57 protein-coding genes, 1 tRNA gene and 3 pseudogenes (1 of these 61 running past the window's edge) are annotated in these 57296 nt (G+C 58.5%); 22 read left to right on the forward strand and 39 right to left on the reverse strand.

What is annotated here, in order from left to right:
- The 4 genes and pseudogenes from RYB66_RS21685 to RYB66_RS21700 form a co-directional block, all read left to right on the forward strand.
- Positions 1-360: pseudogene (locus tag RYB66_RS21685) on the forward strand (hypothetical protein); the annotation flags it as partial.
- 1 nt (position 361) lies between these two features.
- The gene (locus RYB66_RS21690; protein WP_316895415.1) at positions 362-550 is read left to right on the forward strand and encodes a hypothetical protein; all 189 of its coding nucleotides are present in this window, start codon (positions 362-364) and stop codon (positions 548-550) included.
- A 2-nt stretch (positions 551-552) separates the two neighbouring features.
- A pseudogene (gene trbL, locus RYB66_RS21695) lies at positions 553-2161 on the forward strand (P-type conjugative transfer protein TrbL).
- Positions 2158-2478, forward strand: a complete 321-nt coding sequence (locus RYB66_RS21700; protein ID WP_316895416.1) for a hypothetical protein — start codon at positions 2158-2160, stop codon at positions 2476-2478. The pseudogene trbL and the gene RYB66_RS21700 overlap by 4 nt, the downstream one beginning before the upstream one ends.
- 350 nt (positions 2479-2828) lie before the next feature.
- Here the strand turns inward: RYB66_RS21700 and RYB66_RS21705 are convergent, their stop codons facing one another.
- The 7 genes and pseudogenes from RYB66_RS21705 to RYB66_RS21735 all read right to left on the reverse strand — a co-directional run bounded on the left by RYB66_RS21705 (position 2829) and on the right by RYB66_RS21735 (position 10383).
- Entirely contained in the window at positions 2829-3503 is a 675-nt protein-coding gene (locus tag RYB66_RS21705; protein ID WP_316895419.1) for an ABC transporter ATPase, read from the reverse strand.
- A gap of 151 nt (positions 3504-3654) precedes the next feature.
- Positions 3655-4533, reverse strand: a pseudogene (locus tag RYB66_RS21710) (helicase RepA family protein).
- Positions 4534-4536: 3 nt separating this feature from the next.
- Positions 4537-4767, reverse strand: coding sequence for a helix-turn-helix transcriptional regulator (locus RYB66_RS21715; protein WP_073663419.1), 231 nt, complete (start codon positions 4765-4767; stop codon positions 4537-4539).
- A gap of 298 nt (positions 4768-5065) precedes the next feature.
- Positions 5066-6280 carry a tyrosine-type recombinase/integrase gene (locus RYB66_RS21720; protein ID WP_316895468.1) on the reverse strand — a complete coding sequence of 405 codons (1215 nt, stop codon included), beginning with the start codon at positions 6278-6280 and terminating at the stop codon, positions 5066-5068.
- A 307-nt stretch (positions 6281-6587) separates the two neighbouring features.
- On the reverse strand, positions 6588-8165 hold the full coding sequence (gene guaA, locus RYB66_RS21725) for a glutamine-hydrolyzing GMP synthase (RefSeq protein ID WP_004656303.1): 1578 nt from the start codon (positions 8163-8165) through the stop codon (positions 6588-6590).
- 105 nt (positions 8166-8270) lie between these two features.
- Positions 8271-9740: an IMP dehydrogenase gene (gene guaB, locus RYB66_RS21730; RefSeq protein ID WP_004666065.1), complete on the reverse strand. Its 1470-nt coding sequence runs from the start codon at positions 9738-9740 to the stop codon at positions 8271-8273.
- Between the two features lie 94 nt (positions 9741-9834).
- Positions 9835-10383, reverse strand: a complete 549-nt coding sequence (locus tag RYB66_RS21735) for a hypothetical protein (protein ID WP_004666066.1) — start codon at positions 10381-10383, stop codon at positions 9835-9837.
- A gap of 131 nt (positions 10384-10514) precedes the next feature.
- On the opposite strand from RYB66_RS21735, the gene xseA reads away from it, so the two are divergent.
- From xseA to RYB66_RS21755, 4 genes are all read left to right on the forward strand, one after another.
- Positions 10515-11894, forward strand: coding sequence for an exodeoxyribonuclease VII large subunit (gene xseA / locus RYB66_RS21740; RefSeq protein ID WP_005743365.1), 1380 nt, complete (start codon positions 10515-10517; stop codon positions 11892-11894).
- Between the two features lie 7 nt (positions 11895-11901).
- Positions 11902-12726, forward strand: coding sequence for a peptidoglycan DD-metalloendopeptidase family protein (locus RYB66_RS21745; protein WP_316895424.1), 825 nt, complete (start codon positions 11902-11904; stop codon positions 12724-12726).
- A 369-nt stretch (positions 12727-13095) separates the two neighbouring features.
- Complete coding sequence (gene leuA, locus RYB66_RS21750; protein WP_004667426.1) at positions 13096-14766, forward strand: 2-isopropylmalate synthase; 1671 nt, start codon at positions 13096-13098, stop codon at positions 14764-14766.
- 357 nt (positions 14767-15123) lie between these two features.
- Positions 15124-15993 carry an oxaloacetate decarboxylase gene (locus RYB66_RS21755; protein ID WP_002552494.1) on the forward strand — a complete coding sequence of 290 codons (870 nt, stop codon included), beginning with the start codon at positions 15124-15126 and terminating at the stop codon, positions 15991-15993.
- Between the two features lie 239 nt (positions 15994-16232).
- Here RYB66_RS21755 and RYB66_RS21760 read toward each other — a convergent pair whose 3' ends face one another.
- The 22 genes from RYB66_RS21760 to trmJ form a co-directional block, all read right to left on the reverse strand.
- Positions 16233-16667 carry a hypothetical protein gene (locus RYB66_RS21760; RefSeq protein ID WP_002552493.1) on the reverse strand — a complete coding sequence of 145 codons (435 nt, stop codon included), beginning with the start codon at positions 16665-16667 and terminating at the stop codon, positions 16233-16235.
- Between the two features lie 59 nt (positions 16668-16726).
- Positions 16727-17518: an amidohydrolase gene (locus tag RYB66_RS21765; protein WP_316895426.1), complete on the reverse strand. Its 792-nt coding sequence runs from the start codon at positions 17516-17518 to the stop codon at positions 16727-16729.
- A complete protein-coding gene (locus tag RYB66_RS21770; protein ID WP_005743360.1) occupies positions 17506-18654 on the reverse strand; it encodes a pyridoxal phosphate-dependent aminotransferase in 1149 nt (382 codons plus the stop codon). The genes RYB66_RS21765 and RYB66_RS21770 overlap by 13 nt, the downstream gene beginning before the upstream one ends.
- A gap of 110 nt (positions 18655-18764) precedes the next feature.
- Positions 18765-20237, reverse strand: coding sequence for a ribosome biogenesis GTPase Der (gene der / locus RYB66_RS21775; RefSeq protein ID WP_004666071.1), 1473 nt, complete (start codon positions 20235-20237; stop codon positions 18765-18767).
- 138 nt (positions 20238-20375) lie between these two features.
- Positions 20376-21530 (reverse strand): outer membrane protein assembly factor BamB, encoded by a 1155-nt coding sequence (gene bamB, locus RYB66_RS21780; RefSeq protein WP_004666072.1) that lies wholly within the window; start codon positions 21528-21530, stop codon positions 20376-20378.
- Positions 21523-22164, reverse strand: coding sequence for a YfgM family protein (locus tag RYB66_RS21785; protein WP_002552488.1), 642 nt, complete (start codon positions 22162-22164; stop codon positions 21523-21525). Before RYB66_RS21785 ends, bamB begins: the two co-directional genes overlap by 8 nt.
- 39 nt (positions 22165-22203) lie before the next feature.
- Positions 22204-23493 (reverse strand): histidine--tRNA ligase, encoded by a 1290-nt coding sequence (gene hisS, locus RYB66_RS21790; protein ID WP_002552487.1) that lies wholly within the window; start codon positions 23491-23493, stop codon positions 22204-22206.
- Positions 23494-23515: 22 nt separating this feature from the next.
- Entirely contained in the window at positions 23516-24625 is a 1110-nt protein-coding gene (ispG, locus tag RYB66_RS21795; protein ID WP_004656273.1) for a flavodoxin-dependent (E)-4-hydroxy-3-methylbut-2-enyl-diphosphate synthase, read from the reverse strand.
- A gap of 3 nt (positions 24626-24628) precedes the next feature.
- Complete coding sequence (locus RYB66_RS21800; protein ID WP_219171079.1) at positions 24629-25627, reverse strand: helix-turn-helix domain-containing protein; 999 nt, start codon at positions 25625-25627, stop codon at positions 24629-24631.
- Positions 25627-26385 carry a type IV pilus biogenesis/stability protein PilW gene (pilW, locus tag RYB66_RS21805; protein ID WP_316895429.1) on the reverse strand — a complete coding sequence of 253 codons (759 nt, stop codon included), beginning with the start codon at positions 26383-26385 and terminating at the stop codon, positions 25627-25629. The genes RYB66_RS21800 and pilW overlap by 1 nt, the downstream gene beginning before the upstream one ends.
- A 26-nt stretch (positions 26386-26411) precedes the next feature.
- Positions 26412-27560 carry a 23S rRNA (adenine(2503)-C(2))-methyltransferase RlmN gene (gene rlmN, locus RYB66_RS21810; protein WP_002552483.1) on the reverse strand — a complete coding sequence of 383 codons (1149 nt, stop codon included), beginning with the start codon at positions 27558-27560 and terminating at the stop codon, positions 26412-26414.
- Between the two features lie 33 nt (positions 27561-27593).
- Complete coding sequence (ndk, locus tag RYB66_RS21815) at positions 27594-28019, reverse strand: nucleoside-diphosphate kinase (protein WP_316895431.1); 426 nt, start codon at positions 28017-28019, stop codon at positions 27594-27596.
- Positions 28020-28115: 96 nt separating this feature from the next.
- A complete protein-coding gene (iscX, locus tag RYB66_RS21820; RefSeq protein WP_002552481.1) occupies positions 28116-28316 on the reverse strand; it encodes a Fe-S cluster assembly protein IscX in 201 nt (66 codons plus the stop codon).
- Positions 28317-28330: 14 nt separating this feature from the next.
- Positions 28331-28672, reverse strand: a complete 342-nt coding sequence (gene fdx, locus RYB66_RS21825) for an ISC system 2Fe-2S type ferredoxin (RefSeq protein WP_003433456.1) — start codon at positions 28670-28672, stop codon at positions 28331-28333.
- Positions 28673-28675: 3 nt separating this feature from the next.
- Complete coding sequence (gene hscA, locus RYB66_RS21830) at positions 28676-30538, reverse strand: Fe-S protein assembly chaperone HscA (protein WP_005743353.1); 1863 nt, start codon at positions 30536-30538, stop codon at positions 28676-28678.
- Positions 30539-30582: 44 nt separating this feature from the next.
- Positions 30583-31104: a co-chaperone HscB gene (gene hscB / locus RYB66_RS21835; protein ID WP_117139811.1), complete on the reverse strand. Its 522-nt coding sequence runs from the start codon at positions 31102-31104 to the stop codon at positions 30583-30585.
- Between the two features lie 10 nt (positions 31105-31114).
- A complete protein-coding gene (gene iscA, locus RYB66_RS21840; RefSeq protein WP_002552477.1) occupies positions 31115-31438 on the reverse strand; it encodes an iron-sulfur cluster assembly protein IscA in 324 nt (107 codons plus the stop codon).
- Positions 31439-31513: 75 nt separating this feature from the next.
- Positions 31514-31900, reverse strand: coding sequence for a Fe-S cluster assembly scaffold IscU (gene iscU / locus RYB66_RS21845; protein WP_002552476.1), 387 nt, complete (start codon positions 31898-31900; stop codon positions 31514-31516).
- 81 nt (positions 31901-31981) lie between these two features.
- A complete protein-coding gene (locus RYB66_RS21850; protein ID WP_005743351.1) occupies positions 31982-33196 on the reverse strand; it encodes an IscS subfamily cysteine desulfurase in 1215 nt (404 codons plus the stop codon).
- 44 nt (positions 33197-33240) lie between these two features.
- Positions 33241-33732, reverse strand: a complete 492-nt coding sequence (gene iscR, locus RYB66_RS21855) for a Fe-S cluster assembly transcriptional regulator IscR (RefSeq protein WP_002552474.1) — start codon at positions 33730-33732, stop codon at positions 33241-33243.
- Positions 33733-33890: 158 nt separating this feature from the next.
- Positions 33891-34667 carry a serine O-acetyltransferase gene (gene cysE / locus RYB66_RS21860; protein ID WP_004656256.1) on the reverse strand — a complete coding sequence of 259 codons (777 nt, stop codon included), beginning with the start codon at positions 34665-34667 and terminating at the stop codon, positions 33891-33893.
- Positions 34667-35440, reverse strand: coding sequence for a tRNA (cytosine(32)/uridine(32)-2'-O)-methyltransferase TrmJ (gene trmJ, locus RYB66_RS21865; RefSeq protein WP_005743350.1), 774 nt, complete (start codon positions 35438-35440; stop codon positions 34667-34669). The genes cysE and trmJ overlap by 1 nt, the downstream gene beginning before the upstream one ends.
- Positions 35441-35655: 215 nt before the next feature.
- On the opposite strand from trmJ, the gene suhB reads away from it, so the two are divergent.
- Positions 35656-36471, forward strand: coding sequence for an inositol-phosphate phosphatase (gene suhB / locus RYB66_RS21870; protein WP_002552472.1), 816 nt, complete (start codon positions 35656-35658; stop codon positions 36469-36471).
- 66 nt (positions 36472-36537) lie between these two features.
- Here suhB and RYB66_RS21875 read toward each other — a convergent pair whose 3' ends face one another.
- The 6 genes from RYB66_RS21875 to queA all read right to left on the reverse strand — a co-directional run bounded on the left by RYB66_RS21875 (position 36538) and on the right by queA (position 42623).
- Entirely contained in the window at positions 36538-37077 is a 540-nt protein-coding gene (locus tag RYB66_RS21875; RefSeq protein WP_002552471.1) for a glycine zipper 2TM domain-containing protein, read from the reverse strand.
- Between the two features lie 108 nt (positions 37078-37185).
- Positions 37186-38097 (reverse strand): protein translocase subunit SecF, encoded by a 912-nt coding sequence (secF, locus tag RYB66_RS21880; protein ID WP_004666079.1) that lies wholly within the window; start codon positions 38095-38097, stop codon positions 37186-37188.
- A gap of 9 nt (positions 38098-38106) precedes the next feature.
- On the reverse strand, positions 38107-39975 hold the full coding sequence (gene secD / locus RYB66_RS21885) for a protein translocase subunit SecD (protein ID WP_004666080.1): 1869 nt from the start codon (positions 39973-39975) through the stop codon (positions 38107-38109).
- A 63-nt stretch (positions 39976-40038) separates the two neighbouring features.
- Positions 40039-40374 (reverse strand): preprotein translocase subunit YajC, encoded by a 336-nt coding sequence (gene yajC / locus RYB66_RS21890; protein ID WP_002552468.1) that lies wholly within the window; start codon positions 40372-40374, stop codon positions 40039-40041.
- 54 nt (positions 40375-40428) lie between these two features.
- Positions 40429-41544 carry a tRNA guanosine(34) transglycosylase Tgt gene (gene tgt / locus RYB66_RS21895; RefSeq protein WP_117139821.1) on the reverse strand — a complete coding sequence of 372 codons (1116 nt, stop codon included), beginning with the start codon at positions 41542-41544 and terminating at the stop codon, positions 40429-40431.
- Positions 41545-41558: 14 nt separating this feature from the next.
- The gene (gene queA, locus RYB66_RS21900) at positions 41559-42623 is read right to left on the reverse strand and encodes a tRNA preQ1(34) S-adenosylmethionine ribosyltransferase-isomerase QueA (RefSeq protein ID WP_004418793.1); all 1065 of its coding nucleotides are present in this window, start codon (positions 42621-42623) and stop codon (positions 41559-41561) included.
- A 117-nt stretch (positions 42624-42740) separates the two neighbouring features.
- Here queA and RYB66_RS21905 point away from each other — a divergent pair.
- Positions 42741-42825 (forward strand) — tRNA-Leu (locus RYB66_RS21905).
- Positions 42826-42956: 131 nt separating this feature from the next.
- Here the strand turns inward: RYB66_RS21905 and RYB66_RS21910 are convergent.
- The 4 genes from RYB66_RS21910 to RYB66_RS21925 form a co-directional block, all read right to left on the reverse strand.
- Complete coding sequence (locus RYB66_RS21910) at positions 42957-43172, reverse strand: hypothetical protein (protein ID WP_371911674.1); 216 nt, start codon at positions 43170-43172, stop codon at positions 42957-42959.
- A 286-nt stretch (positions 43173-43458) separates the two neighbouring features.
- A complete protein-coding gene (locus RYB66_RS21915; RefSeq protein WP_225694434.1) occupies positions 43459-44553 on the reverse strand; it encodes a type III effector in 1095 nt (364 codons plus the stop codon).
- Between the two features lie 143 nt (positions 44554-44696).
- Entirely contained in the window at positions 44697-47006 is a 2310-nt protein-coding gene (locus RYB66_RS21920; protein ID WP_005778291.1) for a type III effector HrpK domain-containing protein, read from the reverse strand.
- Between the two features lie 73 nt (positions 47007-47079).
- Positions 47080-47634 (reverse strand): RNA polymerase sigma factor, encoded by a 555-nt coding sequence (locus tag RYB66_RS21925; RefSeq protein WP_005735147.1) that lies wholly within the window; start codon positions 47632-47634, stop codon positions 47080-47082.
- Positions 47635-47877: 243 nt separating this feature from the next.
- Here RYB66_RS21925 and sctW point away from each other — a divergent pair, with 243 nt between their 5' ends.
- The 12 genes in view from sctW to sctU are tightly spaced (at most 33 nt apart) and all read left to right on the forward strand, a layout consistent with a single transcriptional unit that may run on beyond the window.
- Positions 47878-48984: a type III secretion system gatekeeper subunit SctW gene (gene sctW, locus RYB66_RS21930; protein ID WP_117139813.1), complete on the forward strand. Its 1107-nt coding sequence runs from the start codon at positions 47878-47880 to the stop codon at positions 48982-48984.
- Entirely contained in the window at positions 48981-51068 is a 2088-nt protein-coding gene (gene sctV / locus RYB66_RS21935) for a type III secretion system export apparatus subunit SctV (protein ID WP_054076889.1), read from the forward strand. The genes sctW and sctV overlap by 4 nt, the downstream gene beginning before the upstream one ends.
- 33 nt (positions 51069-51101) lie before the next feature.
- Positions 51102-52076, forward strand: a complete 975-nt coding sequence (sctD, locus tag RYB66_RS21940; RefSeq protein ID WP_316895433.1) for a type III secretion system inner membrane ring subunit SctD — start codon at positions 51102-51104, stop codon at positions 52074-52076.
- On the forward strand, positions 52073-53422 hold the full coding sequence (locus RYB66_RS21945; RefSeq protein ID WP_005778282.1) for a FliI/YscN family ATPase: 1350 nt from the start codon (positions 52073-52075) through the stop codon (positions 53420-53422). The genes sctD and RYB66_RS21945 overlap by 4 nt, the downstream gene beginning before the upstream one ends.
- Before the next feature lie 2 nt (positions 53423-53424).
- Positions 53425-53871 carry a YscO family type III secretion system apparatus protein gene (locus RYB66_RS21950; protein WP_117139814.1) on the forward strand — a complete coding sequence of 149 codons (447 nt, stop codon included), beginning with the start codon at positions 53425-53427 and terminating at the stop codon, positions 53869-53871.
- Between the two features lie 6 nt (positions 53872-53877).
- Complete coding sequence (locus RYB66_RS21955) at positions 53878-54450, forward strand: type III secretion system HrpP C-terminal domain-containing protein (protein WP_054076886.1); 573 nt, start codon at positions 53878-53880, stop codon at positions 54448-54450.
- Positions 54447-55163, forward strand: coding sequence for a type III secretion system protein (locus RYB66_RS21960; RefSeq protein ID WP_117139816.1), 717 nt, complete (start codon positions 54447-54449; stop codon positions 55161-55163). Before RYB66_RS21955 ends, RYB66_RS21960 begins: the two co-directional genes overlap by 4 nt.
- The gene (locus RYB66_RS21965) at positions 55153-55542 is read left to right on the forward strand and encodes a FliM/FliN family flagellar motor switch protein (protein ID WP_117139817.1); all 390 of its coding nucleotides are present in this window, start codon (positions 55153-55155) and stop codon (positions 55540-55542) included. Before RYB66_RS21960 ends, RYB66_RS21965 begins: the two co-directional genes overlap by 11 nt.
- Positions 55539-56192: a type III secretion system export apparatus subunit SctR gene (gene sctR, locus RYB66_RS21970; protein ID WP_005743314.1), complete on the forward strand. Its 654-nt coding sequence runs from the start codon at positions 55539-55541 to the stop codon at positions 56190-56192. Before RYB66_RS21965 ends, sctR begins: the two co-directional genes overlap by 4 nt.
- Before the next feature lie 7 nt (positions 56193-56199).
- Positions 56200-56466: a type III secretion system export apparatus subunit SctS gene (sctS, locus tag RYB66_RS21975; RefSeq protein ID WP_002552413.1), complete on the forward strand. Its 267-nt coding sequence runs from the start codon at positions 56200-56202 to the stop codon at positions 56464-56466.
- Positions 56467-57261, forward strand: coding sequence for a type III secretion system export apparatus subunit SctT (sctT, locus tag RYB66_RS21980; protein WP_117139818.1), 795 nt, complete (start codon positions 56467-56469; stop codon positions 57259-57261). It begins immediately after the preceding gene.
- Positions 57258-57296 carry the 5' end (the start) of a type III secretion system export apparatus subunit SctU gene (gene sctU / locus RYB66_RS21985; RefSeq protein WP_054076883.1) on the forward strand. 1041 nt of this gene lie beyond the right edge of the window, so the window shows 39 of its 1080 coding nt (coding positions 1-39); the start codon lies at positions 57258-57260; its stop codon lies beyond the right edge, outside the window. The genes sctT and sctU overlap by 4 nt, the downstream gene beginning before the upstream one ends.

The following is a 57296-nucleotide window of genomic DNA, read 5'->3' on the forward strand; positions in this document are numbered from 1 at the left end:
CGGCGACTGGTGTCCGGAGATTTTGCCAAATTAGGAAGTCTTTTTCAGAGTTTCCTTAGAAGCGCTTTGGGTGCAGCAAATATAAACACCAGCACTTTTGAATCGGAAGATACCCAGCTCGAACGCATGATGGCTCGTTCACAAAATGCCGCTGGAAGGATGCAGGCGATTCAGGCGGGCAACGAAATCGCATCGCAGAACGTGCAGCAACTGCAAAAGCTGCGCGATCTCGTTGCCACGCAAATCAACATGCAGGGCAACTACCTGGCTCAGGAAGGGGACCGGAAGGCAGCTAGCGAAGCTGCCGAACAGCAGTTTGAAGCGCGCAAAAGCACACGCCGCGGCGTGAAGGGATACTGAAATGACTATTTCAAGATGGCTCATCGTATTGATGTGCGCCGGGTCCGCAATGGCCGGTGCCATTTTCACCGTAGTCGTTCATAGCGACAGCGCATGTACTGCGATGACCGAGCAACAACGGCAACAGCATGACGCTGATGCCTCGTTTGATGCGCGCCCGAACACTCGCGGCGGCGTCAAAGGGTACTAGCTATGGATCGTCGCCTATTTTTTTTACTCGCCTTGGCGAGCGTGTTCGTTAGTGCGGATGCTATGGCCTCGACTGACCTTGCCCAGGCAGATACATCCGTCCAGGGCCTACTCGACCCTCGTTTTGCAACAGTCGCACCAGTGGTCAGGAAAGCTGTATGACTATGCGATCAGACTGTTTTGGCTGCTGGCCTCGATCCAGTTCATTTGGACTTTCATGCCCTTAGTTATGAAGCAAGCTGATTTCGGCGAGATTGTCGGCGAGCTGCTGCGCTTCATACTGGTAATTGGTTTCTTCCTCGCAGTCATAAACTACTCGGTGGAATGGTCGACTGCCATTGTCGACAGCTTCCGAGATGCGGCGGCATCAGCGAGCGTTCTCGGGCGTGCATTAGAACCCGGCGATATGCTGGCAGTTGCACTGGATTTTGGCCGGACTATGGTAAAGGGCATTTCGGTTTTCTCTCCGGCCAAGGGACTTCTGATCGCCGTGTGCGCGATCCTCGTACTGGCATGTTTCGCCTTCATCGCTGCGTTCATGTTTGTGACGCTCGTGGAGTCTTACGTCATCATCAATGCTTCGGTGCTCTTCCTCGGCTTCGGCGGTTCGCAATGGACGCGAGATTTTGCGATTGCACCTATGCGATTCACCGTTGCGATTGGTGCCAAGCTGTTTGTACTCACTCTGATTGTCGGCCTGATCGTACAGTCGGCAAAACAGTGGTTGGCCGCTTACACCAATGACGAAGCGTCATTGATGACGATGGTCGGTTTGGCCTTGGTTTGCTGTTACCTCACTAAAACTATTCCTGACGTAATCGGCGGCATGATTAGCGGCACCTCAATGGGCGGCGGCTCGGCCATAGGCGGGATGGCAGTGGCCGGTGCTGCTGGTGCAGCTGCGGCGATGGCCACGATCGCAACAGCCGGTGCAGCGGCTCCAGCGGCGGCCGGCACGCTCGGTGCAGCCGGGGCGGGTACAGGTGTGGCCGGGGCAAGTGGCAGTCTGGCCAGTGCAATCAACTCCAGCTTCGCCGGCGCCAGCTCGGCCGGGGAAGTGGCGTCTTCCACAGGGGGCATGGCCTCATCCGCGAGCGTTGGCACCAGTACAGGCGTCAGCGCTGCCGCCAAAGGGGCTAGCACCGCTGGTTCGCGGGTCGGCGGCGGCACCGCCAATACGGCCCCATCACCATCGCCCTCTCAACCTAGCAGCAGCGTACAGCAGGCCGTCAAACATGCCGGAAAGTCAGCGCAGGAAAATGATGACAAGGAACAGCCTACGACACCAAAAGGTGGAGCCACCGGCTCCAATAACACGCTTTCGCAAGCGGCTAGTGGTGCAGCAAAAATGCTCGGCGTAATGGCATCAATGTCAGTGCCGGGTATGGAGAACGCGCACGCCTTGCATACTGGCTCAGGATCTCCAGCACCTCTTCCAAAGGGTAACGGTTCGGTGAGTCCGACTAATGAAGTGGAGTTAGCTGCTAAATCCACACAAGAGGAATCCAATGTCATCCGTCCCGCCTCCGACACCAGCCCTACCCCCGACCGCCTCGCAACGCTCCAGTTGCCCGGCATGACCTCGAACAACCAATCGGAAAACCAACCATGAGAGAAGTCCTTATGTTTGCTGGATTCATAGTACTCGCCTCAACGTTAGCCATAGGCATGTGGGCACTCGGTTGGTGGCTGCGCAGCAAAGGCTATGGGCCGCAGCTCGATAAGCTGGATCACCATTACACAGCCTTGCAGCTTCGGGTAAGCCCGCTCGCTTTATCGGCTTCCCATCGTATGTTTGCCGGGGCACAGATCATCAATCGTTTACCAATGCTGGGGAGCAAGAGTAGCGCCTGCCTGAACCAGCAAGTATTAGCGGCCATCCAAGCTGCGAAGGAAGCGGCGAAACATGAGAACCGCGAAAAACTGTGACCGATGACCAGTCCCACGCCCCACGCCCCAGGGCGGGGCTTGCCTTCCAGACGGCGCGCAACTTACTCTTGAAATTTCATCACGGGAGCTTCGCCGTTAGTAATACGCACGGACTTGTCTCAGCCCCCATTGACCAAATATTGCTGCTTGGCCATGCGCCGCGGTCTGATCAACTTCTAGCCGATCAGCAACACTGACCATCACGTAAGCGTCTAGGCACTCCTGTGGCGCCTCGACGGATAATCGCCCTTTCCTTTTGGTGCTAAAACGGCCGTAGGCCGACTGTGCAAGGCCTGACCGCGCCTAAGCGCGGGCTGTGCCGCGTAGGACTGAATATCCTGAATATCCTGTTAACTCCGGGCGGGTGTGGCACGCACCGGGCGGGTGCGAAACGCTTCCGAGCGGATGTGACACGCCATCGGGCGAGTGTGAAACGCTTCAGGAGTTGCGAGCACCGCCTTTGTAATACGATCACCATTGAGCACAAGCCCAATTCGTCGTAGATCTTCAGCATCCTCCCTAAGCCTCTTTCGCGCATTTCGCATGTCTTGACTTGAGGCTTGTCCGGCAACCGCCACGATAACGGTGTCTAGATACCAACCGCCCGCTGGTACTACTTTGTGGCTTAAAAGGTGCCGAGCTATCGCTTGACTGATGCCGTGCTGGAGGCGAGCTATTGGGGCCGGGTCGTAATACAGGCTCAGATCATGTTCAAGGAGCATCATCAACGCAATTCCGAGCCGCACCCGCCATAGGTTCCGCTCTCCTCCTGTCAGAGGATCGGGACGTGTCATGGGGGAAGGGATAACGTGATCAATCAACCCGCCGATGATGGGAAAATCAAATTGCGTCGTTTCAATTGTGATCGTTGCAGCCCGAAGCTCGGCCAGCAGCTTTTCGAGCTGTGAGAAGCTGTAGCGGCTATCGGAAAGTGTCTTTCTTACTCGCGCGGGATCTACCAGAAGTTCTACGCCACCATCGGAGACAGGCCGCCGACGTTCTGCGCAGTACAGGACCGCTTCCAATACGTCCGCGTGTCTCTGCCCCAGTCGACCTGCTACACGGCAGCGCCCAAATGATGTCTCAGCCCAATCACCTTCGCGCAGACGCGGGCGCTGGCTAGGCTGATAAAGCATCACTCTGGCCTGTGCGATAGTACTGGTGGGAACCACGGAGTTACCACCGCTCATCATCACTTCCGTTTGCGAATTGCAGCGGGCTCCCCTTCCTCACTTCCGCCAGTTCAACCGGCACAAGAACGCCTCCTTCCTGGCGTTGGTACCACTGGTCGAGCGGGGTGGCATCGTAGTTCTGCTTGCTTACACCAACACGGACAAAAAAACTGCGCCTGTCGTTGCCAATAGGCTGTCGCTCATAGATGCGGTCACTCAGTCGCTTTGCTTCGTCCTCGGTCATCTTGGCCACGAAGCCGCACCAACGGGCATTGTCGATTAGAGCTGATGCACCACGCGCTGCCTGCTGCTGATCGGTTTGCCCCTCGCGGGCGCTACCCTTGCTGACATGATGAAGGTACAACACCGATGCTCCGGTGTTGGCAGCAACGTGCTCAAGCGTAGCGACAAGCCGCGACATGTCACCGTTGCTATTCTCGTCACGGTCGTGAATCCGGCTGAGTGTGTCCAGTACGATCAACCGGGCACCGTCGCAAAACTCGTTGACCCGGGCAAGATGCCGATCATCCATTACGTTCAGCCGCTTACCCATTATTGGCTCAAGGGTAAGGTTCCTCGCGATGGATTCACGTGCCTGCTAATTCAGGTGCCGACCGATGGCATGAATCCGGCGCACGAGTGCGGCTTCTGGGTCTTCTCCTGCGAAGTAGACGACGCGGCCAGCACATGCTGGGGCGAGCCCTACAAGATCCCCGCCTGCAACGCTGCATGCGATGGCCATTGCAGCTTCCAAAGCCCAAAAGCTTTTGCCTGTAACTCCGGGAGCTACCAAAGCTCCTACTGTACCAGCGAGGAATCCCGGCCAAATGAAGTCTAGAGTGGGAGGCTCACTCTCGAACGCTTCCCGTAAGTCAATCGCCACAATTCAGGCTCCCATTCCTGGCCGCGGAGCCGGGCCACTGCCCTTGCATGCATCAATCCATTCTTCGACCTCGCAAAGATCCCACACGACCTTGCGGCTACTGAGCGCAATCCGGCGAGGGAATTTTCCCTGCTTTTCAAAGTTGTAGATCGTGCGCTCGCATAGCGGAATCATTGCCAGCAACTGTTTCTTGCTGATCAATACTTTGCTCTCTTTTCTCGATTCTTTTTCCACACCGAATACCTCGTTCCGTCATCACTCGAGGTTCGATTATTGCCCCACATTTCCGGTATTTTCCAGCATATCTTCTAGTTTTCCCCTTATAAATCAATAGCTTAACTGTCCGACAAACGTCTAGTTTCGGGACAGGGACAGTTACGCAATGCCTTGTTTTATCTGCAGTTTTATTAAGGAAATTCGATAGAAAAAAAGTGTCCCTAAAACGCCTATTTCGGGACGAAAAAAACCCACCGAAGTGGGTATGTGGCCACAAACACACGCGAAGTCGTGTGCTCTGTTTGGCCAGTGAGGCTCAGAACCAATCCGCTACACGAGGTTTCCTAAGCGTCCACTCGTCAATCATGTCTGCCCAATCCTGCAACATCGCACGGCGCTGATCCCGATACTCGGCCTTGTTGTAAACGGCTCGCACACCTTTCTGTTCGTGCGCGAGGCACTTCTCGATCCAGTCGGAGTTGTAGCCCGCCTCATGCAGCAGCGCGCTGGCCGTGCGTCGCAGGTCGTGGGGACCGAATTTGCCTAATGGCACCCCTTCCTTTTGCGCAAGGCGATAAGTGAGCGTCAGTACCTGGTTGATCGTGGCTGCACTCATTGGCAAGTCGGAGTCGTAGCGTGACGGCAGAACGTACTCAGAACCTCCGGCCAAGGTTTTCAACGCAATGAAGAAATCTAAAGCTTGCCGGGACAGAAACACCAAATGAGGGTTTCGGCGCTTCATCCGCTCTTTAGGGATCGTCCATAGCGCCTCGCTGAAATTGATCTCACTCCACGTCGCGTTGGTCAGCTCGCTCTTACGCACCATCGTCAGCAGCAGGAGTTTGGCTGCGGCGCGAACGGACGTCGCTGTCCCGATCCGATCCATGTACTGATACATCTGCGCAATCTCATCAGGCGTCAGCGCCCGATCCCGTGGCTCGAATTTGGCGATGCTGGCAGAGCGTACTAGATCCGCTGGATTTTCAACCTTCTGACCACGCTCAATGGTCCATCGGAACACCTGCAGGACAATCTCACGTGAGTGAACCGCAGTTGCGGGTGCCCCCCGCTCTACTATCGCGTCAGTCAACGCTCGCAGGTCCTCGTGGTTTATCTCTGCCAGCTTCTGATTGCCAAACTTCGGCTTCAATTCGCGCTCATAGACTGACCGGCGCATATCTCGTGTCGAGTCCGCCATCTGATAGCCGCGCAGCCATTTTTCAGCCCAATCATCAAAGGTCTCTGCGCCCTTGGTACGAGCCTTCGCACGCGCCTTTTCCTTAGCAGGGGACTTACCTGCGGCGATCATCTTCTTCGCCTCCCCTAGCCGCTCACGTGCCTCTGCCAGGGTGATCCCGCCCAAGCCATAACGACCGAAGGTGATGGTCTCCTGCCGGCCATTGATGGAGTAGTTGTAGCGGAAGGAGATGGAACCGGCCGGTGTGACCGCCACGTACAAGCCATCGCGGTCAATCACCTTGTAGAGCTTGTCTTGCGGCTTGAGGTTTCGAAGCTTGGTATCAGTAAGCATGGCTTCCATTTATTCCATGAAAAAATACCATGCTCTGAAAAGCGCGGGAGAATGGGGCTTAACCCCAGTAAAACCGGGCCTCTTGGCTATCCCGATACCATGCCCATCCTGAAACAAGGGACATGGTATCAAGCGTCATGCATGGCATCGGATGCAGTTGGTACCCCGTACCATGCCATAAAAAAACCATGCTTGGCGATGCAAAACGCTGCCTGAACTTGCCAGACCCAAAAAGCCGAAAGCCCGCAATTACGCGGGCTTCAGGGCATTTTTTGCTAGACCGTACCGGGCAGTGCCGGACGCGGGATCATTCCCACTCAATAGTAGCCGGCGGCTTGCTCGACACGTCATACGTCACCCGCGAAATCCCTTCGATTTCGTTGATGATCCGGCCACTCACCGTCTCCAGCAGCTCATAAGGCAGGTGCGCCCAACGAGCGGTCATGAAGTCGATGGTTTCGACCGCGCGCAGCGCGACGACCCAGGCGTAGCGGCGGCCGTCACCGACGACGCCAACCGATTTGACCGGCTGGAATACCACGAACGCTTGGCTGACTTTGTGATACCAGTCGGCCTTGCGCAGTTCTTCGATGAAGATGTGGTCGGCACGACGCAGGAGGTCGGCGTATTCCTTCTTCACTTCGCCGAGGATGCGCACGCCCAGGCCTGGGCCTGGGAATGGGTGGCGGTAGACCATGTCGTACGGCAGGCCGAGTTCGAGGCCCAGGCGGCGGACTTCGTCCTTGAACAGCTCGCGCAGTGGCTCGACCAGCTTGAGGTTCATTTCTTCCGGCAGGCCGCCCACGTTGTGGTGCGACTTGATGACGTGGGCCTTGCCGCTTTTCGCACCAGCCGACTCGATGACGTCCGGGTAGATAGTGCCTTGCGCCAGGTATTTGATGTTGTCCAGCTTGCAGGACTCGGCATCGAACACGTCGATGAAGGTACGGCCGATGATCTTGCGCTTCTTCTCTGGGTCGCTCTCGCCTTCCAGGTTGTTCAGGAACTGCTCTTCGGCGTTGGCGCGGATCACCTTGACGCCCATGTTCTCGGCGAACATGGCCATTACTTGCTCGCCTTCGTGCAGACGCAGCAGGCCGTTGTCGACAAATACGCAGGTCAGTTGATCGCCGATGGCCTTGTGCAACAGCGCCGCGACCACGGAGGAGTCAACGCCGCCAGACAGGCCCAGCAGGACGTTGTCGGTGCCTACCTGGGCGCGAACCTGAGCGATAGCGTCTTCAGCAATCTTCGACGGGGTCCACAGCGCTTCACAGCCGCAGATGTCGAGGATGAAGCGCGACAGGATGCGACCGCCCTGCTTGGTGTGGGTCACTTCCGGGTGGAACTGCACGCCGTAGTAACCGCGGGCGTCATCAGCCATACCGGCAATCGGGCAGCTCGGGGTACTGGCCAGAATGTGGAAGTCTTCCGGCAGTTTGGTGACCTTGTCACCGTGACTCATCCATACGTCGAGGCCAAACAGGCCGTCGGCGTCGATATGGTCTTCGATACCATCGAGCAGACGGCTTTTGCCGACTACGTCAACGCGAGCGTAGCCGAACTCGCGCAGCTCGGAACCAGCAACCTTGCCGCCCAACTGCTCGGCCATGGTCTGCATGCCGTAACAGATACCGAACACCGGCACACCCAGGTCAAATACTGCTTGCGGGCAGCGTGGGCTGTTGGCTTCGTGTACGGACTCGGGGCCGCCGGCGAGGATCACGCCTTTTGGAGCGAATTCGCGAATCGCTTCGTCGTCCATGTCAAACGGATGCAGCTCGCAGTACACGCCGATTTCACGCACGCGGCGGGCGATCAGCTGGGTGTACTGGGAACCGAAGTCGAGGATCAGGATACGGTGGGCGTGAATGTCGAGGGCCATGACTCATTCTCGTCAAAAAACAGAAACGACACGGGGCTGCGTCAACAGCCCCGGCTATAAAAAGTGTTGGCCTGCATCGCGGCGCACACCACGATGCAGTCCGGATCAACCAACGCGATAGTTCGGCGCTTCCTTGGTGATCTGCACGTCATGGACGTGGGATTCTGCCATGCCTGCGCCGGTAATGCGCACAAACTCGGGCTTGGTGCGCATCTGCTCGATGTCGGCACTGCCGGTGTAACCCATGGAGGAACGCAGGCCGCCCATCAACTGATGGATGATGGCCGACAACGGACCTTTATAAGCCACACGGCCTTCGATGCCTTCCGGCACCAGTTTCTCGGCACCTGCGGACGAATCCTGGAAGTAGCGATCGGACGAGCCTTGCGCCTGGGACATCGCACCCAGCGAACCCATGCCGCGATAGGCCTTGTAGGAACGACCCTGGAACAGTTCGATCTCGCCTGGCGCTTCTTCAGTACCGGCGAACATCGAGCCCATCATCACGCAGGAGGCGCCAGCCACGATAGCCTTGGACAGGTCACCGGAGAAGCGGATACCGCCGTCGGCGATCATCGGCACGCCAGTGCCTTCAAGGGCAGCGGAGACGTTGGCGATGGCGCTGATCTGCGGCACGCCGACACCGGCAACGATACGCGTGGTGCAGATGGAGCCAGGGCCGATACCGACCTTGACTGCATCGGCGCCTGCGGCAACCAGTGCCTTGGCTGCTTCGCCAGTGGCGATGTTGCCGCCGATGACCTGCACCTGAGGGAAGTTTTCCTTCACCCAGCGAACGCGGTCGATCACACCTTTGGAGTGACCGTGAGCGGTGTCGACGACCACGACGTCAACGCCAGCCGCGACCAGTGCGGTGACGCGCTCGCCGGTGTCCTTGCCGGTACCGACTGCAGCGCCGACGCGCAGGCGAGCCTGATCGTCCTTACTGGCCAGCGGGTACGCCTTGGCTTTTTCGATGTCCTTGACGGTCATCATGCCCTTGAGCGCGAAATTGGCATCCACGATCAGGACTTTTTCCAGACGGTGCTTGTGCAGCAGCTCACGCACTTCGTTCTTGTCGGCGCCTTCACGCACGGTGACCAGACGTTCTTTAGGCGTCATCACTTCGCGGACAGGGACATCAAGACGGTTTTCGAAGCGTACGTCGCGGGACGTCACGATGCCGACCAGGTCGCCATTGTGCAGCACCGGTACGCCGGAAATGTTGTGCATGCGGGTGAGTTCGAACAGATCGCGAACAGTGGCGTCGGCTTCGATCGTGATCGGGTCTTTAACGACGCCGGCCTCGAACTTCTTGACCTTGCGCACTTCGGCAGCTTGCTGCTCGATGGTCATGTTCTTGTGAATGATACCGATACCGCCTTCCTGGGCCATGGCAATTGCCAGACGGGCCTCGGTGACTGTATCCATTGCAGCAGAGACCAAAGGTATATTCAGCTCGATGCCACGGGTCAAACGGGTTTTCAGACTGACTTCGTTGGGAAGTACCTCGGAATAACCGGGCACAAGGAGAATGTCGTCGAATGTAAGGGCTTCTTGACTGATACGCAGCATCGCGGGGGCTCCCGGGCGGGAAATTGGAAGCGCGCCATTATACCTACAGACCCCGGTCGGCTCAATGTAAACCTCAGCCTATTATCCAGGCTGTTTATAGACGCACATGAACGAAGGACACCGGGCGATCCAGACGTTCGGCGAAGTCATCCAGAAAGGTCTGGGTGAACGACGCATCCAGCCAGTTATTGAAGATGAAACCCAGGTTGGAAAATCCGCAGGCGTCGAGAAAAAGAAAGCCGTTGATGTCATCTTCATGGCGGCATTCGGGGCAGGTGAAATTATCGGTGTGACCGGGCATCCAGTCTTCCAGGCTGTCGAACAGCGCCTCCCCCACTTCGCGACGACACTCCGGGCAACCGGCTTCTTCGGCGAAGTCATTCAACGGGGTATAGATGCAGCGCTTGGTGACGATTTCCAGACCATTGACTGTTTGCCCGAAAGGCAAGGCATCGGGGTGCTTTACTACCCTTCTCGCTCCGGGTGCCACGGCGTAGGCCATCTTGTTATAGGTGCGCCCGCATGTCGTCAGCTCCGGCTCGACTACATCGAGCTTGACCAGCCAGCGCAGAATCAGCCGCGCCCTGGCCTCGTGCCCGGGAAAGGTGGAAATTTGCGGGACGATGATGCTTTGGGTGTTCATAACGGAGCGTCGCTTAAAGCTGTTTGAGGCCGCAGCTTAATAGGCTGATGATTCTGGTCAAGGTGAAATCATGATCGAAGTGGCGATACGGACCCGTGCGCCAGACCGGCATTGCCATTATGATGCCCGACATGATCAAAGACCCTTTCGCAAGACTCGGCCTCGACCGGGAAGTCCTTACTGTCAGCCAGCTCAACGGCCGTGCGCGGGTGTTGCTGGAGGACGTGTTCAGCAGTATCTGGGTCGAAGGCGAGATATCCAACCTCTCGCGTCCGGCTTCGGGGCACGTGTACTTCACGCTGAAGGACTCTGGCGCGCAAGTGCGTTGCGCGCTGTTCCGGCAGAGCGCGGCACGAGTGCGTCAGGCGCTCAAGGACGGTTTGCAGGTCAAGGTGCGCGGCAAGGTGTCGCTGTTTGAAGGCCGTGGCGACTACCAGTTGATTCTCGACACCGTCGAACCCGCCGGTGATGGCGCTTTGCGCTTGGCATTCGATGCGCTGAAAGCCAAGCTCAGCGACGAAGGCCTGTTCAGCGCCGAGCGCAAGGTTGCCTTGCCGTTGCATCCGCAACGTATCGGCATCATCAGCTCACCGACCGGCGCGGTAATCCGCGACATCATTAGTGTGTTCCGCCGCCGCGCACCGAGGGTCGAACTGACATTGATCCCCACCGCCGTTCAGGGGCGTGAGGCGATCAACCAGATTGTACGCGCACTGAAACTGGCCGACAGCAGAGGCTTCGATGCACTGATACTCGCCCGTGGCGGTGGATCGCTGGAGGACCTGTGGTGCTTCAACGAAGAAGCCGTCGCCCGCGCCATCGATGCTTGCGTGACGCCGATTGTCAGCGCCGTTGGCCATGAAACCGATGTGTCCATCAGTGATTTCGTGGCCGACGTACGAGCGCCGACGCCCTCCGCTGCCGCCGAACTGCTCGCCCCGGACTCCAGTGACCTGCATCGACGCGTAGACAGCCTGCACCGCCGACTGGTGAGCCGTATGCAGGATCGACTGATGCGCGAGCGCTTGCGTCTTGAGGGCATTTCGCGGCGCCTGCGTCATCCTGGCGAGCGCTTGCGTCAGCAGTCGCAACGGCTGGACGACCTGGACATGCGCCTGCGCCGCGCTTTCGAACAGAACATGCACCAACGTCAGGTGCGTCTCGCCCACATGCAGAGCCGTCTCGCTGCACAGCATCCGGGCCGAACCCTGGGTTTTCTGCGTCAGCGTCTGGATGCATTGGCCGAGCGTCTGCCGCGAGCCATTCGCGAACAGATCAAGGCACGCAAGCTGCAACTGCAAAGTCAGGTGCAGACCCTCAACGTGGTCAGCCCGCTCGCCACACTGGGACGCGGCTACAGCATTCTGCTTGACGAGCGGGGCCATGCGATCCGTAATGCCGCACAAACCCGAACGGGCCAGCGACTCACCGCCAGGCTTGGCGAAGGCGAACTGCAAGTACGCGTCGAAGACAATCACCTCACGCCTGTGACCCTTTCCCTTCTGGACTGACTGCCTGATGCTACGTTTTATTGCCCCGCTGTTCGCCCTGCTCCTGTGTTTGCCCGCCCACGCCGACAGCTTCATCACCCGCGCACTCGACAAACCTGTGCCCGGTGGCGTTGCCGTAATTGATCTGGGCACTGGCGCTCAGGCGCCGACTGCCACCTATCAAGGCAAACCGGTGCTGGTGGTCAAGGAACAGGGCACGCGATGGCTGGCCATCGTCGGCATCCCGTTGACGGTCAAACCCGGCACTCAACAAGTGACCTCGGGCGGACGCACGCTGAACTTCACTGTCGGCAGCAAGAAATACCCGGAACAGCACATCACGCTCAAGAACAAACGTCAGGTGAACCCAAAACCTGAAGACAACAAGCGTATCGAGGGCGAACTGGCTGAACAGCTACGCGCCTACCGCAGCTTCAGCCCCGGAACGCCGAGCAACCTGATTCTGGACAAGCCAGTCAACGGACCGCTATCGAGCAGGTTCGGCGTGCGCCGGTTCTTCAACGGCGAAGAGCGCAACCCGCATTCGGGGCTGGATTTCGCTGTACCGGCCGGCACGCCGATCAAATCTCCGGCTGCGGGCAAGGTCATCCTGACCGGTAATTACTTTTTCAATGGCAACACTGTATTCGTTGACCACGGCCAAGGCTTCATCAGCATGTTTTGCCACATGTCGAAAATCGATGTGAAAGTCGGTGATCTGGTCCCTCGTGGCGGCGTGGTCGGCAAGGTCGGTGCTACCGGTCGCGCAACCGGCCCGCACATGCACTGGAACGTCAGCCTCAACGATGCGCGCGTGGACCCGGCAATCTTCATCGGCGCGTTTCAGCCGTAACACTGTTCGTCAGCAAGCGCTAAGGCGCTTGCCAACAACAGTCGTTCTTTGCGCACATCGCTTTCGACCAACAATAACCAGAAAATAAAAGCTCATAACCCGCTATAAAAAATCGATAACGGCGTATTTTCGAGAATTTATCCCAATCTTTTTCAAGTGCTTGCCATCATTCATTCCAATGGTTACGGTTGGCCTCATGAAAACCTCTCAAACCCTTATTCTGTTGCGCCAACATCGGTGCCTCAGCCTGGTCAGTGCCCGACTGCCAGGCTAGATTGCTGTGCCTCGCTCCTGTGTTCGCAACCCCTGTGCTTTTTAGAACGGAAGGCCGATCCTAACCCGGCCCCGTGAATACAAAAGGATTTCCTGATGACCATGCTCAAAGACCCATCGAAGAAGTACCGCGCATTCCCGACCATCGATCTGCCTGACCGCACCTGGCCTTCGAAGACCATCGATGCAGCGCCGATCTGGTGCAGCTCTGACCTGCGCGACGGCAACCAGTCGTTGATCGAACCCATGGACGCGGCCAAGAAACTGCGCTTCTGGAAAACCCTGGTCAGTGTTGGCGTCAAGGAAATCGAGGCATCCTTTCCATCGGCTTCGCAGACTGACTTCGACTTCGTGCGTACACTGATCGAAGACGGCCATATTCCGGATGACACCACCATTCAGGTGCTGACCCAGGCTCGCGAAGACCTGATCGCTCGCACGTTCGAATCGCTGCGTGGCGCGAAGAAAGCCATCGTCCACCTGTATAACGCGACCAGCCCGTCGTTCCGCCGCATTGTCTTCAATCAGGACAAGGCTGGCGTGAAAGAAATCGCGGTCAATGCGGCCAAGCTGTTCGTCAAATACGCTGCACAACAGCCTGAAACCCAGTGGACTTTCGAGTACTCGCCGGAAACCTTCAGCGCGACCGAGCTGGAATTTGCCAAGGAAGTCTGCGATGCCGTGATCGAGGTGTGGAACCCGACGCCCGAGAACAAGGTGATCCTCAACCTCCCGGCTACCGTGGAAGTGGCGACACCCAACATTTACGCTGACCAGATCGAATGGTTCGGCCGCAACATCACCCGCCGCGACAGCGTGCTGATCAGCCTGCACACCCATAACGACCGTGGTACAGGCGTCGCTGCTACCGAGCTGGGCCTGATGGCCGGTGCGGATCGCGTCGAAGGCTGCCTGTTCGGTAACGGCGAGCGGACCGGCAACGTCGATCTGGTCACCGTTGCATTGAACCTCTACACCCAGGGCATCGACCCGGAGCTGGACTTCTCGGATATCGACGGTGTGCGTAAGGTCGTCGAAGAGTGCAACCAGATTCCGGTTCATCCACGTCACCCATACGTTGGCGATCTGGTACACACCGCGTTCTCCGGTTCGCACCAGGACGCCATCCGCAAGGGCTTCACCCAGCAGAAGGACGGCGAGTTGTGGGAAGTGCCTTACCTGCCGATTGACCCCGCCGACATTGGCCGTAGCTACGAGGCGGTGATTCGCGTCAACAGCCAGTCAGGCAAAGGCGGCATCACTTACCTGCTGGAGCAGGAATATGGCATTTCCCTGCCGCGCCGTATGCAGATCGAGTTCAGCCAGGTAGTTCAGGGTGAAACCGATCGTCTGGGCCTGGAGATGTCCGCTCAGCAGATTCATTCGCTGTTGCGCCGTGAATACCTGCAAGCCAACACACCTTACGCGCTGATCAGCCACAAGTTGCAGGAGGAGAACGGCAACAGTGCGGTCGATGCCGAAGTGCATGTGGACGGTGAAACCCAGCATTGGCGCGGCAAGGGCAAAGGCGCTCTGGAAGCGCTGGTCGCCGGTCTGCCAGTTGCCGTGGAGATCATGGACTACAACGAGCACGCCATTGGCTCGGGCACCACGGCCAAGGCCGCTGCCTACATCGAACTGCGCGTGAATGGCGAGCGTGCCGTGCATGGCGTGGGTATTGATGAAAACATTACCACCGCCAGCTTCCGGGCACTGTTCAGCGCACTGAACCGCTCGTTGAGCCAGACACAAGCCAAGGCCGCCTGAGTCTACAGGCAGGATGGCGGACGCCAGTTCGCCATCCTCACCCAAACCGACCGCGCGACTCCCCTCCTCGCCAGCCTCTTGCATTCCACGCATGACCCTGCCTGTTTCGGCATAATCTTTTTCATTTATGCTGTGGTAGCATGCTGCCTTTATTCCAGGACGGGCCAACATCCAACAGCAATTCATATGCTGACGATGCCCATCCGGACTTACCTGCCAGCTACATCTTTCCTATAAAACCAAGACGACTATTGCATTGATTTCCGGACGAAAAGAATGCTCGGGCAGACCCACCGTGCATTGAAATTACTATCGGCCTCGGTACGCTGAGCTGATCCAATCACATTTGGAGCGATTATGCCCAAGGCTTCCCATCAAGATTTGCGCCGCAGTTTCCGTGCGCTTACCTCGTCGAACTCGTGCTTTCACACCGCCTCGGTATTCGACCCCATGTCAGCGCGAATCGCAGCGGATCTGGGCTTTGAAGTAGGCATCCTCGGCGGTTCTGTCGCATCGCTGCAAGTACTGGCAGCACCTGACTTCGCACTGATCACCCTGAGCGAGTTCGTTGAACAGGCCACGCGCATCGGCCGCGTTGCGCAACTGCCGGTTATCGCGGACGCAGACCATGGTTATGGCAATGCCCTTAACGTCATGCGTACCGTTGTTGAACTGGAACGCGCCGGCATCTCGGCGTTGACGATTGAAGATACCCTGCTGCCTGCGCAGTTCGGACGCAAATCCACTGACCTGATTTCCACGGCCGAAGGTGTTGGCAAGATCCGCGCAGCACTTGAGGCACGTGTCGACCCGGAGATGTCGATTTTCGCTCGCACCAACGCGGCGATCATCCCGGTTCAGGAAGCCATCAGCCGGGTTCAGCAGTATCAGGCTGCCGGGGCTGACGGCATTACCATCGTCGGCATTCGTGACTTTGATCACCTGGCGCAGATATCCGAAGGCGTGACCGTACCGCTGATGCTGGTGACTTACGGCAACCCTGAGCTGCACGACAATGCGCGTCTTGCCGAGATGGGCGTGAGAGTCTGCGTGCATGGCCACGCTGCGTACTTTGCCGCAATCAAAGCCACCTACGACTGCTTGCGCGAGCAACGCCAGATTCTGGGCAGCGAGTCGAACATGAGCGCTACCGAATTGACCCACACCTATACGCAGCCTGAAGACTACGTAGAGTGGGCACGCAAGTTCATGAATGTGAACGAGTAAGGGCTCTGGATGCTGTGACGCTTTGCGTCACAGATCTGCGCCAAGCTGCACACTCAAGATCGGACGCAGAGCGTCGCACGATAGTCAGGTTATCGTTCCGCACGCTCCAGCGTGGGAACGCCTGTCGTGACGCTCTGCGTCACAGATCTGCGCGCACCACATAGCCGGGAGCAGACCCGTAACGTCAGCACCGCATGCCGACGCAGCGCGTCGGCACGACCATCATCCGTGTCAGGACATCAGGCAGTGGTATTCACGCCACCTTCAGTCTCCAGCTGCAACAACGATGCCTGCAAGGTCTGCAGGTTAGCGCTGGTGGACGCAATCTGGCCCTGAATTGCCATGGCTTTCTGGGCCTTTTCTTCCGCTGTGCCATTACCGCTTTGAGCGGCAGCCAATTGCGCCTGCTGTTGAGCCAGTTGCTTCTGGGCGTCCTTGATCTGCTGCTTTATCTGTTCGATCGTCTGATTAAGAGCCGATTTGCTGGAGCCACCAACGCTGCCCCCACCACCGGCCGCTCCGGCCTTACCGCCTTCGGTCGAGGCCTGATCAGAGGTCTTCTCGGTTTCAGTCGTGGTAGTTGCAGACTTGATTGCCTCTGCGTCGGTAGATTTAACCGCTAAGGTCAACGGGCTTGAATAGCTGTTCAATGTGGACGTATTGATGGTAATCATGGCGGTCTCCAGGTTGTCTGCACACACTATCGGCCGACTCGTAACATTCTGAAGTAATTTTATTGAATATTAAAAGAGTCAGCGTCCAACCCGGCTGGAAAGCGTGTGCGATAGGCTTGTAAGTCTGCCGCGCTTAACGTCGCCCTGAACACTCCATCCGCTTCGCCTGCGCCCAACAGGCTCTCGCCTTGAAAATCCAGAACCTGACTGTCACCGGTGTACGCAAAGCCCTTCCCGTCCGACCCTACCCGATTGACCGCGGCAACGTAGCACAGGTTTTCGATGGCCCTAGCGGGCAGCAGGCGGTTCCAGTGCAGACGTCGCGCGCCTGGCCAGTTGGCGGTGTACAGCAACAGGTCGGTACTTTCGGCGTCACGGCTCCAGACCGGAAAGCGCAGGTCGTAGCAGATCAGCGGGCGAATACGCCACCCATTGAGCTCAAACATCACCTGACGCTCGCCCGGCGTGTAGTGTTCGTGTTCACCCGCCATACGAAACAAGTGACGCTTGTCATAATGCAGCAACTCACCATCCGGTCGAGCCCACAGCAGACGGTTGCGATAACTGCCATCGGCAGCGCCAATGATGACGCTGCCAGTCACCACCGCATTGATCCGCTTAGCCTGCGCCAACAGCCAGGTCGATGTAGGACCTGCCTCAGGCTCAGCCAGGGCCTCGGACTCCATCGAGAACCCGGTGGTGAACATTTCAGGCAGGATCACCAGATCAGCGCCATGCGCCTGGCCCAGCAAGTGCTCGAAATGCTCCAGGTTGGCCTCCCGATCATGCCATGCCAGAGTGGTCTGAATCAGCGCAAGGTTCAGGTTTGGCAGTTCGCTTATATCGCGCATAGTTTCTCCGCCGCCTGACGCAATGTGTCCTCTTGCTTGGCGAAGCACAGGCGGATCAGACGCTGGCCTGCTGGAGGGCTCTGGTAGAACACAGAAATCGGAATGCTCGCCACACCGTGTTCACGGGTCATCCACAGCGCCATGTCCACGTCATTCAGGTCAGGACGTATCTGCGAATAATCGACCAACTGGAAATAAGTACCGCCAACAGGCCGGAAGCTGAAACGCGATTCAGCCAGATGACCACAGAAAAAGTCGCGCTTGGCCTGATAGAAGCCTGGCAGCTCATCGACATGCTCAGGGTGCTCGGCCATGAAATCGGCCAGCGCATACTGCAATGGCGTGACACCACAGAAACTGACGTACTGATGCACCTTGCGCAGTTCGGAAGTCAGCGCGGGCGGCGCGACCACGTAACCGGTTTTCCAGCCTGTGACGTGATATGTCTTGCCGAACGAGCTGACGACGAAGGCGCGCTGATACAATGCCTCGTGATCAAGCACGCTGACATGGCGCGCGCCATCGAAGACCAGGTGTTCATAAACTTCATCGCTGAGCAGGTAGATATCACGATCGGCGATCAGCGCAGCCAGTCGATCAAGCTCTGCACGACTGATCAGGGCACCGCTCGGGTTGTGCGGGCTATTGATGACAATCATGCGTGTACGCGGGCTTAATGCATCGCTGAGCTTTTGCCAGTCGATGGAGAAGTCATCCAGCCCCAGTTGCACATGGACGCAGCGCCCACCGGCCAGCTCGACAGCGGGCTCGTAGCTGTCATAGCAAGGGTCGAAAATAATCACTTCGTCGCCAGCGCGAATAACGCTATGAATCGCGCAGAAAATCGCTTGGGTGGCACCGGGCGTAATGGTGATTTCGCTGTCGGGGTTAACCTCACGCCCGTAACTGCGCGCGATCTTTGCCGCGACCTGCTGACGAAGCGCAGGCAGCCCGGTCATCGGTGAGTATTGGTTATGGCCTTGAGTGACATGCCGACAGACCGCATCGCGCAGCGCCTGCGGCCCATCAAAATCGGGAAAACCCTGGGACAGGTTGATAGCGCCGGTTTCGGCGGCCAGCTGTGACATGACGGTAAAGATAGTGGTGCCCACGTTGGGCAACTTGCTGTCGATCATGGAACCCTTTCCCTGCAATCTCCCGACACCGGGCGGCACGGGGTCAGGCAGGATAGCCCATTAAACGGACACAAAAAAAGGCGCCGAAGCGCCTTTTTCCAGATGCTGACTCAGCGCTTGTCGCGGCGCTTCTTGTCGGCCTTCTTGTGGTGCGACATCATCCGACGCTTCTTGTTGACCTGACGGTCGGTGAGCGTGTTCTTGTTGCCTTCATACGGGTTCTCGCCGCCCTTGAACTCGATACGGATCGGCGTACCGACCAGTTTGAGCACACGCCGGTAAGTGTTTTCCAGGTAACGGACGTAGGACTTGGGTACTTTCTCGACCTGATTACCGTGGATCACGATCAGCGGCGGGTTGGCACCACCCAAGTGAGCGTAGCGCAGCTTGATGCGGCGGCTGCCGACCATCGGTGGCGCATGCTCGCTGACCGCATCTTCCAGAATCTGGGTCAGACGGCTGGTTGGCCAGCGCGTTACGGCAGACTTGAACGAGTTCTGTACCGACTGATACAGGTTGCCCACGCCCGTGCCGTGCATCGCAGAGATGAAGTGGATGTCTGCGAAGTCGACGAAGAACAACCGGCGTTCCAGTTCGATCTTCACAAAATCACGTTCGCCCGGCGTCATGCCATCCCACTTGTTCAGCGCAATGACCAGGGCACGCCCCGCTTCGAGGGCGAAGCCCAGCAGGTTCAGGTCGTGGTCGACCACACCTTCGCGGGCGTCCATGACAAAGATCACCACGTTGGCGTCCTTGATGGCCTGCAGCGTCTTGACCACCGAGAACTTTTCAACTTCCTCGTGGATCTTGCCGCGCTTGCGCACACCGGCAGTGTCGATCAGCGTGTACTTCTCTTCATTACGCTCGAAGGGAATGTAGATACTGTCGCGCGTGGTGCCTGGCTCGTCATAGACGATAACCCGGTCTTCACCCAGCATTCGGTTGACCAGCGTCGACTTGCCGACGTTGGGACGCCCGATGATGGCGATCTTGATGCCGTCTTTTTCGCTAGGACCAGGAATGCGCTTGGCTTCCTGACCTTCGGCAACTTCCTCGACCTCCTCGCCCTCTTCCAGCTCGTCTTCGTCCTTGGGGAACTCCCGCAGGGCGATTTCGAGCATCTGCGAGATGCCACGACCGTGAGCACCGGCCACCGGAATGGCGTCGCCCAGACCCATCGGGCTGAACTCGGCACGTGCCAGGTTTTCGTCGATGTTGTCGATCTTGTTGGCAACCACGTAGGAACGCTTGTTGCGCTTGCGCAGGTGCTCACCAATCATCTGATCAGCAGCGGTGTAGCCCGCACGGGCGTCCACCAGAAACAGCACCACATCGGCTTCTTCAATGGCCAGCAGCGACTGCTCGGCCATCTTTTCGTCCATGCCATGCTCGTCACCGGAGATACCGCCGGTGTCGATCAGAATATAGGAGCGCCCTTGCCACTTCGCCTCTCCGTATTGGCGATCACGGGTAAGACCGGACAGATCGCCGACAATGGCGTCGCGAGTCCTGGTCAGGCGGTTGAACATGGTGGACTTGCCGACGTTCGGTCGACCCACCAGGGCGATTACGGGAACCATGCGGCTCTCCACTTCGTTATTTCAGAAAATACAAAAGCCGCTGCAGGGCAGCGGCCGGAGTTCGGGGCGATGCCACAAAGGCACCGCAGCCTTGCCGAAGCAAGGGCACCCGGGGCCATTGGCCCCGGGCATGGACACTTATTGCTTGATGGTCAGGGCTTCCAGTTTGCCGCTGTTGCCATACACGTAAATCATGTCCCCAACCACCAGCGGACGAGCACGCAGGCCGTCGCTGTCGATACGTTCGCGACCGACAAAACGACCGTCCACCTGGCTCAACAGGTGCAGGTAGCCTTCCATGTCACCGACCGCTACATAGCTGGAATACACTTCCGGCGCGCCGAGCTGGCGGCGAGCCAGTGATTCGTTGCTCCACAGTGCAGAGGACGAACGCTCGTCGATACCTTCAACAGTGCCGGAGGCCAGGGTTGCGTAAACGCTGCCAAAGCCCTGGGCAACGCCCGAGTAGCTCGAGGCATCACGCTGCCAGAGCACACGACCGCTTTCCAGGTCCAGACCGGCGACGCGACCCTGATAGGTAGCGACGTACAGTGTACCGCCGGACAGCAACAGGCCGCCGTCGATATCCACGACACGATCCAGTTCCGAGCGACCTTGCGGGATGGCAACACGCTGCTCCCAGACAGGCACGCCGTTGGTAATGTCCAGCGCGACGACCTTACCGGTCGACAGACCCGCCACGGCGAGACGATTGGTTGCAAGTGGAGCACCGGTACCACGCAGGGTCAGCACCGCCGGAGTGCTTTCGTAAATCCAGAGCTGGGAACCGGTGGAGGCATCGAAACCAACAATACGGTCATCCTGAGTCTGAACCACTACCACAGAACCGTTGGTGGCAGGCGGGGCCAGCACTTCGCTGGTCACGCGGGCACGCCACTTTTCCTCACCGGAGGTGGCGTCCATGGCAATGACTTCACCCTTGAGGGTGCCGATCATTACCAGGCCATAGCCCACGCCGACTGCACCGGAAACCGGCAGATCGAGATCTTTCTTCCAGATCACATCACCGGTCAGACGATCCAGCGATACAACTTCGCCAGTGACGTCAGCCGCATAGATGCGGTCGCCATCAATGGCCGGCACGAGCATGTTGTAAGTCTTGCCCTGACCGTCGCCAATGGAACGGCTCCACTGCTTATGCAGAACCACTTCTTCTTTGAAGTCGGTCAGCTCGGCCGGAGGCAATTCCTTTTTGCTGTTGCTGCTGCAACCCGCGGCCAGAATGGCCAGAGCCAGCAATGCTGCATGTTTCCAACGAATCACGTCACGCATCCCCTTTCGCCAGATCGTCGAGCTTCATTTGCAGGCCACCCACTGCTGCGTCTTCGGACAGAGCGGATTTGGCCTTTTGGTATGCAGCGTATGCCTCGTCGGTACGACCCAGCTGTACCAGCAGGTCACCCTTGAGTTCTTCACGACTGGCGAGGAAAGCCTTGTCGGCATCGCCGTCGAGCAGCTTCAGCGCGTCATCAGTCTTGTTCTGCGCAGCCAGCACGCGAGCCAGACGCTGACGGGCAATCTCGCCCAGCGTGTCATTGGCAGGCTTGTCGGCCACGGTTTTCAGCTCGGCTGCAGCATCGTCCAGCTTACCGGCATCGACCGCCACCTTGGCGACGAACAGGCTACCGAACTGTGCATAGGTAGTGCCACCGAATTCGCTTTTCAGTTTGCCGGATATCTCGGCGACACGTGCGGTGTCTGCCTGGCCACTGGGCGTCAGTGCGGTTTCCAGCAATTGCTGATAAAGCATCGAGGCGCCTTGCGACTGGCTGGCCTGATACCTGTGCCAGAACTGCCAACCCAAGACCACGACCAACGCAAGCAGACCACCGGTCAACAGGGGTTTGCCGTTACGCTGCCACCAGTCCTTCATTACCGCCAGCTCTTCATCTTCGGTACCCGACACCCCAATACTCCTATTCGCTAAACGGCTGTTAAATCAGCTTCAACCCTGCACAACGCAGGAGGCCAGGTGCTCTGACAGAGCGTCCCAGGCAATATTTTGTTGTTCACCCTGACCGCGCAGGGGTTTGACGCCAATGACCTTTGCCGCCAGTTCTTCTTCACCGAGAATCAGCGCATACAGCGCACCGCTCTTGTCGGCTTTCTTGAACTGGCTTTTGAAGCTGCCGGCACCGGCGTTGACCTGCAAACGCAGGCTCGGCAACTGATCGCGCACCTTTTCGGTGAGAGCCAGCGCAGCCAGCTCAGCTGCTTCGCCAAAGGCGCACAGGTAAACATCGACCTGACGGGCAATTTCTTCCGGGACCTGCCCGAGGGTTTCAAGCAACAGAACCAGACGCTCGATACCCATCGCGAAACCAACGCCGGTCGTCGGCTTGCCACCCATCTGCTCGACCAGACCGTCATAACGACCGCCTGCACAGACCGTACCCTGAGCACCCAATTGGTCGGTAACCCACTCGAAAACGGTCTTGCTGTAATAATCCAGCCCGCGAACCAGCTTCGGGTTGATGACATAAGGAATGCCGGCTGCGTCCAGACGGGCCTTCAGGCCTTCGAAGTGAACGCGAGATTCGTCATCCAGATAATCTGCCAGCTTTGGCGCATCGACCAGCACAGCCTGGGTTTCAGGGTGTTTGGTGTCCAGCACGCGCAGCGGATTGGTTTTCAGACGACGCTGGCTGTCTTCGTCAAGTTGATCAAGACGTGCCGACAGAAACTCGACCAGCGCATCACGATAACGCGCACGCGCTTCGCTGGTGCCCAGGCTGTTGAGTTCAAGCTTGACCGCATTGCGAATGCCCAGCATGCCCCACAGGCGCCAGGTCATGACGATCAGTTCGGCATCGATGTCCGGACCGTCAAGATTGAAGACCTCGACACCAATCTGGTGAAACTGGCGATAACGGCCTTTCTGTGGACGCTCGTGACGAAACATCGGCCCGATGTACCACAGTTTCTGAACCTGACCGCCACCGGTGATGCCGTGCTCCAGGACCGCACGCACACAGGCCGCAGTGCCTTCCGGACGCAGGGTCAGGGAGTCGCCGTTGCGATCGGCGAAGGTGTACATTTCCTTCTCGACGATATCGGTCACTTCACCGATGGAGCGCTTGAACAGCTCGGTGAATTCGACGATAGGCATACGAATCTGCCGGTAACCGTAGTTATCCAGCAGACGTGAAACGGTGCCTTCGAAGTGGCGCCACAGCGGCGTCTGCTCGGGCAGGATGTCGTTCATGCCACGAATGGCTTGTAGAGACTTACTCACAGAAAATCCTTAGCAATCCTGGTTAGCCGCGCACGATGACAGATGCGTCGGCTTCGGCCTTTTCAGCCGCTTTCTCGCGAATCAAGCGTTCAAGCTCGTCCACGAGATTGTCGTTGGTCAGTTTCTGCGCAGGCTTGCCGTCGATGTAAATCAGGTTCGGCGTACCACCAGTCAGGCCGATATGCGCTTCCTTGGCCTCGCCCGGACCGTTGACTACACAACCGATCACTGCGACATCAAGCGGCACCAGCAAATCTTCAAGGCGACCTTCAAGCTCGTTCATGGTCTTGACCACATCGAAGTTCTGCCGCGAGCAGCTCGGGCAGGCGATGAAGTTGATACCACGGGAACGAAGGCGCAACGATTTGAGGATGTCGTACCCGACTTTCACTTCCTCGACCGGATCAGCAGCCAGCGAGATGCGGATAGTATCGCCAATTCCTTCGGCAAGCAGCATTCCAAGACCGACAGCCGATTTCACCGTGCCTGAACGCAAGCCGCCAGCTTCGGTAATACCCAGGTGCAGCGGCTGGACGATCTGTTTGGCCAGCAGGCGGTAGGCTGCGACGGCCATGAACACATCGGACGCCTTGACGCTGACCTTGAAGTCCTGAAAGTTCAGGCGCTCCAGGTGCTCGACGTGGCGCAACGCAGACTCCACCAACGCCTCTGGCGTCGGCTCGCCGTACTTCTTCTGCAGGTCTTTTTCTAGCGACCCGGCGTTGACGCCGATGCGGATCGGAATACCGCGATCACGCGCAGCATCGACCACGGCCCGCACCCGGTCTTCACGACCGATATTGCCCGGATTGATACGCAGGCAGTCGACACCCAGTTCAGCCACACGCAATGCGATGCGATAGTCGAAGTGGATGTCGGCGACCAATGGCACTTTGACCAGTTGCTTGATGCGACCAAAGGCTTCGGCAGCGTCCATGTCCGGTACAGAAACACGCACGATGTCGACACCGGCCGCTTCCAGACGGTTGATCTGGGCGACGGTGGCCGCAACATCGTTGGTATCGCTGTTGGTCATGCTCTGCACGGCAATCGGCGCATCACCGCCGACCGGTACGGAACCGACCCATATTTTTCGGGATTCGCGACGCTTGATTGGAGATTCGCCGTGCATGACTTATTGCCCTAGCTTCAGGCGAGCAGTTTCGCCGCTGGTAAAAGGTGCCACGTCTACAGGCTGACCGTTGTAGCTGACCTGCGCGCCGCGCGCGTAGCCCAGGCGCAGCGTCAATGGCGGCTTGCCGCTGACATCCAGGCTGTCGCCCTTGCGCTTAAGGCCGCTGACCAGCACCTTGCCGTTTCCGTCAGTGACCTGGGTCCAGCAATCGGCGACGAACTGCACAGTAACCTGACCGGCCCCGGCCATGACTGGCGCTGGCTGCTCGGCTGGTGCGGTCGGCATCGACGGTACGGTCGGCGCAGCGACAGGCGCTTGTGGAGCATTTGCTGGCGGCGTAGCGGTGGCCGGTGTCTGCGCAGGCGCATGACTCGTAACACCTGCAGTAGGAGCAGCAGGCGTCGCGCTCGGCGATTCACTGGCAGGCGCACCGGTGTTCAACGGCAGCGAAGTCTGTCCGGCAGCAGGCGTTTCAGCCACTGCGGGCTCTTCCGGCTCGTCCAGCGGGTGAATCTGAGTGGTGCCGTCGGCGCTTTCGACCTCGACGTGCTCCATGTTCAGCCCGGACTGGTCCCTGCCACGCAGAGAAGCCTGATCCTGCCACCAGAAGAAACCGCCACCGACCAGAAGCACCAGCAACAACAGGCTGACGATACGCAGGATGTTGTGTGACAGCCTGACCGGCTCTTCGATACGGCCCAATGCGTGGACCGAACTGCCCTTGCCATCGGTGCCGGTGAACTGGTCGAACTGTTCGACCAGCGCCGCCTGATCGAGGTCAAGCAGCTTGGCGTAGGCGCGTACATACCCCCGGGCAAACGTATGCCCAGGCAGCTTTTCAAAATGTCCGTTCTCCAGATTGCTCAGGGAGGTCACGGTGAGGTTCAGCCTCAAAGCCACATCTGGCAGCGACCAGCTCCTGCTCTCGCGGACCTGGCGCAGGGTTTCTCCAGGGTTCACGCGGGTGGTTGCTACAACTTCGGGATGCGCCGCTTTCATCATTGCTCCGACAGGTATTGCTGATATTCCGGCGTACCGGGATAGAGTCTTTTCAACAGCAGACCAAAACTGGCCGCCTTGTTACGATCATCATAGATCTTCGCCAAGCGTGTACCGAGCAATAGACTACGTGCATTTTGCTCGCTGAGTTGGCTAAAACGGTCGTAATAATCACGCGCCGGCACATATTGCTTGTCTTCGTAGGATATCTGCGCCATTTCCAGCAAGGACCTTGGCAACTGACGGTCCAGGCGCAACGCCTTGGTAAAATGCTCACGGGCCTGCTCGCGATTACCCAGCTTCAGCGAAGTCATGCCCAGGCTCTCAAAGACTCGCGACCGCTCAGGATACAGGTTGTCGGCAGCGGCCTGTTCAAAACGCTCGTAGGCTTCCTTGTAACGCTTTTGTTCGAACAAAAAACTGCCGTAATTATTGACGATGCGTGTTTCGTTGTTACTGGAAGCCAGCGCCTTGCGAAAGTACTGCTCTGCAAGCTCCGGCTCCATCTCGGTCTGGAACACCAGCGCCAGTGCGGCATTGGCCTGCGCGTCGGAACTGTCCAGCTCGAGCGCCTTTTTCAGCGGAACCTTGGCGCGCTCGGTCTGCCCCTGCTGAAAGTAACCCAGCCCAAGCTGCACATATGCTTTGCGCGCTTCCTCACGCCCCTGCGCCGTTGTCATCGGGTTGACGTTGCCGGTGGATACGCACCCCGTCAGCAACATGACAACACATAGCAACAGCGAGGCACGCACAGACATGGAGTCTCTCTCGATCAGGTTGGCAGTCAGGTTCGAGTCGCCGCAACCGGGGCCGTCTCGGCCTCGGCGCTCAACTCACGCACAGCAATGTAGCGTTCACTACGGCGTGTACGGTCCATCACCTGCCCGACCAGCTGGCCGCATGCTGCATCAATATCTTCACCACGCGTGGTGCGCACAGTGACGTTATAACCAGCCTGATGCAACAGGTCCTGAAAACGACGGATCGCGTTATTGCTGGGACGCTCGTAACCGGAGTGCGGAAACGGGTTGAACGGGATCAGGTTGATCTTGCAAGGCGTGTCCTTGAGCAGCTCGATCATCTCGACGGCGTGTTCAACCTTGTCGTTGATATCCTTGAGCATGGTGTATTCGATGGTGAGCACACGCTTTTCGCCCAGACTGGACATGTAACGGCGGCAGGAATCAAGGAGCATTTGCAGCGGGTATTTCTTGTTGATCGGCACCAGCTGGTTACGCAGCGCATCGTTCGGTGCGTGCAGCGACAAGGCCAGGGAAACGTCGATATGCTTGGAAAGCTCATCGATCATTGGTACCACACCGGAGGTGGACAACGTCACCCGGCGCTTGGAGATGCCATACCCCAGGTCATCCATCATCAGATGCATGGCAGCAATGACATTGTCGAAGTTCAGCAGCGGCTCACCCATGCCCATCATCACCACGTTGGTGATGGCACGGTCGACGGTCGCCGGTACGCTGCCAAAGGATTTGTTGGCAATCCACACCTGACCGATGACTTCGGCGGCGGTGAGGTTGCTGTTGAAGCCTTGCTTGCCCGTGGAACAGAAGCTGCAATCCAGGGCACAGCCCGCCTGGGACGAAACACACAAGGTGCCACGCTTGCCCTGCGGAATGTAGACGGTCTCGACACAGCTGCCGGACTCTACGCGCACCACCCATTTACGGGTGCCGTCGCTGGAGATGTCCTCGCTGACCACTTCGGGACCGCGAACTTCGGCACAGGCCTTGAGCTTTTCGCGCAGGGCCTTGCTGACGTTCGTCATCGCGTCGAAATCGTCGACGCCGAAGTGGTGAATCCACTTCATGACCTGACCGGCACGGAAGCGCTTCTCCCCGATAGAGTCGAAGAATTTCTCCATTTCCTGTTGAGTCAGCCCCAGCAGGTTGGTTTTACCAGTCGATGCAATCATGAATTCACCCTTCACTCGTCAGTCAAAAATGACTTAGCGAGCGGTTACTTCGGTAGCTGCGAAGAAGTACGAGATTTCGCGAGCGGCGGCTGCTTCGGAATCGGAGCCGTGAACAGCGTTGGCGTCGATGGAATCAGCGAAATCAGCACGGATGGTGCCGGCAGCAGCTTCTTTAGGGTTGGTAGCGCCCATCAGCTCGCGGTTCAGAGCGATAGCGTTTTCGCCTTCCAGAACCTGAACGACTACCGGACCGGAGATCATGAAAGCAATCAGGTCGCCGAAGAAACCGCGAGCGCTGTGCTCAGCGTAGAAACCTTCAGCTTCGGCCTTGGACAGTTGCTTCAGCTTGGAAGCGACAACGCGCAGACCGGCTTTTTCGAAACGAGTGGTGATCTCGCCGATTACGTTCTTGGCAACGGCGTCAGGCTTGATGATGGAGAAAGTACGTTGAACAGCCATGGTGAAACTCCAGAAGCAGTGATTGAAGCGAAAAATTAAACCCGCGAATTATACGCGGGTTCTGGTGTATTGCCTAACTGCGTACGTTACTGAACGTCAATCGGCCTCTTCGATCCATAACCCTTGGATCGCCTCGAGAACCTTTTCCCCACTACGGTCCGGGTGGTCATCGAACTCAGGCAAGGCCATGACCAGATTACGCAGCCTGGGAAAACTCACAGTCAGCGGATCGACATCCGGGTGGCTTTCAGCCAGCTGGATGGCGATTTCCTGCACATCAACCCATTTGAGACTCATGAGCAATCCTTGAATCAGTGTGGCGCTTCAGCGGCGTGGTTGAGCGAATACTTGGGTATTTCGACCGTGAGGTCTTCGTTGCCGACAATGGCCTGACAGGACAGACGCGATTGCGCTTCCAGGCCCCAGGCTTTGTCGAGCATGTCTTCTTCCAGCTCATCGGCTTCATTCAGCGAACCGAAACCTTCGCGGATGATGCAATGGCAGGTGGTACAGGCACACACGCCACCACAGGCGCTTTCAATCTCGATGTGGTGCTCGTGGGCAATATCGAGAATAGACGTGCCCGGCTCCACTTCTACAACCAGCCCGTCCGGACAATGCTCGGCGTGGGGCAGAAAAATCACCTGCGGCATCAGTTATTCCTCAATCTCATTCAAGTTGCGCCCGGCCAGTGCGGCTTTTACCGTCGAATCGAGGCGTCGGGCAGCAAATGCGTCGGTCACCTGCGACAGACGCTTGGTCTGCTGCTCGATGGCATAACCATCGGTGCCTTGCATCAATTCACGTAATTCGTTCATCTGCAGGTTGATGACCAGGCGCTCTTCTTCGTCGAGAAGACGCTCACCATCAGCCTCAAGGGCACCTTGAACCGCTTCGAGCAAGCGCTCGGCGTCAACCTGGTGCTCGCGCAGCACACGAGCGACCTTGTCGTCGCCGGCATACTCGAAGGAGTCCTTGAGCATGCGGGTGACTTCGTCATCGGTCAGCCCATAGGAAGGCTTGACCTGAATGCTCGACTCGATACCCGAGCCCATTTCACGCGCCGAAACGCTGAGCAGACCGTCAGCATCAACCTGGAAGGTGACACGAATCTTTGCCGCACCCGCGACCATCGGCGGAATGCCGCGCAATTCGAAACGTGCAAGGGAACGGCAGTCACTGATCAACTCGCGCTCGCCCTGCAGAACATGAATCTTCATGGCCGTCTGGCCATCCTTGTACGTGGTGAATTCCTGACCACGCGCTACAGGGATGGTGGTGTTGCGCGGAATGACCTTTTCCATCAGCCCGCCCATGGTTTCCAGCCCCAGCGAGAGCGGAATCACATCGAGCAATAGCAGTTCGCCACCGTCACGCTTGTTGCCTGCCAGCGTATCGGCCTGGATCGCAGCTCCTATGGCCACCACTTGATCCGGGTCAATCTGGGTCAATGGCTGACGACCGAACAGCTCGGCCACCGCTTCGCGTACGCGTGGAACTCGGGTCGAACCGCCGACCATGACCACCGCCTCGACTTCTTCAAGCTCGATACCGGTATCACGCACCGCACGACGACAGGCCTTGAGACTGCGCGCGACCATAGGCTCGATCAGCGCATTGAGCGCCTCGCGGGTCAGCGTGCCACGCCAGTCACCGTAGGCGACCTCGACAGACTCGACGTCAGTCAGCGCTTCCTTGGCCGAGCAGGCAGCCTGCAGCAGGCTGCGTTGCGCGGAAGGGTCGATATCGGCAGACAGACCGGCATCAGTGACAATCCAGTTGGCTATCGCATGATCGAAGTCATCGCCACCCAGAGCGGTATCCCCGCCAGTGGCCAGTACTTCAAACACACCGCCGGTCAGGCGCAGGATCGAGATGTCGAAGGTTCCGCCGCCCAGATCATAGATGGCAACCACGCCTTCGGCTTTCTGATCCAGACCATAGGCAACGGCAGCAGCCGTTGGCTCATTAAGCAGGCGCAACACATTGAGGCCGGCAAGTCTGGCGGCATCCTTGGTCGCCTGGCGCTGAGAGTCGTCGAAATAAGCAGGCACGGTAATCACCGCCCCCACCAGTTCGCCACCCAGCGTGGACTCGGCGCGTTCGCGCAGGACCTTGAGAATGTCGGCAGACACTTCAACAGGACTTTTCGGCCCCTGCACGGTGTCGATGAACGGCATGTGCGACTCACCGCCAACAAACCGGTACGGCAGTTGCTCGCCCAATTGCTTGACGTCAGTCAGCCCGCGCCCCATGAGGCGCTTGACTGACAGAACGGTATTGAACGGATCCTGGGAGGCGGCGATCTTCGCTGACTGCCCTACTTCGACACGATCAGCGTGATAGCGCACGGCAGACGGCAGAATGACCTGCCCCTCTGCATCGGCCAGCGGTTCAGACAGGCCGCTGCGCACTGCAGCAACCAGAGAATTGGTGGTGCCCAGGTCGATACCCACAGCCAGACGACGCTGGTGCGGTTGAGGACTCAGGCCGGGTTCGGCGATCTGCAGTAAAGCCATGCTGTTCAGAATAATCACTGGCGCGCGGCCGAAGCCGCGCGGGGTTAATCGTCGAGGCGCTCTTCTAACTGGCGCACTTCGTGAGAGAGCTTGTCGAGAAACTGCATACGCCGCATCAGCTTTTCAGCGTGCTCGCGTTGTGCAGCATCATTCCAACAGGCCGCGAAGCTCTGGTTCAGCTCGTCCTGAGCGACCTTGAGCTGGCGCTTGAAGTTCGCAACGCCGTCGAGATCAGCCTTGTCCTGCAAGTCCTCGAGGTGTTCGCGCAATTGCATCTGCTGCAGAAGGAACTCGGGATCGTGCACGGTGACCTCAAGCGGTACCTCGTTGCCATTCATTGCCAACAGGTAGCGCGCCCTTTTCGGCGGGCTTTTCAGGGTCTGATAAGCCTCGTTGAGACTGGCCGAACGCTCCAGCGCCACACGCTGCTCACGCTCTGGGGCATCCGCAAAACGATCCGGATGCACATTGCGCGCAAGCTCACGGTAACGAGTGCCCAACTGGTCAAGATCAAGCTGAAACTCGGGCTTGAGATCGAACAGGGCGAAGTGACAGGGAGTACCCACAATAAAAGCCTCAGACGTTGAAGCTTTCGCCACAGCCGCACTCACCGCGCGAGTTGGGGTTGTTGAACTTGAAGCCTTCATTCAACCCTTCACGCACGAAGTCGAGCTCGGTGCCATCCAGATAGACCAGACTTTTCGGGTCAATGATCACCTTGACGCCGTGCATTTCAAACACAGTGTCTTCGCCAGCCGCCTCATCGACGAACTCAAGCACATAGGCAAGACCTGAACAGCCTGTGGTGCGAACACCCAGACGAACGCCATCACCCTTGCCGCGTCCCTCAAGGGAACGTCGTACGTGGTTAGCGGCAGCTTCTGTCATGCTGATAGCCATCGGAACTCCTTAGCCTGTTGCATTAGCCTGTTGCAGTTGACTCTGTTGCAAGCTTCTCTTGAAAAGCCTGCCTGCTTACAGCAGACCTTTCTTCTGCTTGTAATCGCGAACGGCGGCCTTGATGGCGTCTTCAGCGAGTACCGAGCAGTGAATCTTGACCGGCGGCAGCGCCAGCTCTTCAGCCAGCTGAGTGTTCTTGATGGTCTCTGCTTCATCCAGAGTCTTGCCTTTCATCCACTCGGTCGCCAGCGAGCTGGAGGCAATGGCCGAACCGCAGCCGTAGGTCTTGAACTTGGCGTCTTCGATAACGCCCTGCTCGTTGACCTTGATCTGCAAACGCATTACGTCGCCGCACGCTGGAGCGCCGACCATGCCGGTGCCGACATCAGGATCTTCCGCGTTCATCTTGCCGACGTTACGTGGGTTCTCGTAGTGGTCGATGACCTTTTCGCTGTAAGCCATGATTCTATTCCTCTCACATCAGGGAGCCGCTCTGCAGGTCACGCGCAATTGCACATGACCTGTGTTGGAGGCGACTTTAAATTAGTGCGCCGCCCACTCGATCTTGGAGATGTCGACGCCGTCTTTGAACATGTCCCACAGCGGCGAAAGTGTGCGCAGCCGGGTGACAGCCTCGCAAACCTTCTGCGCGGCGTAATCAATTTCTTCTTCAGTGCTGAAACGGCCGAAGGTGAAACGAATCGAGCTGTGCGCCAGCTCATCGTTGCGACCCAGGGCACGCAGCACATACGAAGGCTCAAGCGAGGCCGAGGTACAGGCCGAACCGGACGATACCGCCAGATCCTTGAGCGCCATGATCAGCGACTCGCCTTCGACGTAGTTGAAGCTCAGGTTCAGGTTGTGCGGCACGCGTGCAGTCAGGCTGCCGTTGACGTACAGCTCTTCCAGATTTTCGACCTGCTTGAAGAAACGATCGCTGAGTGCCTTGATGCGCACGTTTTCAGCAGCCATTTCTTCCTTGGCAATGCGGAATGCTTCGCCCATACCGACGATCTGGTGGGTCGCTAGAGTACCGGAACGCATGCCACGCTCGTGACCGCCGCCGTGCATGGTCGCTTCAAGGCGAACACGCGGCTTGCGGCTGACGTAGAGCGCGCCGATACCTTTAGGACCATAGGTCTTGTGCGCCGAGAACGACATGAGGTCAACCTTGAGGCTGGCCAGATCGATTTCAACCTTGCCGGTCGACTGCGCGCCGTCAACGTGGAACAGCACGCCACGCGAACGGGTCAGTTCACCGATCGCAGCGATGTCGTTGATAGTGCCGATCTCATTGTTCACATGCATGACCGAAACCAGGATGGTGTCGTCGCGCAGTGCCGCTTCAATCATGGCAGGCGTGATCAGACCGTCTTCACCTGGCTCGATGTAGGTAACTTCGAAACCTTCGCGTTCAAGCTGGCGAGTGGTGTCGAGGACAGCCTTGTGTTCGACCTTCGACGTGATCAGGTGCTTGCCTTTGCTGGCGTAGAAATGCGCAACACCTTTAATAGCCAGGTTGTTGGATTCAGTGGCACCCGAGGTCCAGACGATTTCGCGCGGATCGGCGTTGACCAGATCAGCGACCTGACGACGAGCGTTCTCGACCGCTTCTTCGGCTTTCCAGCCAAAGACGTGGGAGCGCGAGGCCGGGTTGCCGAAGTTTCCTTCGACGGTCAGGCAATCGATCATTTTCTGCGCGACACGCGGATCGACCGGGGTCGTCGCGGAGTAGTCGAGGTAAATTGGCAATTTCATTGAAGCTCTCCTATCAGGCAGGCGCACCGCTCATTCATCTGCGTTCATTCGACGGCGGACGTTTCGATCTTACCCAGTTGCGACATGTGGTTATGACCACGGCGCATATCCTGGCGCTGAGCGACTTCTTGTACCTCACGGCGAGTGACAAGATCCGCCAAGCTGATACCGCTTAGAAATTCGTGAATCTGCTGGCTCAGGTCACACCACAAGTGGTGGGTCAGGCAGGTATCGCCAGCATGGCAATCGCCCAGACCCTGACACCGCGTGGCGTCGACCGATTCATTGACTGCATCGACGACTTGAGCAACCTGGATGCCTTTCATGTCGCGCGACAGCTGGTAACCACCACCTGGACCACGAACACTGGAAACCAGATTGCCGCGACGCAGCTTGGCGAACAGCTGCTCGAGGTAGGACAGGGAAATACCCTGCCGCTCGGAGATGTCGGCCAGAGACACTGGCCCGTTCTGCGCGTGCAACGCCAGGTCAAGCATGGCTGTTACAGCGTATCGGCCTTTAGTAGTCAGTCGCATGGCGTATACCGCAGAGGTTCGGAATGAGAGCGAGTATGCTATTCCCGAGTAAAAGAGTCAACTATTAGACCAAGTAAAACAGTCGGGATTAGCGAAAAGCGCGGGCTGTATCATAGCAAAGGTGCGGCGTAATGGCACGCGTCACGCCGCCGTGTCGCCTAGCCAACCTTGTCTTCGTGGCGATCCTTGACGCAGTCGAATACTTCATCACGCAGCTCGGGAAGGTCTTTGGCGCAATAATCACTGCCCAGCCTGCCGAGCGCATCGCACATGCCCTCAAGACGGCCGTCGACAGCCTGCAAATGGTCGAGCAACTGGCCAATGGCGCGAGCGATAGGGTCCGGCATGTCGGCGCTGACGCCGTACGCGTCGAAACCGAGCTTTTCAGCCATGACCTTGCGCCGGGCTTCGGTTTCATCGTCGGACTTGACGATGATGCGCCCCGGAATGCCCACGGCAGTTGCCCCCGCAGGCACCGCCTTGGTCACCACTGCGTTGGAACCAATCTTGGCACCGGCACCCACTGTGAACGGCCCGAGCACCTTGGCACCCGCCCCGACCACTACGCCATCTTCCAGCGTCGGGTGACGCTTGCCGGCATTCCAACTGGTACCGCCCAGGGTCACGCCCTGGTAAAGCGTTACGTCATTGCCGATCTCGGCGGTTTCGCCGATCACGATGCCCATGCCGTGGTCGATGAAAAAACGGCGACCGATGCGCGCCCCCGGGTGGATCTCGATACCGGTCATCCAGCGACCGAAGTTGGAGACCAGCCGCGCGAGCCACTTCCAGCCGTTGCGCCACAGAATGTGCGCAAAGCGGTGCAGCCAGATGGCATGCATGCCCGGATAACAGGTCAGCACCTCAAAGGCGTTGCGCGCAGCAGGGTCACGATGGAATACGCTTTGAATGTCTTCTCGCAGACGCTTGAACATTACTGATCCTTCCGCTTGTAGGGCTCACCGCGTGCGGCTTTCTGGGTTTCGGTGAGCACACCGCGCAGGATACTCAGTTCGGATCGCTCGACCTCGCTACGCCCGTATAGCCTGCGCAGTCGTGCCATCAGATGACGTGGTTTTTCCGGATCAAGGAAACCGATGGCCACAAGCGTGGCTTCAAGGTGCGTGTAAAAGCCTTCCATCTCATCCATCGTCGCCAGCTCGGCGTTATGCGCCGAGACTGCCTTGGGCGTTTCGCCCTGCTCTGAGTGTGCCGAAGCCGCCAGCCAGGCCATGCGCACTTCGTAGCTGAGCACCTGCACAGCCGCGGCGAGGTTCAGCGAGCTGAACCCGGGGTCCGACGGGATGTGCACATGGAAGTGGCAACGCTGCAGCTCTTCATTGGTCAGGCCGGCGTGCTCGCGACCGAAGACCAGCGCCACTTCCGCGCCCTCCCCGGCCTGCTCGATGACTTTTTCACCGGAAGCGCGCGGATCGAGCAACGGCCACGGCAAACTGCGATCACGCGCACTGGTACCGAGCACCAGACGACAGCCGACCAACGCGTCTTCAAGAGTCGCAACAACCTGCGCACCTTCAAGAATATCGGTGGCGCCTGACGCACGCGCATCGGCATCAGGCGAAGGAAAGATGCGCGGATCGACCAGCACCAGACGCGAAAGCCCCATGTTTTTCATGGCGCGAGCGGCCCCGCCGATATTTCCGGGATGGGTAGTGCCGACCAGGACAACACGAATGTTCTGCAACAAAGCGAACGCTCACTGACGCGAATTAGGGGGGCAAATCTTACAGAAACGGTTCGACTAACGCTATGAAGCTGTGCGGGCCGGAAGATCGGAACTGACCGCTTGCGACATGAAAAAATCCACACGAACCCGACAACCGTAACCACGCAAGGCTGGAAATAATTCGAATCAGCCCATAGAATGCCCGGCTCTCTTTAACAACCTTAGGTGAATTATCCATGCAGCCCATGCTGAATATCGCGCTGCGCGCCGCCCGCAGCGCCAGCGAATTGATTTTCCGCTCCATCGAGCGCCTGGATACCATCAAGGTTGACGAAAAAGAAGCCAAAGACTACGTCACAGAGATCGACCGAGCTGCCGAGCAAAGCATCATCACCGCTCTGCGCAAGGCCTACCCGACTCACGGCATTCTCGGCGAAGAAAGCGGCCTGCACGAAGGCAGCGGCGAAGGCACCGACTACCTGTGGATCATCGACCCACTGGACGGCACTACCAACTTCGTTCGCGGCATCCCGCACTTTGCGGTCAGCATCGCCTGCAAATATCGCGGTCGCCTTGAGCACGCTGTTGTTCTGGACCCGGTTCGCCAGGAAGAATTCACCGCCAGCCGTGGTCGCGGCGCTGCCCTGAACGGTCGCCGTCTGCGCGTCAGCCAGCGCAAGAGCCTGGAAGGCGCACTGCTGGGCACCGGCTTCCCGTTCCGTGACAACCAGATGGACAACATCGAAAACTACCTGGGCATGTTCCGCAGCCTGGTAGGCCAGACCGCCGGCATCCGTCGCGCAGGCGCTGCAAGCCTCGATCTGGCTTACGTAGCTGCCGGTCGTTTCGATGCGTTCTGGGAGTCGGGCCTGTCCGAATGGGACATGGCAGCAGGCGCTCTGCTGATTCAGGAAGCAGGCGGTCTGGTCAGCGATTTCACCGGCGGTCACGACTTCCTCGAGAAAGGCCATATCGTTGCCGGCAACACCAAATGCTTCAAGGCCGTACTGACCGCAATCGCACCGCACCTGCCGCCTTCGCTCAAACGCTAAGCTGCAGACGTAAAAAAACCGGCGAAAGCCGGTTTTTTTATGTCTTCTAAAGCTCAGCGGCTGGCGTTACTGCGCCTGACCCAATATCAGCTGACCATTCTTGTCGACCGGAATCTGGCTGCCCGGATCACGCTCCATACGAACCTGACCCACTTTCTCGTTCAACTTGTATTTGACGTTGTAGCCCACAACCTTGTCGCTCACATCGTTGACCGTCGTGCAGCGGTTCTGCGTAGTGGTGTAGGTATCACGCTCCTGCATGCCTTCCTGAACCTTGTTGCCCGCATAACCACCACCTACCGCACCCGCGACTGTAGCGATCTTCTTGCCGTTACCGCCACCGATCTGGTTACCCAGCAAACCACCGGCAACCGCGCCAATAACGCTACCTACGATCTGATGCTGGTCCTTGACCGGCGCCTGACGAGTAACGGTTACGTCCTTGCAAACTTCACGGGGGGTTTTGATCTGCTGGTTGATCGGCTCTACTGCCAATACATCCGCATACTCAGGACCACCCTTGACCAAGCTATAGGTGGCAACGGCGCCGCCAGCAGTCACGACAGCAGCACCTAACACAGCACCAACAAGCATAGACTTGTTCACTTGAACCTCCTGACCAATCGAAACGCAGCATGACTGCGCAATGCCTAGCCTTGGAGCATAAAAAAAGGCGCGAGTTCAGCACTCGCGCCTTTTTTATGATGGCCGGATCTACGGAAGATCGTCGGCCTTCTCGACGACCACTGGAGGAATCAGGTCCTCAGTGGTCAGGTTCAGCCAGATCAGCACCACGTTGGCGATGTAGATGGACGAGTAAGTACCCGCCAGAACACCGATGAACAACGCGATGGAGAAGCCTTCCAGGCTGTCGCCGCCAAACGCCCACAGTGCAACAATCGCCAACAGGGTTGAGACCGAAGTGGCAATGGTACGCAGCAGTGTCTGCGTGGTGGAGATGTTGATGTTCTCGATCAGCGAAGCCTTGCGCAGTAGGCGGAAGTTTTCGCGTACCCGGTCGAAGACCACAATGGTGTCGTTCAGCGAGTAACCGATGATCGCCAGCACCGCCGCCAGCACCGTCAGGTCGAAGGTGATCTGGAAGAACGACAGGATACCCATCGTCACCACCACGTCGTGGATCAGCGAGATGATCGCCCCGACGGCAAATTTCCACTGGAAGCGGAACGCCAGGTAGATCAGAACACCGCCCAACGCCATCAGCATGCCGAGGCCGCCCTGATCGCGCAGCTCTTCACCCACCTGCGGACCGACGAACTCGACACGCTTGACCACTGCCGGGTTATCGGCACCGGCCTTGCGCAGCGCTTCGGCCACCTGAGTGCCCAGTTGCGGGTCTTCACCCGGCATGCGCACCAGCAAGTCAGTGGTGGCACCAAAGCTCTGAACAACGGCTTCGTGATAGCCCGCCGAAACCAGCTCCTGGCGCACCTTGCCCAGATCGGCTGGACGCTCGTAGGTCAGCTCGATGAGCGTACCGCCGGTGAAGTCCAGACCAAAGTTGAGCCCTTTATGGAACCAGCTGAACAGCGCCAGTGCGGTAAGGAGCATCGTGATGGCGAACGCAACATTGCGAACGCCCATGAAGTTGATGGTACGTAACATGGCAGCCCCTTAAATCCACAACTTCTTGAAGTCACGACCGCCGTAGATCAGGTTGACCATAGCGCGGGTCACCATGATGGCCGTGAACATCGAGGTAAAGATCCCGAGCGACATGGTCACCGCAAACCCTTTGACCGGGCCGGTGCCCATCGCAAAGAGAATGCCGCCGACCAGCAGCGTCGTCAGGTTGGCGTCGAGGATCGCCGTGTAGGCACGATCGAAACCTTCGTTGATAGCGCGCTGGACCGTCATGCCATTGGCGATCTCTTCACGAATACGCGAGAAGATCAGCACGTTGGCATCCACCGCCATACCCATGGTCAACACGATACCGGCGATACCTGGCAGGGTCAGTGTTGCACCCAGCAAGGACATCAGTGCCAGCAGCATGACCATGTTCAAAGCCAGTGCGACGGTCGCGATCAGACCGAAGAAGCGGTAGATCGCCATGATGAACAGCGAGACGAACAGCATGCCCCACAGGGAAGCATCGATACCCTTGGTAATGTTGTCGGCACCCAGGCTCGGGCCAATGGTACGTTCTTCAGCGAAGTACATCGGTGCCGCCAGACCACCGGCACGCAACAGCAGCGCCAGCTCGGAAGACTCACCCTGACCGTTCAGACCGGTAATCCGGAACTGACTGCCCAGCGGCGACTGAATGGTCGCCAGACTGATGATTTTCTTTTCTTCCTTGAAGGTCTGCACCGGCACGTCTTTCTCGACGCCGTTGACCATCTGCTTGGTGTAAGTGGTGGTCGGACGCTGCTCGATGAAGATCACCGCCATGCTGCGACCGACATTACTGCGGGTTGCGCGGCTCATCAGCTCGCCACCGTGGCCATCAAGATTGATGTTCACCTGTGGACGGCCATGTTCGTCGAAGCTGGCCTTGGCGTCAGTCACCTGATCGCCGGTGATGATCAGACCACGCTCCACCGCCGCTGCCGGACGACCGCCTTCGCGGAATTCGAACATTTCGGTGGTGCCTTTCGAATCATCCGGGCCTGCACCCAGACGGAATTCGAGGTTGGCGGTCTTGCCCAGAATACGCTTGGCTTCGGCCGTGTCCTGCACACCCGGCAGCTCGACCACGATGCGGTTGGCACCCTGGCGCTGAACCAGCGGCTCGGCAACACCCAGCTCGTTGACCCGATTACGCACGGTAGTCAGGTTCTGCTTGATCGAGTATTCGCGAATCTCGGCCAGTTTGGCCGGGGTCAGCGCCATGCGCAGCACGGGAATACCGTTCAGCTCGGCAGGCGTGATTTCGAAATCGGTGAAGGTCTTGCGCACCAGTGCACGAGCCTGCTCGCGCTCTGCGTCATCGCTAAAGCCCAGCTGAATCACATTGCCCAGCTGCGGCAGGCTGCGATAACGCACTTTTTCCTTGCGCAACAGGGATTTGACTTCGCCTTCGTAGACTTTCAGACGTGCATCGATCGCCTTGTCCATGTCGACTTCCAGCAGGAAGTGCACACCACCGGACAGGTCGAGACCGAGTTTCATCGGGCTTGCACCCAGGTTACGCAACCAGGTCGGCGTGGTACGCGCCAGGTTCAGCGCAACGACATAGTCGTCACCCAGCGCCTTGCGCACGACATCCTTGGCTGGCAACTGGTCTTCCTGCTTGCTCAGACGCAACAAACCGCCCTTGCCATTCTCGGCCAGAGAAGAAGCCTTGACCGAGATGCCTGCATCGGCAAGCGCCTTGGCTGCACGATCCACGTCTGCCTGATTGACTTGCAGTGCAGTACTTGCACCGCTGATCTGGATGGCAGAATCATCAGGGTAGAGATTGGGTGCGGAATAAATAAAACCGACCACCAGCACCGCCAGGATCAGTATGTATTTCCACAGAGGGTATTTGTTCAGCATCACGCCGCCCGCTTAAAACGCGGGGCGCCTTGCGCGCCCCGTCGATGGGTAAAAAGTTACTGCTCAGATCGCTTTCAGGGTGCCTTTTGGCAGAGTGGCCGCGATGGCGCCCTTCTGGATTTTCAGCTCAACGGTGTCCGACACCTCGATCACTACGAAGTCGTCGGTCACTTTGTTGATCTTGCCCGCGATGCCGCCGCTGGTCACAACTTCATCGCCTTTCTGCAGGTTGCCCAGCAGGTTTTTCTGCTCTTTGGCGCGCTTGGCCTGTGGACGCCAGATCATCAGGTAGAAGATGACCAGGAAGCCGACCAGGAAAATCCACTCGAAACCACTGCCCGCAGGACCGGCAGCCGGTGCAGCAGCATCCGCAAAAGCGGGAGAGATGAAAAAGCTCATTTGTCGCTCCAGTTACATAATTAGTATAAAAAAGCAGGAAAAACTCGTTCTGTTTCAACCCAGAGGCGGCGTTGGAAGGCCGCGTTTGGCATAGAAGGCATCGACGAAGGCGGCCAATGTACCCTGTTGAATAGCCTCGCGCAAACCAGCCATAAGCAGCTGGTAGTGGCGCAAATTGTGGATCGTATTCAGCATGCTCCCCAGCATTTCTCCGCACTTGTCCAGGTGATGCAGATAAGCGCGCGAGAAGTTCTTGCAGGTGTAGCAGTCGCAGGTCGGATCCAGCGGCGAATTGTCGTGGCGATGGAACGCGTTACGAATTTTCAGCACACCGGCATCGGTAAACAAGTGGCCGTTGCGAGCGTTGCGGGTCGGCATCACACAGTCGAACATGTCAACGCCGCGGCGCACACCTTCGACCAGATCTTCCGGCTTGCCTACGCCCATCAAGTAACGAGGTTTGTCTGCTGGCATAAGGCCCGGCAGATAGTCCAGCACCTTGATCATCTCGTGCTTGGGTTCGCCTACCGACAGGCCGCCGATCGCCAGACCGTCAAAGCCGATCTCGTCCAGGCCTTCCAGCGAACGCTTGCGCAGGTTCTCGTGCATGCCACCCTGAACGATGCCGAACAGCGCAGCAGTGTTTTCGCCATGCGCAACCTTGGAGCGCTTGGCCCAACGCAACGACAGCTCCATGGAGACCCGCGCTACATCTTCGTCGGCCGGGTACGGCGTGCATTCGTCGAAGATCATCACGACGTCCGAGCCCAGATCACGCTGAACCTGCATCGACTCTTCCGGCCCCATGAACACCTTGGCACCATCAACCGGCGAGGCGAAGGTCACGCCCTCCTCCTTGATCTTGCGCATCGCGCCCAGGCTGAACACCTGAAAACCGCCGGAGTCGGTCAGAATCGGTCCCTTCCACTGCATGAAATCGTGCAGGTCACCGTGGCCCTTGATGACTTCAGTGCCCGGACGCAGCCACAGGTGAAACGTGTTGCCCAGAATCATCTGCGCACCAGTGGCCTCGATATCACGCGGCAGCATGCCCTTGACCGTCCCATAGGTGCCCACCGGCATGAACGCCGGGGTCTCGACTACACCACGCGGAAAGGTCAGGCGACCGCGACGGGCCTTGCCGTCGGTGGCCAACAACTCGAAAGACATACGACAGGTGCGACTCATGCGTGATCCTCTGGTGCCGATTCCTGTGGGGCCGTCGGCGCGGGATTGCGGGTGATGAACATCGCATCACCGTAACTGAAGAAGCGGTAGCCGTGCTCGATGGCCGCAGCGTAAGCCGCCATCGTCTCGGGATAACCGGCGAACGCCGAAACCAGCATCAACAGCGTGGATTCAGGCAAATGGAAATTGGTCACCAAGGCATCGACCACATGAAATGGCCGCCCCGGATAGATGAAGATGTCGGTGTCGCCGCTGAACGGTTTCAGTTCGCCATCACGCGCGGCACTCTCCAGCGAGCGGACGCTGGTGGTCCCGACGGCAATCACCCGCCCGCCTCGCGCACGGCATGCGGCCACGGCGTCGACCACGTCCTGGCCAACTTCCAGCCACTCGCTGTGCATGTGGTGATCTTCGATCTGCTCGACGCGCACCGGCTGGAACGTACCCGCGCCGACGTGCAGCGTGACGAACGCAGTCTCGACGCCCTTGGCGGCGATCGCCTCCAGCAGCGGCTGATCGAAATGCAGGCCGGCAGTTGGTGCAGCCACAGCGCCTGCACGCTGCGCGTAAACAGTCTGATAGCGCTCACGGTCCGCGCCCTCATCCGGGCGGTCTATATAAGGAGGCAACGGCATATGGCCGACACGCTCCAGCAACGGCAGAACCTCTTCGGCAAAGCGCAGCTCGAACAGCGCGTCATGCCGCGCAACCATCTCGGCCTCGCCACCGCCATCGATCAGAATCGACGAGCCAGGCTTGGGCGACTTGCTGGAACGCACATGCGCCAGCACACGATGGCTGTCCAGCACGCGCTCGACCAGAATCTCCAGCTTGCCGCCGGACGCCTTCTGCCCGAACAGCCGCGCGGGAATCACACGGGTATTGTTGAACACCATCAAATCGCCCGGGCGCAAATGCTCAAGCAAATCAGTGAATTGACGATGTGCCAGCGCGCCAGTCGGCCCGTCGAGGGTCAACAGACGACTACTACGACGCTCGGCCAGTGGATGGCGAGCAATCAGGGAATCGGGGAGTTCGAAGGTAAAGTCAGCGACGCGCATGATCGGGTTCGTTTAGCAGGGCCGGGAAGTTTATCCGGTTTGGCGGCATTAGTAAAAAACCTGCGTAAATCCCTGTTGACCAACGGAAAACTCATCCTTATACTTCGCCGCCATTGAGCCCTGATGGCGGAATTGGTAGACGCGGCGGATTCAAAATCCGTTTTCGAAAGAAGTGGGAGTTCGATTCTCCCTCGGGGCACCACCTTTAAAAAAGACCTTGAATTTCAAGGTCTTTTTTTCGTCTGGTGGAAAGTGGTCTGACATAATCCGCGATCTCCCCCTATTAACTGAGAATCAGGCTCGAAGCACGAAATAACACGTTCGGCCGCGTTGCTACTTTTTAGCGGCAGAGGGCACGCTGCCGTGGTATTTGTCAGTGTTGTTGTCGTTATCAAGATCGCGATCAGTTCCGCCGAAGGCCGCATCGGTGTGATGGTCGTTGTCCATATCCTTGTCATTGCCACCAAATGCAGCGTCAGTGACGTTGTCGTTATCCAGGTCCTTGTCGTTACCACCACACCTGGCATCGGTACTGTTTTCGTCGTCCATATCACAATCGTTTACAGCGTACGCAGGTAACGAAGTACCTACCATGGTCAACACAAGCAGAAGGCCGCCGATCTTTGCAGTCAGAGCGTTATACACACGCATCAAGGTGTGATCCGTCAGTCAGACCGTCTGACCGTACTTCGTTTACGAGACGCTCTGACACCGTCTAATCCCGAACGTTTGCGCAGTGCAGTTTTACAGTACCGAACTCTATGACCTGTTTTCTTGAAAATTAATCATTGGCAGAGCGATGAGTTTTTTATTGCTTAACGTACGGATCGATACATTATCTTCGTGGAGGCATGCCTTTAGACGACGCGACGCTTCTGGCTTGCCTGACCACCTTTGGCGCCTGTCGGGCGACCGTCTTGACGCCTTCGGCACCCAGCGACATTGCAACACCAACAGCTTCAATTTCCATCTGCAACGCACGCCGTGGATCGTCACTATTCAACTTGTCGCTCACTCGTCGGGCGAACGCCTCATCAAGCACCGACTTTTCCTGCTGATAGCGGCCTCCTTCAAGCGGTGAGACGTTCGGCAACTGATCAGCAAGACGTTTCTGCAGACGGCTTGTCGTGTGGGTCAGAACGTTCTCGGCGGTTTCACGCGTAACCTTGCCGGCTTCAGCTGCCATTGCAAGGGTGAATGAATATGTTCGCTCTACCGCACTGCGATCTTTGGCAAACCGGCTGTCCTCCGCCAAAATGGCTGCGCCGTTAGACCACGGGTCCATGACGATGGGCGAAGAGCCAGCGCTGGAATTATCCGTTTCAGCCCAGACGTGATCTTTTCCGGGCTGCTCGGCCAAATGAATCTTTTCGCGGGGACTACGCCCGCTTTCCTGAGCCAGGGCCCCGTAAGCGAAGCTTGCTATACGAGCATGTTCGCCACAGTTGCCAGCGCCAAACACCTGCCCTGACATGGCGACAAGAACATGCCAGTTCATCTCATCATTCCCGGGCATCGGCTCATGGCCAGCGCGCTCGGCATCTTTTCTCAAGCGCTTTGCAGCGACTGCGCGAGCGCCGCTTTGCAGGTGGGTACGTTGTGCATCCACATCAATGTTGCCCCTGCCGAAGGGCAACGCGCGGCGTGCTTCACGCACCGCTTCGTCTGCCGGAACCAGAGCCTTGATACTGTCTTCATCCAGTGGACGTCGGTCGAGCCGACGTAACAGCAGGTAACCGGGCAATGAAGATGGCGTGTCAGAAATGGCCTGCCCTGTAGAAGAAACGGGTGGCAAGCGTGTCTTGACTGATGAGTAAGGGTAGTTCGGTCGCACTTGAGTCGAACCGGCTTCAGGACGTTCTGTTTGTGAACTGCAAGAAGCGGGGTTCTGGGCCGATGATGATTGAACAGCCTTTTCAGTGGTTTCCACGCTAGGGCCTGGCGCGGGCAGGCTGTGACCAGCACTGTGAATTCTCATATGTTCCTCACTGATTGCGGGCGCTCATCGCACCCGAAAAAGCTCATTACGGCCAACACAGGAACGACCGATCTCAACGCTCTCGTCACTGTCAATCAATGCGCCTTGGCAATCCCGAACTGGTCCAGCACCGGGTCAACGTTATGATCGAACGCCTTCTGCGCCTTATGCTTCTTGACCGCATCAATGATCGCGGAGATACCAAAGCCCAGGGCCATGGCGCCGTCGATGGCCCAGCCGATAACCGGGATTGCAGCACCCAGCGCTGCGCCTGCGGCAAGCCCTGTGGCTTCACCGGCAACCAGACCGACAGCGCGGCCGATCATCTGTCCGCCCAGACGACCAAGGCCGGCGGACGCCTCGCGACCCATCATTTTCGCGCCGGTGTCTATGCCGCCCTTGATTGCCTCCGCGCCCAACCTGGAGCTGTCGATGATGCTCTGAGCCGCGCCCAGCTTGTCACCGCTGGCGAGCCTGTCAGACACTGACGCAAAGCCCATGACCGAGTTGAATGCCTTGCCTCCGATACCTTGCTCGGCGAGCTGCGCGGCCAGCGAAGGACCGCCCTCTTCATCGGTCTTGCCCTCCAGCAACTTGCGGCCTTTTTTGGAGTTCTGCAGCTCGGACAAGGTGCTGGCCGTGTAACTCTCACGCTCACCATTAACGAAATCAGCGGGCAGCACGCTTTCATACGCCGCTTTCTGGTTATCTGCGGTTTGCAGAGACTCACCAGCGTCAGACTTTTTCTGACCAAGCAGTTGTTTCAGAGCGCCCCCCTCGCTGAAGTTGCGAACGTAGGAATCGGCAATCTTCGTTTGCACTTCATCAGGCTGGTTGTTGAATACTTGCTGGGCAGTGGGCACCTGGGCATCGGGAAACAGGTCTTTTTGCAGTTGCAGTTGAGCCGACAGGCCGGTAATGGCGCCGCTGTAATCGGGGTTGGGGTTGTGTTTGTCGACGGCCTTGTCCGCGGTTGCCAGGTCGGTTTGCAAGGCTTTTCCGCTGTTGACGTTTTGAGCCTGCTCAGTCACGGCCTTCTGCAGTGCCGAATCGCTGCGAACCAGGCTGCGCTCCTGTTCGGGAATGCTTTTGTTGAGGTACTCCTGAACATCGGGATCGGCTTGCAACTGAGCGATTCGCTCGTTAAGGCCCGCCTCGGTCTTCTCGGTATTGCGCAAATCCCGCCCGGCTATCACGCTCTGCTGGGTCTGCTGCAACTTGATCATCACAGCGGCCTTCTGCGCGCCGGTGTAAGCCTTGGGCTTCTCGAAAACCTGAGCATTGAGTTTGCTGATATCGATACCGGATACCGAATTCAACGTCGCGGCGTCGCTGAGCATGCTGGCGAACTGGCCACCATTTTTGGGGGCGCTCTTCCTGATCCACTCGCTCATATTGGACGCATCGAACACCTGGTCGGGGCTATGTGCAGCCTTCTTGCGCCCGGTCAGACCGGCTTCATCCACCTGGCTGAGGAAGCCCGCCTGTGACCACATGTTGGACGACTGTTTGAGCGTACCTGACAACCCTGGGTTACTTTTAATCAGCGCTTTCAGACCCTCGGCGCTGACATTACCATCGACATCGGTTTTGTCCGGCGCCCCAACGGCATGATGAGGGTCGGCTGCCGTCGCCAACGGCATATTGGCGCGCATCACCGCTGCGCTGCGCACCATTTCAAGGGATTGAGGATCAGCGCCGGGGTTATCTTCCATGTACTTTGCCAAGTCCTTGTCGGCATTGTCGGCCGCCTTCTCCATATTTTTGGCGAACGCCTTGAGGTCTTTGTTGGTGATTTTGCCATCCGCATTACCGCCATCCTTGCCGACGTCCACCGCCGTCTTCAACGCAGGGTTGGCGTTGATGAACGCCATCGCCTTGTCAGCGTTGGGGCCGTGCTCTCTGGCCATCCAGGCGGCCGCAATCGGCCGGTTGAGTTCTTTGGCCGCCTGCTCGCGTTCTTCGGGCGGCAGATGGGCGACCATCGGATCCCAGCGCTTGAGGGCCTCGGGCGAAGAGTATTCGGAGTTGTCGAGAAACGCGGCATCGGTAGCGCTGGGAGCATTTGCCGGGCCGGAGGCAGACGCCGCAGGTGACGCGCTGGCTGTTGACAAGACCGATGTCATTGGGGACACCTGATCACTGTCCTGATCAACGCTGGAGGTGCTTTCGCTATTACTGCTGCGAGTCAGCAGACTCATCAGCGATGAGCCACTTTGCTCGGCATCAGAAAAGAAAGATGTATTGTCGTTGGCCTGGCCGAACTGCACAAAGGCCTGATCACCACCTGCGCTGCTCTGCGTGAGCGAGGCTTTGGCTAATGGCGTCTCAGCAGCCAGTTCGCCAGAGGTGGGTTGATTCACGATGCTGCCGAGGGCAGGACTGGGAGAACTGGATATACGCATGGTTGCCATCCAAGTGGTGAGGGATGGCAACTGTGTGGTTTTGCGTGCGAGTTGGTTCCAGACAGATATCCACTCAGGCGAACGGGTCAATCTGCTGCTTCAATTGCACCCGTGCCCGGGACAGTCGCGAGCGCACAGTGCCAATCGGAACGCCGAGCGTGTTCGCCGTATCCTGATAATTGCCATCCATCTCCAGCGACACTTCCAGGACCTTTTGCATGTTCGACGGCAAGCAATCAATGGCTGCGATGACGCGTGCCAATTGCCTGTGCCCGTCTACCTGATGAGTGATATCGCCATTCCATTCCAGCTCTGAATGAACGTCGTCTTCCCAGCTTTCCTGATAGGGCTGGCGATACATTTTGCGGAAGTGATTACGGATCAGGTTCAACGCAATACCACACAACCAGGTCTGCGGCTTGCTGGCATGTTGAAACTTGTGCTCGTTGCGCAGGGCCTCCAGAAATACGCATTGCAAGATGTCATCGACATCATCCGGGTTCATTACGCGCTTCTGAATGAACGCTCTGAGCATCTGTATCTGATCAGCCGTCAGTTGACGGATACCGGCAGACGAAGAGTCCTGGCGTGGCTGGGTTGCATCAAGGATCACTAGGTTCGGAAACATGGGCTTACCTTAATTTAATGGTGTGCAAGCCCTATAGCGATAACCGTGCCAGCCAAAATACTTATTTAAGTTACTGATTTATATAATTATTTTAAAATTTGTAATTCTTTGTAATACATTTTTTTGCGCAACGCCGTTTTTATCACTACAGCTTTTGGCACAAACGCGTCAGCCCCTTTTACAAGGGAACCGAATCCTGGCCAGGCCCCACTCAGCGGTCATGACCAGGCTCAGAACCGTCCTATGAAAATCGTCGCCCCGCCTATATTGCCAACCCACACGGTCACGCCGATTCGCGCCGTCACGCCCGCTGCGCGAGCGATTCCCGGGACCCTGTCGTCGGAAAAAGGCACGTCATCGCAACAGGTCTCGCGCTTCGCCGCAGCACTGGTGCGAAACAGCCGGATACTGCGCCAGCGCGAACTGATCGCAAGCAGAAATGCACTGCAATCACGGGCCGTCAAACTGGGTGAGCTCTATCAGTTGTTGATGAGCGCCAACGATACCGGTCTGGATAACGCCGCGAGGCTGCTGCGCAAAAAACTGCTGCAAGAGAACGGCACAGAACTGGAACAGGTTCTGGAATTTGCCGATGGCGATGCGGCCAAGGCCCACGTGGTGCTGCAAGCGGCACGCAAACAGGCTGAGGAAGATGGCGCTGAAGGCGAGTACGTGGCGCTCACCCAAACGCTGAAACAGTTGCGACGCAAGTTCGGACCACACGCCCGGGCAGGCATTAATACTGCCAGGGCGTTCGGGCGGCAGAACGTCGACAACAAACGCCGTGCCGCGTTGCGCAACCTTTATGGCGTAGCGGTTTCCGGACAACCAAACGTGACCGGCCTGATTGAAGCCTTGATCAACGAGCAGGAAGAGACCGGAGACTTCGACCTCAACCTGCGCGACATGCGCAGAGCCATTGCCGACGATCTCTCGGCGATTACCCCTTCGGCATCTCATGAACAGCTGCGCACGTTGATGCACGGGCTGACCACAGCACGGCACGTGACGACGTTGTTGCGCGGTTGTGAACACCTGCTTGGGCGCATGCGCAACAAGAACCCTGACCTGAAGGTGGATCCGCCAGCCTTTCTCAAACACTTGCTGACCCTGACGGCCAATGGAATGAACGTGAACCAGACCCTGCAACTGACTCAACACATCGGCGGTGCCAGGCTCAAGAACCAGCTGGCATTTCTCAATGGCTTGCGGCCGATGCTGATGCAATTGCCCATCCTGCTCTGGAAGGACATGAAAAGCCGCCAGGCTGCGCTGAATAACCTGCTCACCCTGATGGCAGAACTGACTCAACAGGAACAGAAGCAGCTTTTTGAGGGGCTTGCCGGATGAATCAAGTCATCAACTTTCTGAACATGATTGCCCTGTCGGCCATGCGCCGGTCAGAGCTGGTTGGCGCATTCTTCGTCATCGCCATCGTCTTCATGATGATCACCCCCCTGCCCACCGGGCTGGTTGATGTGTTGATCGCGGTGAACATCTGTATCTCGTGCCTGCTGATCATGCTGGCGATGCATTTGCCAAGACCGCTGGCATTCTCGACCTTTCCGGCCGTGCTGTTGCTGACCACCATGTTTCGTCTGGCGCTGTCGATTTCCACCACACGATTGATCCTGCTCAATCAGGACGCCGGGCACATTGTCGAAGCCTTCGGCCAGTTCGTGGTGGGTGGCAACCTGGCGGTGGGCCTGGTGATCTTTCTGATCCTGACAGTGGTCAACTTTCTGGTTATCACCAAAGGTTCGGAACGGGTCGCCGAGGTCGGCGCGCGGTTCACGCTGGACGCCATGCCCGGCAAGCAGATGTCCATCGACAGTGACTTGCGCGCCAACCTGATAACCGTCCAGGAGGCGCGCAAGCGCCGCGCCGAGCTGAACAAGGAAAGTCAGCTGTTCGGTGCCATGGACGGCGCGATGAAGTTCGTCAACGGTGATGCCATTGCCAGCCTGATCATCGTTGCCATCAATATGATCGGCGGTATTTCCATCGGCGTGTTGCAGCACAACATGAGCGCGGGCGATGCGTTGCAGCTGTACACCGTGCTGACCATCGGTGACGGCCTGATTGCACAGATCCCGGCGCTGCTGATCTCCGTAACCTGCGGCATGATCATCACCCGCGTACCCAATACCGAGGCTGGCGCGGAGGCCAACATTGGCCGTGAAATCGCCGAACAGATTACCAGCCAGCCCAAGGCATGGATCATCGCCGCAGTGGCCATGCTCGGCTTCGCGGCTTTGCCGGGTATGCCCACGGGGGTGTTCATCACCATCGCGATCATCTGCGGTGCCGGTGGCATGCTGCAGTTGCAACGGGCAAAACCCAAGCCCGACGAACAACGCGCCACTGCCGTCGCCCCGGAAATGAACGGCAAGGAAGACCTGCGTACCTTCTCACCCAGCCGGCAGTTCGTCCTGCAATTTCACCCTGGCCAGGACAGCGCACAGATCGAGGCACTGATCAGCGAAATACGTCGGCGACGCAACCGTCTGGTAGTGCAATACGGTCTGACCCTGCCGTCGTTCATCATTGAACATGCCGATCATCTTCCTCCGGACGAGTTTCGCTTCACCGTCTACGACGTCCCCATGCTCAAGGCGACATTTACCCAGTCCCATGTCGCCGTGGACGCCCGCCAACTGGGTGGTGAAAACCTCCCGGCGGCGATTCCGGGCAATACCGACCGCCAGGAAGATCAATGGGTGTGGTTGCCTGCCGAGCAATGCGGTGAGCTGAACCCGGTCAGCGCCATGACCCTGATCGTCGAACGCATGGAACGCGCATTGCAGTCCTGCGCGCCGCAGTTCATCGGCTTGCAGGAGACCAAAGCCATCCTCAGCTGGCTGGAATCCGAGCAGCCGGAGCTTGCACAAGAGATACAGCGAGTGCTCACGCTGACGCGCTTCTCGGCGGTTCTGCAACGTCTCGCGTCGGAGCGCGTACCGCTCAGAGCCATACGGCTGATCGCCGAGACCCTGATCGAGCATTGCCAGCATGAACGCGATACCAACGTGCTGACCGACTACGTGCGCATCGCGCTCAAATCGCAGATCTACCACCAGTATTGCGGTGCCGAAGGCCTGCAGGTGTGGCTGCTCACGCCGGAAAGCGAGGGCTTGCTGCGCGACGGTCTGCGCCAGACACAGACCGAAACGTTCTTCGCACTGAGTAACGAGATCAGCCAGATGCTCGTGCAACAAATGAATATCGCCTTCCCGGTGCGCGCGCCCGAACAGGCGGTACTGCTGGTCGCGCAGGACCTGCGCAGCCCACTGCGGACCTTGTTGAGGGAGGAGTTCTATCACGTTCCCGTACTGTCTTTCGCAGAAATCAGCAACGCGGCCAAGGTCAAGGTAATGGGTCGTTTCGACCTCGAAGACGATCTTGAGCCAATGGACAACGAGCACGCAGCTTGAGCCTTTCAGGCTTGAGCAAAGGGAGACTTTCAGATGTTTGAATTACGCGTACTGAACGGTCAGCACCAAGGCGCAGCCTTGCCACTGGTGGGCGAGCAATGGTCGATTGGCTCTGCCGCGCAACACGATCTGGCACTGGACGACGCAGGAGTGGAAAGCCTGCATTGCCGCCTGCAACGCCTGGACGACAGCTGGACACTGAACGCTGAAGAAGGCGCGGTGTGCGACGAAGAAGGTAACGCCCGGCCCGGTATTGACCTGACACTCAACACTGCATTCTTGCTGGGCTCAGTGTGGCTATGCGTTTCGCCCGCAGGCGATGAGTGGCCTTCAGTGCCTGCGGTCATCCCGAAACAGCCACAGGCCGACCCCGAGCCCGCGCGCAATGATGTTCCGCTGAAAAAGGTCAAGTCGCGCTCGCAATTGCTCAACCGTACCACAGGGATCATCGCCGGCTTGCTGGTGGGCGTCATCGGCAGCGCCTGGAGCCTGACCCGCCCGCCCGCCATTGCAATGGACCAAAGCCCCGGCCACATGGCCTCGGTCACAGCAGAGGCACCGGTAGAGACATCTCCTACACCGGCAAAGACCATCAAACCCTCGGCCGACAAGCGCATACGCCTGACCAGCGCGGATGCGGTACGCCATCAGTTGGGCACCATGCTCAGCGACCGGCTGCTGACCGATGTCAGCGTGGAAGAAACAGCCGAGGGGCTGGTGCTCAACGGCGATCTCAAAGAGGAATCCCTGCTGGTCTATCAACGCATGCTGCAGCGTTTCAAGGACCGCTATGAGTCGCCGGTGACGGTGTTCGACAACGTCGCCAGCACACGCAGCGCCCTCCCCTTCGTGGTGGTTCAGATCATGACCGGTCCGCATGCGCATTTGGTGACTGCAGACGGCCGCCGTATTTATGTGGGTGACGAGGTGGATGGCTTGCGCCTGACGCGAATCGACAATCAGCGCCTGCAATTCGACGGCAATCGGCACATTGAGGTGAACTGGTGAATGCTGCACTGAGCCAGTGGAAAGACGCACACGCAGCGCGCTTGCGTGACTACAGCGCCGTGCGCGTCAGTGGCCGGGTCAGTGCAGTGCGCGGGATTCTGCTGGAATGCAAGATTCCTGCGGCCAAGGTGGGCGATCTTTGCGAGGTGAGCAAAGCCGACGGCAGTTTTCTGCTGGCTGAAATCGTCGGTTTCACTCAGGAATGTACGCTGCTCAGCGCCCTGGGCGCACCCGACGGAATTCAGGTCGGTGCTCCGATCCGCCCACTGGGCATCGCCCACCGGATTGGCGTTGACGACAGTTTGCTGGGCTGTGTTCTGGATGGCTTCGGACGTCCGCTGCTCGGTGATTGCCTCGGTGCTTTTGCCGGACAGGATGATCGTCGCGAAACACTGCCGGTGATCGCTGACGCCTTGCCGCCCACCCAGCGCCCGCGCATCACCAACGCCCTGCCCACCGGGGTACGCGCCATCGACAGCGCCATTCTTCTGGGCGAGGGTCAACGTGTGGGGCTGTTCGCCGGTGCTGGCTGTGGCAAGACCACACTGATGGCCGAACTGGCCCGCAACATGGGCTGCGATGTCATCGTCTTCGGGCTGATCGGCGAACGGGGCCGCGAGCTGCGCGAGTTTCTCGACCATGAACTGGACGAAACCCTACGCGCCCGCTCGGTGCTGGTCTGTGCCACCTCCGATCGCTCAAGCATGGAGCGCGCACGCGCAGCGTTCACCGCGACCGCTATCGCCGAAGCATTCCGCGCACGAGGCCAGAAAGTGCTGTTGCTGCTCGACTCCCTGACCCGGTTTGCCCGTGCGCAGCGGGAGATAGGGATTGCCTCGGGCGAACCGTTGGGGCGTGGCGGCCTGCCACCCTCGGTTTACACCTTGCTGCCACGCCTGGTCGAGCGCGCCGGCATGAGTGAGAACGGCTCGATCACCGCCCTCTATACCGTGCTGATCGAGCAGGACTCGATGAACGATCCAGTGGCGGATGAAGTGCGTTCACTGCTCGACGGGCACATCGTGCTGTCCCGCAAGCTGGCCGAGCGCGGGCATTACCCTGCCATTGACGTGTCCGCCAGCATCAGCCGGATCCTCAGCAATGTTACCGGCCGCGAACACCAGCGAGCGAACAATCGTCTGCGCCAGCTACTGGCTGCCTACAAGCAAGTGGAAATGCTCCTGCGGCTGGGCGAATACCAGGCCGGTGCAGACCCGGTGACCGATTGCGCGGTGCAACTGAATGACGACATCAACGCCTTTCTGCGCCAGGACCTGCGTGAGCCGGTGCCCTTGCAGGAAACCCTGGACGGGTTGTTGCGGCTCACTTCCAGACTGCCGGAGTGACCATGGACGACACACTGGAAGACGACCCACAGCGCGCGGCACTGGAACAGGTGATCGGCTTGCTGACGCCGCTGCGCCAGCATCGTCAGGCGAGCGCTGAACGGGCTCATCGCCACGCGCAGGTGGAACTGAAATCGATGCTCGACCACTTATCAAAAACACGGGCATCGCTGGATCAGGAACGTGACAACCACAAGCGGCGTCGCGAGGGCCTGTCTCAGGAATACCTGGAAAAGGCCATCAGCCTGAACGATATCGACCGATGGCATGAGAAAGAAAAACACATGCTCGACCGCCTGGCCTGTATTCGGCAGGACGTGCAGCAACAGCAATTGCGGGTAGCCGAACAGCAGGCGTTGCTTGAGCAGAAGCGCCTGCAAGCCAAAGCGTCTCAGCGCGCGGTCGAGAAACTCGCCTGCATGGAGGAGACGCTCAACGAAGAAGGTTAAGTGACGATGACCGCACCGATCAAACACCCGGCCAAAGCGCCAACGGCACCACCCGTAGTGCATGCCACACCGCCTTCTGCGCCCGCGCAGCGCGCACCGGACAAGGCTGATGACAAGCCACCGGCTTTTGGCAGCACAACGCGTACCGACGTGCCGAAGGTCCGCTTCGCACAAAACCGTTCGGCGACAGAGACACCGGAGAGCGCCGACGGCCTGTTCTTTTCCCAACTGCTGATACCTCAGGTCGGCGAAGAGCCTGATCAGCAAGGCTTCGGCGGCAGCAGCATCGCCCTGCCCGTGCACGCCGAAAATGTACCCACCCCATTGATCGACGAGCTGGCGCAGCGCTTGCCCGAACAGCCCGCCGGCCCGCTGGCGTTTACCCTGCTGATGCCCAGCCTGGGGACAGTACGCGTCAATGCCGAAAAAACCGAACACCGTTGGAGCATCCAGCTGGGCTTCGCCCGTCGCGACGTTCTGAAACGTTTGCAGGGTCATACCGGCGCATGCCGTGATTCACTGTCGCGGGCACTCGGCCATGACGTTGAGCTGGACATGCATGAAGATCTTGCAGCATGAGCGCGCTGCGTCTGCGCAAGGTCGATGCCCTGCTGGCTCAGGCCACGCGTGAGCTGGGTGCCGGTCAGAGCCTGGGCTTCAGCGCTGCAGGTCAGGACGCCGAACTGACCCTGTTGCCACTGCTTGCCGACACAGGCGAACCGGCAGGTGCTGTCTGGCTGAGCACAGCCATCGGGCCCCTGTTGCTGAGCGACGCCGAAGCGCTGCTCAGCCTGCTGGGCGACATCCCCCTTACGCTCGGGGGCGAGCAACAAGCTTGGTACTGGCAGCTGTTCAATCAACGCCTGAGCCCGACTGTTGCCCGACTGCTGGCACCGATCGAACCCCTGCACAACAAACCGCAAGCACCCACCCTGGGCTGCCGGGTTCAGATACGGCGTGGTGATGAGCAGCTTCACGCGCACTTGCATGCCACGCCCGACACACTGCTCAGGCTGCTGCGATCAGCGTCCTGGCAAGCCCGCACGCGCACTGTGGATGAATCCTGGTCAGTGGCCAGCCCCCTGATCATCGGTGAAATGTCGCTGACCCTGGAACAAATCGCCTCGCTGCGCCCCGGTGACGTGGTGCTGCCCGCCCGCTGCCAGTTCGACAGCGCCGGACAAGGGTTCCTGAGCCTGGCAGGGCGGCAATGGGCGGCGCAGACCGACCAGCACGCGCAGCGTCTTTTTTTGCGGCTCAGTCATGAGGAGCACCGCCACCATGAGTACTGAAGATCTGTATCAGGAAGATGTCGAGATGCTCGACGACTATGAAGACCCGTCGACTGAACAGCACTGGTCCGAAGAAGAAGACGGCGAGCCATCCGGGTATGCGACGGCCGAACCGGACGATCACGCAGCGCAGGAAGAACAGGACGAGCCCCCGGCACTCGATTCGCTGGCACTGGACCTGACCCTGCGTTGCGGCGAGCTCAGGCTGACCCTCGCCGAACTGCGCCGGCTGGATGCCGGGACCATCCTTGAAGTCATCGGCATTTCGCCGGGGCACGCGACACTGTGCCATGGCGAACAGGTGGTGGCCGAGGGCGAGCTGGTGGATGTCGAGGGCCGGCTCGGTCTGCAGATTACCCGCCTGGTGACACGCTCATGATCATGGAGGGCGTAAACCCGATCATGCTGGCGCTGTTTCTTGGCTCGCTGTCACTGATCCCCTTTCTGTTGATTGTCTGCACCGCCTTTCTGAAAATCGCCATGACCCTGCTGATCACCCGCAACGCAATTGGCGTTCAGCAGGTGCCGCCGAACATGGCGTTGTACGGCATTGCCCTGGCCGCCACGATGTTCGTCATGGCCCCGGTGGCCCACGATATCCAGCAGCGCGTGCATGATCACCCGCTGGAAATGAGCAGCGCCGACAAGTTGCAGAGCAGCCTCAAGTTGGTAATCGAGCCGCTGCAACGCTTCATGACCCGCAACACCGACCCGGATGTCGTCGCCCATCTGCTGGAGAACACCCAGCGCATGTGGCCCAAGGAAATGGCCGATCAGGCCAACAAAAACGACCTGTTGCTGGCGATTCCGGCCTTTGTGTTATCGGAGTTGCAGGCCGGTTTCGAGATCGGCTTTCTGATCTACATCCCCTTCATCGTCATCGACCTGATTGTTTCCAACCTGTTGCTCGCACTGGGCATGCAGATGGTCTCGCCGATGACCCTGTCGTTGCCGCTCAAGCTGCTGCTGTTCGTGCTGGTGTCGGGCTGGTCCCGCCTGCTCGACAGTCTCTTCTATTCCTATATGTGAGGCGGCCATGGAAGCGTTGGCGTTGTTCAAGCAAGGCATGTTTCTGGTCGTCATCCTGACCGCTCCGCCGCTGGGTGTCGCTGTGCTGGTCGGGGTGCTCACCTCGCTGCTGCAGGCACTCATGCAGATTCAGGATCAGACGCTGCCCTTCGGCATCAAGCTCGGGGCGGTCGGGCTGACCTTGGCCATGACCGGCCGCTGGATCGGCGTCGAGCTGATTCAGTTCATCAATATGGCCTTCGACCTGATTGCACGGTCCGGGGTCAATCACTAAATGCCCTTCGACGCCCACGAAGCGTTCCAATTCATGCTGGGCATGGGTCTGGCGATGGCGCGCCTGCTGCCGTGCATGCTTCTGGTGCCAGCCTTCTGTTTCAAATACCTGAAAGGCGCGCTGCGCTATGCGGTAGTGGCCGTGCTGGCGATGGTCCCGGCCCCCGCAATCAGCCGCGCGCTGGGTTCCCTTGACGATAACTGGTTTGCCATCGGCGGCCTGATGATCAAAGAGGCGGTACTGGGCACGCTATTGGGGCTGTTGCTGTATGCGCCGTTCTGGATGTTTGCCTCGGTCGGCGCCCTGCTCGACAGTCAGCGCGGGGCGCTCAGCGGTGGCCAGTTGAACCCGGCCCTCGGTCCGGACGCCACACCGCTGGGCGAGTTGTTTCAGGAAACCCTGATCATGCTGGTGATTCTCACTGGCGGTCTTTCACTCATCACTCAGGTCATCTGGGACAGCTACAGCGTCTGGCCACCGACTGCCTGGCTGCCGGGCATGACCGCAGGCGGTCTGGACGTCTTTCTGGAACAGCTCAACCACACCATGCAACACATGCTGTTGTATGCCGCGCCCTTCATTGCCCTGCTGCTGTTGATCGAAGCCGCGTTTGCGATCATCGGCCTGTATGCACAGCAACTGAACGTATCGATTCTGGCCATGCCAGCCAAAAGCATGGCCGGCCTGGCCTTTCTGTTGATCTACCTGCCAACGCTGCTGGAGCTGGGCACCGGTCAACTGTTGAAGCTGGTTGATCTGAAGTCGCTGCTGGCGCTTCTGGTGCAAGTGCCGTGAGTGAAAAAACCGAAAAGGCTACCCCCAAACAGATA

Origin of the sequence: Pseudomonas syringae group sp. 243L2 (genome assembly GCF_032587875.1) — a bacterium.
Lineage (GTDB): Bacteria > Pseudomonadota > Gammaproteobacteria > Pseudomonadales > Pseudomonadaceae > Aquipseudomonas > Aquipseudomonas amygdali.

What these genes read in the sequence shown, in the direction of transcription:
- RYB66_RS21735 (WP_004666066.1), bottom strand. Translation starts at nt 10,383, where the DNA reads ATGAACACCCAAAGCATCATCGTCCCGCAAATTTCCACCTTTCCCGGG.
- guaA (WP_004656303.1), bottom strand. Translation starts at nt 8,165, where the DNA reads ATGGCCCTCGACATTCACGCCCACCGTATCCTGATCCTCGACTTCGGT.
- RYB66_RS21690 (WP_316895415.1), top strand. Translation starts at nt 362, where the DNA reads ATGACTATTTCAAGATGGCTCATCGTATTGATGTGCGCCGGGTCCGCA.
- RYB66_RS21760 (WP_002552493.1), bottom strand. Translation starts at nt 16,667, where the DNA reads ATGATTACCATCAATACGTCCACATTGAACAGCTATTCAAGCCCGTTG.
- der (WP_004666071.1), bottom strand. Translation starts at nt 20,237, where the DNA reads ATGGTTCCCGTAATCGCCCTGGTGGGTCGACCGAACGTCGGCAAGTCC.
- hscA (WP_005743353.1), bottom strand. Translation starts at nt 30,538, where the DNA reads ATGGCTTTACTGCAGATCGCCGAACCCGGCCTGAGTCCTCAACCGCAC.
- pilW (WP_316895429.1), bottom strand. Translation starts at nt 26,385, where the DNA reads ATGTCTGTGCGTGCCTCGCTGTTGCTATGTGTTGTCATGTTGCTGACG.
- RYB66_RS21955 (WP_054076886.1), top strand. Translation starts at nt 53,878, where the DNA reads ATGACCGCACCGATCAAACACCCGGCCAAAGCGCCAACGGCACCACCC.
- tgt (WP_117139821.1), bottom strand. Translation starts at nt 41,544, where the DNA reads ATGTCTTTCGAGTTGTTGGCCACCGACGGCAAGGCCCGTCGCGGTCGC.
- bamB (WP_004666072.1), bottom strand. Translation starts at nt 21,530, where the DNA reads ATGCGTGACGTGATTCGTTGGAAACATGCAGCATTGCTGGCTCTGGCC.
- RYB66_RS21755 (WP_002552494.1), top strand. Translation starts at nt 15,124, where the DNA reads ATGCCCAAGGCTTCCCATCAAGATTTGCGCCGCAGTTTCCGTGCGCTT.
- iscU (WP_002552476.1), bottom strand. Translation starts at nt 31,900, where the DNA reads ATGGCTTACAGCGAAAAGGTCATCGACCACTACGAGAACCCACGTAAC.
- iscA (WP_002552477.1), bottom strand. Translation starts at nt 31,438, where the DNA reads ATGGCTATCAGCATGACAGAAGCTGCCGCTAACCACGTACGACGTTCC.
- xseA (WP_005743365.1), top strand. Translation starts at nt 10,515, where the DNA reads ATGATCAAAGACCCTTTCGCAAGACTCGGCCTCGACCGGGAAGTCCTT.
- sctD (WP_316895433.1), top strand. Translation starts at nt 51,102, where the DNA reads ATGTTTGAATTACGCGTACTGAACGGTCAGCACCAAGGCGCAGCCTTG.
- RYB66_RS21965 (WP_117139817.1), top strand. Translation starts at nt 55,153, where the DNA reads ATGAGTACTGAAGATCTGTATCAGGAAGATGTCGAGATGCTCGACGAC.
- RYB66_RS21765 (WP_316895426.1), bottom strand. Translation starts at nt 17,518, where the DNA reads ATGCGCGATATAAGCGAACTGCCAAACCTGAACCTTGCGCTGATTCAG.
- RYB66_RS21925 (WP_005735147.1), bottom strand. Translation starts at nt 47,634, where the DNA reads ATGTTTCCGAACCTAGTGATCCTTGATGCAACCCAGCCACGCCAGGAC.
- RYB66_RS21770 (WP_005743360.1), bottom strand. Translation starts at nt 18,654, where the DNA reads ATGATCGACAGCAAGTTGCCCAACGTGGGCACCACTATCTTTACCGTC.
- suhB (WP_002552472.1), top strand. Translation starts at nt 35,656, where the DNA reads ATGCAGCCCATGCTGAATATCGCGCTGCGCGCCGCCCGCAGCGCCAGC.
- RYB66_RS21910 (WP_371911674.1), bottom strand. Translation starts at nt 43,172, where the DNA reads ATGGACGACGAAAACAGTACCGATGCCAGGTGTGGTGGTAACGACAAG.
- RYB66_RS21960 (WP_117139816.1), top strand. Translation starts at nt 54,447, where the DNA reads ATGAGCGCGCTGCGTCTGCGCAAGGTCGATGCCCTGCTGGCTCAGGCC.
- cysE (WP_004656256.1), bottom strand. Translation starts at nt 34,667, where the DNA reads ATGTTCAAGCGTCTGCGAGAAGACATTCAAAGCGTATTCCATCGTGAC.
- guaB (WP_004666065.1), bottom strand. Translation starts at nt 9,740, where the DNA reads ATGCTGCGTATCAGTCAAGAAGCCCTTACATTCGACGACATTCTCCTT.
- ndk (WP_316895431.1), bottom strand. Translation starts at nt 28,019, where the DNA reads ATGGCTGTTCAACGTACTTTCTCCATCATCAAGCCTGACGCCGTTGCC.
- secF (WP_004666079.1), bottom strand. Translation starts at nt 38,097, where the DNA reads ATGTTACGTACCATCAACTTCATGGGCGTTCGCAATGTTGCGTTCGCC.
- sctT (WP_117139818.1), top strand. Translation starts at nt 56,467, where the DNA reads ATGCCCTTCGACGCCCACGAAGCGTTCCAATTCATGCTGGGCATGGGT.
- RYB66_RS21720 (WP_316895468.1), bottom strand. Translation starts at nt 6,280, where the DNA reads ATGCTTACTGATACCAAGCTTCGAAACCTCAAGCCGCAAGACAAGCTC.
- rlmN (WP_002552483.1), bottom strand. Translation starts at nt 27,560, where the DNA reads ATGATTGCATCGACTGGTAAAACCAACCTGCTGGGGCTGACTCAACAG.
- RYB66_RS21700 (WP_316895416.1), top strand. Translation starts at nt 2,158, where the DNA reads ATGAGAGAAGTCCTTATGTTTGCTGGATTCATAGTACTCGCCTCAACG.
- secD (WP_004666080.1), bottom strand. Translation starts at nt 39,975, where the DNA reads ATGCTGAACAAATACCCTCTGTGGAAATACATACTGATCCTGGCGGTG.
- yajC (WP_002552468.1), bottom strand. Translation starts at nt 40,374, where the DNA reads ATGAGCTTTTTCATCTCTCCCGCTTTTGCGGATGCTGCTGCACCGGCT.
- RYB66_RS21800 (WP_219171079.1), bottom strand. Translation starts at nt 25,627, where the DNA reads ATGAAAGCGGCGCATCCCGAAGTTGTAGCAACCACCCGCGTGAACCCT.
- sctW (WP_117139813.1), top strand. Translation starts at nt 47,878, where the DNA reads ATGAAAATCGTCGCCCCGCCTATATTGCCAACCCACACGGTCACGCCG.
- RYB66_RS21850 (WP_005743351.1), bottom strand. Translation starts at nt 33,196, where the DNA reads ATGAAATTGCCAATTTACCTCGACTACTCCGCGACGACCCCGGTCGAT.
- sctS (WP_002552413.1), top strand. Translation starts at nt 56,200, where the DNA reads ATGGAAGCGTTGGCGTTGTTCAAGCAAGGCATGTTTCTGGTCGTCATC.
- RYB66_RS21920 (WP_005778291.1), bottom strand. Translation starts at nt 47,006, where the DNA reads ATGCGTATATCCAGTTCTCCCAGTCCTGCCCTCGGCAGCATCGTGAAT.
- ispG (WP_004656273.1), bottom strand. Translation starts at nt 24,625, where the DNA reads ATGCACGGCGAATCTCCAATCAAGCGTCGCGAATCCCGAAAAATATGG.
- iscX (WP_002552481.1), bottom strand. Translation starts at nt 28,316, where the DNA reads ATGAGTCTCAAATGGGTTGATGTGCAGGAAATCGCCATCCAGCTGGCT.
- RYB66_RS21745 (WP_316895424.1), top strand. Translation starts at nt 11,902, where the DNA reads ATGCTACGTTTTATTGCCCCGCTGTTCGCCCTGCTCCTGTGTTTGCCC.
- sctR (WP_005743314.1), top strand. Translation starts at nt 55,539, where the DNA reads ATGATCATGGAGGGCGTAAACCCGATCATGCTGGCGCTGTTTCTTGGC.
- fdx (WP_003433456.1), bottom strand. Translation starts at nt 28,672, where the DNA reads ATGCCGCAGGTGATTTTTCTGCCCCACGCCGAGCATTGTCCGGACGGG.
- sctV (WP_054076889.1), top strand. Translation starts at nt 48,981, where the DNA reads ATGAATCAAGTCATCAACTTTCTGAACATGATTGCCCTGTCGGCCATG.
- queA (WP_004418793.1), bottom strand. Translation starts at nt 42,623, where the DNA reads ATGCGCGTCGCTGACTTTACCTTCGAACTCCCCGATTCCCTGATTGCT.
- leuA (WP_004667426.1), top strand. Translation starts at nt 13,096, where the DNA reads ATGACCATGCTCAAAGACCCATCGAAGAAGTACCGCGCATTCCCGACC.
- RYB66_RS21950 (WP_117139814.1), top strand. Translation starts at nt 53,425, where the DNA reads ATGGACGACACACTGGAAGACGACCCACAGCGCGCGGCACTGGAACAG.
- iscR (WP_002552474.1), bottom strand. Translation starts at nt 33,732, where the DNA reads ATGCGACTGACTACTAAAGGCCGATACGCTGTAACAGCCATGCTTGAC.